The 53,081-nt window shown below is 34.7% G+C and carries 36 protein-coding genes, 1 riboswitch and 1 other annotated feature; of the genes, 7 read left to right on the top strand and 29 right to left on the bottom strand.

The window, feature by feature from the left end; translation table 11 throughout:
• The 6 genes from BM153_RS13725 to BM153_RS08850 all read right to left on the bottom strand — a co-directional run.
• Window positions 1-796 (bottom strand): hypothetical protein (locus tag BM153_RS13725; protein WP_330392049.1); only part of this gene is annotated, 796 nt, incomplete at its 3' end.
• A gap of 217 nt (window positions 797-1,013) precedes the next feature.
• Window positions 1,014-1,973: a hypothetical protein gene (locus BM153_RS13500; RefSeq protein ID WP_143088294.1), complete on the bottom strand. Its 960-nt coding sequence runs from the start codon at window positions 1,971-1,973 to the stop codon at window positions 1,014-1,016.
• 467 nt (window positions 1,974-2,440) lie between these two features.
• Window positions 2,441-4,366 (bottom strand): hypothetical protein, encoded by a 1,926-nt coding sequence (locus tag BM153_RS08865; protein ID WP_092872862.1) that lies wholly within the window; start codon window positions 4,364-4,366, stop codon window positions 2,441-2,443.
• Entirely contained in the window at window positions 4,344-5,138 is a 795-nt protein-coding gene (locus tag BM153_RS08860) for an ATP-binding cassette domain-containing protein (RefSeq protein WP_092872860.1), read from the bottom strand. Before BM153_RS08860 ends, BM153_RS08865 begins: the two co-directional genes overlap by 23 nt.
• 290 nt (window positions 5,139-5,428) lie before the next feature.
• The gene (locus tag BM153_RS08855) at window positions 5,429-6,715 is read right to left on the bottom strand and encodes a TolB-like translocation protein (RefSeq protein WP_092872858.1); all 1,287 of its coding nucleotides are present in this window, start codon (window positions 6,713-6,715) and stop codon (window positions 5,429-5,431) included.
• Window positions 6,716-6,717: 2 nt separating this feature from the next.
• Complete coding sequence (locus BM153_RS08850; protein WP_092872856.1) at window positions 6,718-7,206, bottom strand: hypothetical protein; 489 nt, start codon at window positions 7,204-7,206, stop codon at window positions 6,718-6,720.
• 317 nt (window positions 7,207-7,523) lie between these two features.
• Between BM153_RS08850 and BM153_RS08845 the strand changes: the two genes are divergently transcribed.
• Entirely contained in the window at window positions 7,524-8,180 is a 657-nt protein-coding gene (locus BM153_RS08845) for a nitroreductase family protein (protein WP_092872854.1), read from the top strand.
• Between the two features lie 83 nt (window positions 8,181-8,263).
• Here BM153_RS08845 and tuf read toward each other — a convergent pair whose 3' ends face one another.
• The 5 genes from tuf to BM153_RS08820 form a co-directional block, all read right to left on the bottom strand.
• Window positions 8,264-9,457: an elongation factor Tu gene (tuf, locus tag BM153_RS08840; protein WP_092872852.1), complete on the bottom strand. Its 1,194-nt coding sequence runs from the start codon at window positions 9,455-9,457 to the stop codon at window positions 8,264-8,266.
• Between the two features lie 133 nt (window positions 9,458-9,590).
• Window positions 9,591-11,708 carry an elongation factor G gene (fusA, locus tag BM153_RS08835; RefSeq protein WP_092872850.1) on the bottom strand — a complete coding sequence of 706 codons (2,118 nt, stop codon included), beginning with the start codon at window positions 11,706-11,708 and terminating at the stop codon, window positions 9,591-9,593.
• Window positions 11,709-11,761: 53 nt separating this feature from the next.
• On the bottom strand, window positions 11,762-12,232 hold the full coding sequence (gene rpsG / locus BM153_RS08830) for a 30S ribosomal protein S7 (protein WP_177205628.1): 471 nt from the start codon (window positions 12,230-12,232) through the stop codon (window positions 11,762-11,764).
• A gap of 162 nt (window positions 12,233-12,394) precedes the next feature.
• Window positions 12,395-12,814 (bottom strand): 30S ribosomal protein S12, encoded by a 420-nt coding sequence (gene rpsL, locus BM153_RS08825; RefSeq protein WP_092872846.1) that lies wholly within the window; start codon window positions 12,812-12,814, stop codon window positions 12,395-12,397.
• Between the two features lie 288 nt (window positions 12,815-13,102).
• The gene (locus BM153_RS08820; RefSeq protein WP_092872844.1) at window positions 13,103-19,639 is read right to left on the bottom strand and encodes a DUF4430 domain-containing protein; all 6,537 of its coding nucleotides are present in this window, start codon (window positions 19,637-19,639) and stop codon (window positions 13,103-13,105) included.
• Between the two features lie 119 nt (window positions 19,640-19,758).
• Window positions 19,759-19,886: riboswitch (cobalamin riboswitch) on the bottom strand.
• Window positions 19,887-20,126: 240 nt separating this feature from the next.
• Between BM153_RS08820 and BM153_RS08815 the strand changes: the two genes are divergently transcribed.
• Together BM153_RS08815 and BM153_RS08810 are read left to right on the top strand one after the other, a co-directional pair.
• Complete coding sequence (locus BM153_RS08815) at window positions 20,127-20,381, top strand: hypothetical protein (RefSeq protein ID WP_092872842.1); 255 nt, start codon at window positions 20,127-20,129, stop codon at window positions 20,379-20,381.
• Between the two features lie 19 nt (window positions 20,382-20,400).
• On the top strand, window positions 20,401-21,006 hold the full coding sequence (locus tag BM153_RS08810; RefSeq protein ID WP_092872840.1) for an SOS response-associated peptidase family protein: 606 nt from the start codon (window positions 20,401-20,403) through the stop codon (window positions 21,004-21,006).
• Between the two features lie 201 nt (window positions 21,007-21,207).
• On the opposite strand, the gene rpoC is transcribed toward BM153_RS08810, so the two are convergent.
• The 10 genes from rpoC to rpmG all read right to left on the bottom strand — a co-directional run bounded on the left by rpoC (window position 21,208) and on the right by rpmG (window position 36,455).
• The gene (gene rpoC, locus BM153_RS08805) at window positions 21,208-24,849 is read right to left on the bottom strand and encodes a DNA-directed RNA polymerase subunit beta' (RefSeq protein WP_092872838.1); all 3,642 of its coding nucleotides are present in this window, start codon (window positions 24,847-24,849) and stop codon (window positions 21,208-21,210) included.
• Window positions 24,850-24,885: 36 nt separating this feature from the next.
• Window positions 24,886-28,767 (bottom strand): DNA-directed RNA polymerase subunit beta, encoded by a 3,882-nt coding sequence (gene rpoB / locus BM153_RS08800; protein WP_092872836.1) that lies wholly within the window; start codon window positions 28,765-28,767, stop codon window positions 24,886-24,888.
• A 482-nt stretch (window positions 28,768-29,249) separates the two neighbouring features.
• Window positions 29,250-29,627, bottom strand: a complete 378-nt coding sequence (gene rplL / locus BM153_RS08795) for a 50S ribosomal protein L7/L12 (RefSeq protein WP_092872834.1) — start codon at window positions 29,625-29,627, stop codon at window positions 29,250-29,252.
• Window positions 29,628-29,735: 108 nt separating this feature from the next.
• The gene (rplJ, locus tag BM153_RS08790; protein ID WP_092872832.1) at window positions 29,736-30,230 is read right to left on the bottom strand and encodes a 50S ribosomal protein L10; all 495 of its coding nucleotides are present in this window, start codon (window positions 30,228-30,230) and stop codon (window positions 29,736-29,738) included.
• Window positions 30,231-30,261: 31 nt separating this feature from the next.
• Window positions 30,262-30,406: a sequence feature (ribosomal protein L10 leader region), on the bottom strand.
• A gap of 45 nt (window positions 30,407-30,451) precedes the next feature.
• Window positions 30,452-33,889, bottom strand: coding sequence for a lectin like domain-containing protein (locus tag BM153_RS08785; protein WP_092872830.1), 3,438 nt, complete (start codon window positions 33,887-33,889; stop codon window positions 30,452-30,454).
• A gap of 341 nt (window positions 33,890-34,230) precedes the next feature.
• Complete coding sequence (gene rplA, locus BM153_RS08780) at window positions 34,231-34,920, bottom strand: 50S ribosomal protein L1 (RefSeq protein WP_092872828.1); 690 nt, start codon at window positions 34,918-34,920, stop codon at window positions 34,231-34,233.
• A 59-nt stretch (window positions 34,921-34,979) separates the two neighbouring features.
• Window positions 34,980-35,405 (bottom strand): 50S ribosomal protein L11, encoded by a 426-nt coding sequence (gene rplK / locus BM153_RS08775; RefSeq protein WP_092872826.1) that lies wholly within the window; start codon window positions 35,403-35,405, stop codon window positions 34,980-34,982.
• A 103-nt stretch (window positions 35,406-35,508) separates the two neighbouring features.
• Window positions 35,509-36,024: a transcription termination/antitermination protein NusG gene (gene nusG, locus BM153_RS08770; protein WP_092872824.1), complete on the bottom strand. Its 516-nt coding sequence runs from the start codon at window positions 36,022-36,024 to the stop codon at window positions 35,509-35,511.
• Window positions 36,025-36,038: 14 nt separating this feature from the next.
• Window positions 36,039-36,254 carry a preprotein translocase subunit SecE gene (secE, locus tag BM153_RS08765; RefSeq protein ID WP_330392048.1) on the bottom strand — a complete coding sequence of 72 codons (216 nt, stop codon included), beginning with the start codon at window positions 36,252-36,254 and terminating at the stop codon, window positions 36,039-36,041.
• A 51-nt stretch (window positions 36,255-36,305) separates the two neighbouring features.
• Window positions 36,306-36,455 carry a 50S ribosomal protein L33 gene (rpmG, locus tag BM153_RS08760; RefSeq protein WP_143088293.1) on the bottom strand — a complete coding sequence of 50 codons (150 nt, stop codon included), beginning with the start codon at window positions 36,453-36,455 and terminating at the stop codon, window positions 36,306-36,308.
• Between the two features lie 389 nt (window positions 36,456-36,844).
• Between rpmG and fliD the strand changes: the two genes are divergently transcribed.
• Together fliD and BM153_RS08750 are read left to right on the top strand one after the other, a co-directional pair.
• Window positions 36,845-38,158 carry a flagellar filament capping protein FliD gene (fliD, locus tag BM153_RS08755; protein WP_092872820.1) on the top strand — a complete coding sequence of 438 codons (1,314 nt, stop codon included), beginning with the start codon at window positions 36,845-36,847 and terminating at the stop codon, window positions 38,156-38,158.
• A 37-nt stretch (window positions 38,159-38,195) separates the two neighbouring features.
• Window positions 38,196-39,602, top strand: coding sequence for an AMMECR1 domain-containing protein (locus tag BM153_RS08750; RefSeq protein ID WP_092872818.1), 1,407 nt, complete (start codon window positions 38,196-38,198; stop codon window positions 39,600-39,602).
• Between the two features lie 505 nt (window positions 39,603-40,107).
• Here the strand turns inward: BM153_RS08750 and BM153_RS08745 are convergent.
• The 8 genes from BM153_RS08745 to hemA form a co-directional block, all read right to left on the bottom strand.
• Window positions 40,108-41,754: a carbohydrate-binding domain-containing protein gene (locus tag BM153_RS08745; protein WP_177205627.1), complete on the bottom strand. Its 1,647-nt coding sequence runs from the start codon at window positions 41,752-41,754 to the stop codon at window positions 40,108-40,110.
• Window positions 41,755-42,033: 279 nt separating this feature from the next.
• Window positions 42,034-44,556: a response regulator gene (locus tag BM153_RS08740; protein ID WP_092872814.1), complete on the bottom strand. Its 2,523-nt coding sequence runs from the start codon at window positions 44,554-44,556 to the stop codon at window positions 42,034-42,036.
• Window positions 44,557-44,787: 231 nt separating this feature from the next.
• Window positions 44,788-46,062 carry a glutamate-1-semialdehyde 2,1-aminomutase gene (gene hemL, locus BM153_RS08735; protein WP_092872812.1) on the bottom strand — a complete coding sequence of 425 codons (1,275 nt, stop codon included), beginning with the start codon at window positions 46,060-46,062 and terminating at the stop codon, window positions 44,788-44,790.
• Window positions 46,062-47,051, bottom strand: coding sequence for a porphobilinogen synthase (gene hemB / locus BM153_RS08730; RefSeq protein ID WP_177205633.1), 990 nt, complete (start codon window positions 47,049-47,051; stop codon window positions 46,062-46,064). The genes hemL and hemB overlap by 1 nt, the downstream gene beginning before the upstream one ends.
• 13 nt (window positions 47,052-47,064) lie before the next feature.
• On the bottom strand, window positions 47,065-48,564 hold the full coding sequence (gene cobA / locus BM153_RS08725) for a uroporphyrinogen-III C-methyltransferase (RefSeq protein WP_092872808.1): 1,500 nt from the start codon (window positions 48,562-48,564) through the stop codon (window positions 47,065-47,067).
• Between the two features lie 71 nt (window positions 48,565-48,635).
• Window positions 48,636-49,523, bottom strand: coding sequence for a hydroxymethylbilane synthase (gene hemC, locus BM153_RS08720; RefSeq protein ID WP_092872806.1), 888 nt, complete (start codon window positions 49,521-49,523; stop codon window positions 48,636-48,638).
• A gap of 19 nt (window positions 49,524-49,542) precedes the next feature.
• On the bottom strand, window positions 49,543-50,013 hold the full coding sequence (locus tag BM153_RS08715; RefSeq protein ID WP_092872804.1) for a precorrin-2 dehydrogenase/sirohydrochlorin ferrochelatase family protein: 471 nt from the start codon (window positions 50,011-50,013) through the stop codon (window positions 49,543-49,545).
• Window positions 50,013-51,251, bottom strand: a complete 1,239-nt coding sequence (hemA, locus tag BM153_RS08710) for a glutamyl-tRNA reductase (RefSeq protein WP_242949104.1) — start codon at window positions 51,249-51,251, stop codon at window positions 50,013-50,015. The genes BM153_RS08715 and hemA overlap by 1 nt, the downstream gene beginning before the upstream one ends.
• Before the next feature lie 254 nt (window positions 51,252-51,505).
• Here hemA and BM153_RS08705 point away from each other — a divergent pair, with 254 nt between their 5' ends.
• Both BM153_RS08705 and BM153_RS08700 read left to right on the top strand, forming a co-directional pair.
• The gene (locus BM153_RS08705) at window positions 51,506-52,255 is read left to right on the top strand and encodes an energy-coupling factor ABC transporter permease (protein WP_092872802.1); all 750 of its coding nucleotides are present in this window, start codon (window positions 51,506-51,508) and stop codon (window positions 52,253-52,255) included.
• A gap of 6 nt (window positions 52,256-52,261) precedes the next feature.
• The gene (locus tag BM153_RS08700; protein ID WP_092872800.1) at window positions 52,262-52,585 is read left to right on the top strand and encodes an energy-coupling factor ABC transporter substrate-binding protein; all 324 of its coding nucleotides are present in this window, start codon (window positions 52,262-52,264) and stop codon (window positions 52,583-52,585) included.
• Window positions 52,586-53,081: the final 496 nt, after the last annotated feature.

Raw genomic sequence — 53,081 nt, 5'->3', positions numbered from 1 at the left:
GTATTTCTGCTGTTGGCATCTCTACTTCTGGCATTACCTCTTCCGGAACTTCCTCTACTGGCACTTCCGCTGTTGGTAGTTCTACTTCCGGTACTTCTGCTGTTGGCATTTCCATTTCCGGTATTACTTCTGCTGGAGCCTCTTCTACTGGCATCTCTTCCACTTTTTCAATTACATTAGCTGTTGATTCTTCCATAGGCATCTCCGTTTCCTGCGTCTTAGACATCTCGCTTACTGATTCATCTTCCTGTGGAATTTTCTCCATTTCTCCCAAATTTTCTATAAACTCATCATAGCTTTCTTTTGACACCTTAACCAATGAATTAATAACATTTCCCACTTTCTGCATATTATCCATTGAGGTTCTACCATCTATTTTTAATATATCAATAGCAATCTGCTTGTATAAATTTTCAATAACTCCAAACGCCTTATTTATGTTTCCCTTCTCTGCAAACTTATTTGTTGCCCAAAGGCAGAGTATAAAAGATCTGGGTGGAGTCGTCTTAAACTTAATTCTTGCCTCTGCAGGTAAAATTCCCGAATTTTGATCTACATAGGTTATATCTGTTTTGCCTTCGCCATTGTCAATTAAGGCATTAAGATAAGTTCTTTCCTTTTCATCTAATATGCCATCTTGTGCTATTAAATAATATGCAAATCTTTGCACATCGCTTTCAAAAATATAACTATATGAATTAATTGACCATCTGTTATCATGGCCAAAAACTTTTTCAACATAAGCAAAATACTCTCTTAACTTGTCATATGTCTTTTTCGTTATTTCTAACGGCATTCAATTCTCCTCCTTTTTTGGTGGTTTCCTGTACAAAATCCCTAATATTTCTATCGGTAAATTTTTCGATATTAAAATACAATTAAAACAATATAAGGTTATTAATTTTTTCTAAAGCAAATTATTTGTAATTTTTAGCAAATCCCCTAAAATGGCACAAAAAAAGCAGTGCAGACCATCCCCCAATGGTTTAACTTACACTGCCTTATAATATAATTTATACATTTTCATCTACTGATGCACCTTTAATATCATCCTCAATTAATTTCATCTTAGCTACAATAGCCTTAATTTCCTCTTTAGTATCATTAAGCTCATTTTTACTATCAACAGCTTCCATAACAATACCAAGTATTTCATCTATAAATTTTTCTTTTTCTTTCTTTTTCTCCTTAGCTTCATCAATTCTTTCTTTAAGTTTTTCCTCTTTCTCAGCTTTTTCTTTAGCCTTTTCTTTCTCTTTTTCGAATTTTTCCTCAATATTTTCTTTAGCTTCTTCCAAAATCATGGAAATTATATCCTTTGAAGCCGCTTCCAAAACAGCATCTGCCTGTTCTTTAGCATCATGCATAGTATGAGATTTATACATTTCACGAAGGCTCCGGGTTAAAATCAGATTTTCATCTTTAATATCTTTAATAGCATCATTTATAGTCATTCTATAAGGTGCTTCCCCGGCATACAAGGCTAAAGACATTTCCTGATATTCTGTAAGCCCGTTTTTCTCAATTTGCTCAATTCGTTTTATTTCATCTTCCGTAAGAGAAATTGAAGCTTCCGGATTCCAGGATTTTCTTTGCTTTTCCAACAATTTCAAATCTTTTTCTTCCTGACTGTTTTCATCAATTCCAAGAGAGTTTCTTAACTCACCCCTTTTCTTTTCAACTTCTTTGATATTATCATTTGCCTCATCCATTTCCATGTACAAATATCTAATCCTATCCCGCCTTTGATCTAATCTATCAGCAAGCCTTTGATCACTGGCAAATGCATCAGAAACTATTTTCATAGCTTTTTTCCTTGCTTCTTCCCTTTTTCGTGAAATCGGATCCAATTTTTCTTTTAAAGACGAAAAATCTATTGTATTCTTATCCTTTGTTTTTTTCTTTGAATCCTTTTTACTTCGTGCTATTAAAGCATCCTCGCTTAAATTCATTATTTTACTATTTACCTTCATAACCAATTCTCCCTTTTGCAATTCACCTTGACCCAAGATAAAATGCATTAAATAATCAACCTTATTAGTAATGAGTAATTCTCAGTCAGAATTGACAAGCCGAAAAACAAAAAAGATATAGCAACAATCTTGCTATATCCATAAGCATCTCAATCCCTGAGAATAATCTGAAATCCATTTCTTTCTTACAGAAAAAGCAGTAACTACTCCCCCTTAACTTACTTATCGACACAATACTTATTGTAATTTAACTTTTTCCACAAAAAATGAGATGAATCCACTATTTATTATTTTGTAAAGCGGACATTCTTAAAGCCGCTTCGCTACTTCCTCATGAACGCAGTGGCACTTTGTGCCACCTGTCAGAAGGGGCTTTAACCCCTTCTGACACTAGTAAGCTTATACCCCCGCTTAAAGCTTACGCTTTTGAAGCGGGGGATTGCTTACACTGCGTTCAAACCAATACCCTATTTTCTTATCAATAAAAATGAACTATTAACTATTCCTGCTATAATAACAAGCCATCCTGCCTGATAAAGAAAATATAAAAGAAAAATCGGCATGGTCACCGGCATATCCGTTAAAAACAATAGACTGCTACTGTTTTTTCCCCAGCCATATATGCTGTATTTTCCAATTATTTCATAAAAATCTCTTGCTAATAAGGCTAACCATACTAAAATTCCATATAACATTCTTATTTTAAGGGCAGAGATTCTTCTTTTTTTCATGCCCACAAGAAAGAAAAAATCACATAATACTTTATGTTTTTTCTCATAAATATTTTCAAAGACAACCGGAACAAGAAGCACTGTCATTACAGATACCCACAAAAAAACTTTTCTTTCAGGTGGAATAATTCTGAATAATTTAAGCCAGGGTGTCTGATTTAAAAAGTCAGCGTTTTTATTTTCATTTCTTCGCATTTCTACATCATCAATTTCCAGGGAAATCTTATCTAAAGCATCCATCTGAATATCTATTAATGTATCATCAATACTTTCATCTGTAGCTGCTTCTTCCATTTTGGTATAAAGCTTTTCTCTTTCTTCTTCAATAAAAGTTCTTTCATAGCCTACTTCCAATTTTTGGACTTCATCAGCATAATAGTTGTAAAAATATTCATTAAAATCAAAAAAATGCCTGTTTTGATATGATTTATATGTTAACCCCATAACAAATAGCAATAACACTAAAGCCCCCTTTGCTATTATAAAAAGTTTTTTTCCTTCAAAATAAAGCAAATCATGGTGTCTTACAACAAATAACTTTCTTAAATTAAAAATATAGTGTGATAATCTTTTCTTGTTTTTTTGTGGAATATAATTCCTATGGAAATAACTTCCGACTAAAAAAGAAATAAGACCAAAAATCACCATTGTAAATATCAATAAATCCGTCCCATTAACACAATGATTACATATATTCACATTTATATAATTACAAAGAAGTTTTTCAGGACACAGTAGATTGTAATAATTAAAAAAATGAAAAAATGCTATGTCAGAATGTATATTTATACCATTAAATACTTCATATTGAAATAAAAAAAATATAATCAGGCCTATGAAAACCTCTAAATAAGACCAAAAAAATCCGGATAAAAGATATATTAAAAGCAATGTCACCATTAGTCCAAGCCATTTCATTATAAACCGTACTATAAGAATTTCCCAAACCGAAAGCTTTAAAGGGCTGGTTATAAAACCTGGTATTGACTGAACTGTATTAAATAATCCTGGCAAATCAGTTGCAAATAAAAGTAAAAATACGCATATTATTCCAGATGTTACATAAACCCGAGAAACCTTAAAAGCTGCAGCCTGCAATTGATTAAATGAAAGATTTCTTCTTCCCTCTAGTGTGGTTTTTAGAAATGCCCTTGTTTGCCAGGAGTCTTTTGAAAAAGCCCCCAGGCCAAAGAAAGGTACCAAAAATAAATATGGAATATTTTGCCATTGTCCAAAAAACAAAGTTGATATTCCATACATGTAGGAAGGCTTAACCTTAATATCTTTAATTTTTTTATACTCTTTTGCAGTATTTTCCAGATTTTTCTTATCAAATTCAGTCTCTTTCTTAAAAATACCGGTCAAAGTATTTTTTTCTTTATAATTAATAATCTGATTGATATAGTCGGGAAAATTATTTATATCATTTTTATATGTGTCGTAGTCTTTTTTATACAAGAATTCTACATCCTTTGAAAAAGCCCCCTCACTTTTCCACATTAAAAAGCCTTCATAAATTGTATAACCCTTACTTTTATCTATATAAATTTGAAAAAATAATCCCAAAACAAGAATCGCAGTGACTATAATTTCAACCCATAAAGCTTTTTTTCCCAGACTAAGTTTTTTTATCTCATATTTAATTTTTTTCATTTCCCCCATTGTCTAAACCTTCCTCTCGGCAAAAATACAAATAAGCTTTTTCTAGGTCTGATAAAAAACCTTCTTCTGATACTTGTCCACCCACTTTTTTATACATCTCATCAACAAGCTCTTCAGGTGCCATCGTTTTTATTATTTCCCCATGATTAATTAAAATTACCTGATTTGCCAATGCTTCTATATCAGAAACAATATGTGTAGACAGCAAGACTATAGTTTCTTTGCTGATTTTTACCAAAAGGCCTTTTAAAATCATTCTTTGTCTTGGATCTAATCCTGTAGTTGGTTCATCAAGAAGGATAATCGCCGGGGTATTCATCATGCTTTGCGCTATCATTAATCTTTGTTTCATTCCACCAGAAAATATTTTTATTTTTTGGTGAGCATTTTCCCATAATTCCACATCTTTAAGAACTTTTTCTATTTCATTTTTTATCTTTTCCTTGGGAATTTCCTTTAAAGATGCAATATAATCCAGATATTCATAGGCAGTAAAATCCGGATATAATGCCTGATTTTGTGGCAGATAGGATAATGAACGTAGATAGTTGCAGTTTCCCTTTAGCCCCGTTTTGATTTTCTCTTCATTCCAATAAATCTCTCCTGAACTTTTAGATAAAGTCAAGGTTAATATTTTTAGCAGAGTGCTTTTCCCTGCACCATTAGAGCCCAATAGCCCATAAATCCCCGGTGTCAGAGTAATATTCACATTTTTTAAAGCCTCTTTTTTACCATACTTTTTATTTAAATCTAATACCTTCAAACAATTCATTTTTCTTTTTCCCTTATACCAAACTAGAATAAATATGCATATTTTAGTATTTTTTTCATTATTTATAACCCTTTTTTACCATATCTTTTTAATCTATTACCTTCAAACTATTCATTTTTCTTTTCCCCTAATACTATACTAAAATAAATATGCCGGCATTTATTATATTTTCTTCGCTATGTACATATTTTCTAATTATTTTTTACAATTAAGCTTTATTTCAACTTTGGATTTTTTTATTATTATATCCCCCACTTAATGCGGGGGATAACCTTTTTGCCTTCATACTATCATTTTATAGAAAATTCCTCTTTATTTTCAAATTTTCCTTTTAAATAATCTTCTTTAGATATAGTATAAATATTGAAACTACTATCAGTTTCAACATTTGTATAAATTTTAAATATTAATTTATCTTCTGTTTCTTCAACTAACCGATATTTTAAATTTTTTTCATCTGTAAAAGCTAATTTAGATTCATTTTTCTCTAAATCATAATAATAAATTTCGCTCTTATCATCTTTTGATACTTCATAAATAAGCTTTGAGCCATCTATCAAGGATTTCATAGAATATCTGTTTTCAAAAAATGGAAATCCATCGATTCCATCTGTTACTAATTCAAAAGTCTTCTTATCGGTGTCAAATAAGTAAATGTCAAACTTTCCATCATTGCCATTAACATTTTCATCATAATATTTTGTACAGACATATTTATCTTTATATTTACCAAAAAATTGAAGTTCTGGAAGTTCTCCATTATAATTACCATCTTCATCTAATATAGATATTAATTCAGATTTATATATTTCTTTTGTGCTTTTGCTTTCTATGTCATATAGTATATAAGCTTCCCTTGAAACATTATTTCCTAAAGGTGTAATGTTTCCTACTATTACAACTCCGTCTCCAATATATTCAATCTCTGAATATTCTGATGCATCTTCATCAACTACTTTTGGAAGAGTACTTAGTTCTATTCTATCCCCTGTTTCAAGATTAATTCCCTGGATAACCTTAGTTTCTACACTATCGTTTCCAGATTTGTCTTTTATGGCATCATATATTGCTTCCACCCATACATAGCCATTATGATAAATAGCTCTTACAATATCAACAAAGGTATAAGAGCCAACCTTTACATCCGTTAAATCCATTTTATATAAAACTTTTTGCTGTTCTCCGGTAACATCTTGCGAGTGCAATTTAATATCCTTGTCATCTTTCTGGAAATAGTATACTTTTCCATTATAAAGCGCAGCACCAAACACTCCCATAGAATTATCTCCAAACCAGGCTGCACAATCGTTTCCAAAATGCTTACAATTCGTATTTCCACACAAAACATATCTTTCTTTTGTAGAAAAGTCATATACTTTTAAAAGTCCGTCCTGACCATAAAGAAGACCATCACCATAGGAAGCAAATGCACCATTATCGTAAAATGGTTTTATTCCTTCTACTAAATCATCATGCACATTACTCTTAAAAGAATCGTTTTCCGCTTCCTTCTCACCACAGGCAGATAGATAAAGTAAAAGACAAGCTATGACAAGGATTACTGTTATTTTTTTCATTTTTAATACCAACTTGTTGATCCGGAGTAAGATTTTCCATTACAACTAAAAGAATGTCCAGTTGTAATAGAGGTTACATTATACATATATTTAGTAGATGGTTGATAATAGTTTGATTTTCCACTTTTTTTAACTCCTGTTTTACCTAGTGTATTTTTCGCTCCACCGCTCATACAAACACTTGCTTTGGCACCTAATGTCTTGGTGTATCCATACACTTTCTTAGATGATTTACCATCTCCTATGTAAGTAACATCATATTCAGTTCTTATTGTTGCAGTTTTCCCTGAAGCACCTGAACTGCCATATACGGTATATTTGTTTCCATCCTTATCTTTAACCGTTGTAGAAATTAGTTGCACCCCATTTGCAGCTTTCACAATAGCATTTTGCTTATTAACTTCATCACATCTACCAGATGCAAATGAAACATTAGAAAAGCTAACTGTCATTATTAAAGTTAAAATTATTAGTGATTTTTTTTTGAACATTATTAATCCCCCTCTATTTTTATCATATTTATATTATAACAATAAATTTTTATAAATCAATGAATAATTTATTATTAAATTAAAGAGTCAAAAATGAGGCGCTAAAACTTTGTGAATCTATGTCAGATGCCCAAAAAAATTAAGTTATTTAGGGAAAATGATAAAAGATCAGCCTGAATTAGAACTTACAGAGTATATGAAACAGATTATCAATATAGTAAAATAAGAATTAATTTTTAGAAAAGGAAATAAACAAAGTTTTTCCTATTCATAGTATACTAACAGTATGTATTTTTGAGTTAGAAGGAGGTTTTATTATGACGTTAAAGGATGCTATTTTATTCAGACATTCTGTAAGAAATTATAAATCGGACAAAATTGAACCGGAGAAGATACAAAAGCTAAATGAAAAAATTATTGAGCTAAATGAAGAAGGGAATATCCATTTGCAATTTATTGAAGATGCTGGGAATACTTATAACAAGCTTCTTAATAGGGCTATGGGGCTTGGGTCTGCCCCTAGCGTAATTGCATGTGCAGGCCCCAATGATGAGACACTTGATCAAAGAATTGGTTATTACGGAGAGAAACTTGTCTTATATGCACAATGTCTAGGTCTTAATACCTGTTGGGCAGGAACCTTTAACAAAAAGAATATAGGTGCCGAGATTTTATCTGGGGAGCGATTGGTAATATCTATAGCAATAGGATATGGAAAAAATTCCGGAAAACAACGAAAATCAAAAAAAATCGAGCAAGTAACAGATGTGCATGGAGATTTACCTGAGTGGTTTAAAAACGGTGTAGAAATGGCACTTTTAGCTCCAACAGCAATTAATCAGCAGAAATTTATCATTCATCTAAATGAAGATGAGACAGTTGAATTCGAAGATAAAGGGGGCGTTTTAAGTCAGGTAGATATCGGAATTGTAAAATGTCATTTTGAAATTGGTGCGGATAAAATGATAAAATAAAGAGTTTTTAACGATAAAAAAGGCTTCCAAGAAAATCCTCGGAAGCCTTAAATTTACTATATTTTTAAGATATAAATAAGAAATTACTCGATGATAGAAGCAACTCTTCCTGATCCTACTGTTCTACCACCTTCACGGATAGCGAATGTAAGACCCTGCTCCATAGCGATTGGATGAATAACTTCGATAGTCATTTCTACGTTATCTCCAGGCATGCACATTTCTGTTCCTTCTGGTAACTGGATAACTCCTGTTACGTCAGTTGTTCTGAAATAGAACTGTGGTCTGTAATTGTTGAAGAAAGGAGTATGACGTCCACCTTCATCTTTTGTTAAAACGTAAACCTGAGCAGTAAATTTCTTGTGGCATGTAATTGAACCTGGTTTAACAAGAACCTGTCCTCTTACGATGTTTTCTCTTGATACACCACGAAGTAATGCTCCGATGTTATCTCCAGCCTGTCCCTGATCAAGAAGTTTTCTGAACATCTCGATACCAGTAACAACAGTCTTCTGAGTTTCTTCTTTAATACCAACGATTTCAACTTCTTCGTTGAGGTTGATTACACCACGCTCAACTCTACCAGTTGCAACAGTACCACGACCTGTGATTGTGAATACGTCCTCTACAGGCATAAGGAATGGTTTGTCAGTATCACGCTGTGGATCTGGAATATAGTCATCAACAGCAGCCATGAGTTCCATGATCTTGTCTCCCCATTCTCCTGATGTATCCTCAAGAGCTTTAAGAGCTGAACCCTGGATAACTGGTACATCATCACCTGGGAAGTCATACTCGCTTAATAACTCTCTGATTTCCATTTCTACTAACTCAAGAAGTTCTTCATCGTCTACCATATCACATTTGTTCATGAATACAACGATGTATGGAACACCTACCTGACGAGCAAGAAGGATATGCTCTTTAGTCTGAGCCATAACTCCGTCAGTAGCAGCAACAACAAGGATAGCTCCGTCCATCTGAGCAGCACCTGTGATCATGTTCTTAACGTAGTCAGCATGACCTGGGCAGTCAACATGAGCATAATGTCTCTTTTCTGTCTGATACTCAACGTGAGCTGTAGAAATTGTGATTCCTCTTTCTCTTTCTTCTGGAGCTTTATCGATGTTCTCGAAAGCAACAGCTTCATCAAGACCAAGTCTATCTGCTAATGTCTTTGTGATAGCAGCTGTTAAAGTTGTTTTACCATGGTCTACGTGACCGATGGTTCCAATATTACAATGTGGTTTGTTTCTCTCGAATTTTTCTTTAGCCATTTTAAAAACGTCCTCCTTAAAATCTTCTACCATACGGCTTTTCGTTTATTGTCTAAACAAATTGGCTCTAATACTATAGATTATATTTTAAATCTATAGCATTTTCAAGCCTTATTTACCTAATTGATGGGAATTATTTTGCCAAGGAAGCAATTACCTTTTCCTGAACACTCTTTGGAGCCTGTTCGTATTTTTCAAAGAACATAGAATAGTTTCCACGTCCCTGTGTTGATGAACGAAGCTCTGTTGCGTAACCAAACATTTCTGAAAGTGGAACGAATGCACGAACAATTTTTCCATTACCTACATCATCCATTCCTTCGATCTGACCACGTTTAGCGTTCAAACTTCCTATTACATCTCCCATGTATTCTTCTGGCATTGTTACTTCAACCTTCATAATAGGCTCAAGTAAAACTGCATCACCCTGTCTCATAGCATCTTTGAATGCCATAGAACCAGCGATGTGGAATGCCATTTCTGATGAATCGACTTCATGGTAAGATCCATCATATACTGTTGCTGAAACACCAAGTACAGGGAATCCAGCAAGAACACCTGCTTGAGCAGCTTCTTCGATACCTTCACCAACAGCTGGAATATATTCCTTAGGGATTGAACCACCAACTACTGTTGATTCAAACTTAAAGGTTTCCTCACCATTTGGATCCATAGGCTCAAATTTAACTTTACAATGTCCGTACTGTCCACGTCCACCTGACTGTTTAGCATATTTGCTGTCGATATCAACAGCTTTTGTTATTGTTTCCTTATAAGCAACCTGTGGCGCACCAACATTAGCTTCTACCTTAAACTCACGAAGGAGACGGTCAACAATAACTTCAAGGTGTAACTCACCCATACCAGCGATAATAGTCTGGCCTGTTTCCTGATTTGTATGAGCACGGAATGTAGGATCTTCTTCTGCTAATTTTGCAAGAGCTTCACCCATCTTACCCTGGTCATTTTTAGTCTTAGGCTCAATAGCAAGCTCAATAACCGGTTCAGGGAATTCCATAGACTCAAGAATTACAGGATGATTTTCATCACAGATTGTATCACCTGTACCTGTAAGTTTGAAACCTACAGCTGCTGCGATATCACCTGCGTATACTTTATCAATTTCATTACGTTTGTTAGCATGCATCTGTACGATACGACCAACACGTTCTTTCTTTCCTTTTGTAGCATTAAGTACATAAGAACCTGAGTTACAAGTTCCTGAATATACACGGAAGAAAGCAAGTTTTCCAACAAATGGGTCAGCCATAATCTTAAACGCTAAAGCTGCAAATGGTTCATCATCTGATGATGCTCTGGTAATCTCATTACCTTCTAAATCCACACCTGCGATATCAGGTACATCTATAGGAGCAGGCATGTATTCGATAACACCGTCAAGTAATTTCTGAACACCTTTGTTTTTGTAAGCAGATCCACAAAATACAGGAACAGCTTCACTTGCGATTGTTCCTTTTCTAAGAGCTGCTTTAAGCTGCTCGATTGTTGGCTCATTGTCTTCAAGATACTGTTCCATAAGATCATCATCTAATTCACAAATCTTTTCAACAAGGTTTTGATGCCACTCATCAGCTTTATCTTTTAAATCATCAGGGATAGCTGTGATTTCAATGTCTTCACCCTTATCATCTTTGTAATAATAAGCTTCCATTTCGAATAAATCGATAAGACCGATGAAATCATCTTCCTGTCCAATAGGAATCTGTACAGGAATAGCATTTTTTCCAAGACGATCAATAATTGTCTGTACTGAATAGTAGAAATCTGCACCTAATTTGTCCATCTTATTGATGAAAGCCATACGAGGTACATTGTAAGTATCAGCCTGACGCCATACATTTTCTGACTGTGGCTCAACACCAGCTTTAGCATCAAATACACCAACAGCTCCGTCTAATACACGAAGAGAACGCTCAACTTCAACTGTAAAGTCTACGTGTCCTGGTGTGTCAATGATGTTAATTCTGTGCTCTTTAGCTCCAGCCTTTGGTTTATGATGATCTTCTAATGTCCAATGACAGGTTGTAGCAGCAGAAGTGATAGTGATACCACGTTCCTGTTCCTGCTCCATCCAGTCCATTGTAGCTGATCCATCATGAGTTTCACCAATTTTATAGTTAACACCGGTATAATACAAAATACGCTCTGTTAATGTTGTTTTACCAGCATCAATATGAGCCATAATACCGATATTTCTAGTTCTATCCAATGGATATTCTCTTCCAGCCAAGGTATTTTCCTCCTTATTTTACTTAGTCAAAAGACAAATAAATCTATATATAATTAAAATCTGTAATGAGCAAATGCTTTATTAGCCTCTGCCATTTTATGCATATCTTCTTTTCTCTTAACAGATGCACCTGTATTATTTGCTGCATCCATGATTTCGTTAGCAAGTCTTTCCTGCTGAGTTTTTTCTCCTCTAGCACGTGAATAAACTGTTAACCAACGTAAGCCTAAAGTCTGACGTCTGTCAGGTCTTACCTCGATAGGTACCTGATATGTAGCACCACCGATACGTCTTGCTTTTACCTCAAGAACAGGCATTACGTTATTCATAGCTGCTTCAAACACTTCAAGAGCAGGCTGTCCTGTCTTCTCAGCGATTTTTTCAAATGCTCCATATACAATCTTTTGTGCTACACCTTTTTTTCCATCTAACATGATATTGTTGATGAGCTTTGTAACAATCTTACTATTGTACATAGGATCTGCTAATACATCTCTCTTCTGAGTATGTCCTTTACGTGGCACGTTACTTCCCTCCTTAATCACTTTACGAATCTTAACGATTCAATTAATTCATCGGTACTCACATGTGTCTTTCTATGTGTTCATGCTGCTTGAATTCCAACACTACCATAGTTCTGTTTGTGATTACTCTGCCTGATATGTCAGGCGATTGTTCTTACAAAATTATTTTCCAGCTTTTGGTCTCTTAGCACCATATTTGGAACGAGCCTGTTTTCTGTTTGCAACACCGGCTGTATCAAGAGTTCCTCTGATAATATGGTATCTTGTACCAGGTAAGTCCTTTACCCTTCCACCTCTGATAAGAACAACGCTATGTTCCTGTAAGTTATGACCTTCACCTGGAATGTAGCTTGTTACTTCGATTCCGTTTGAAAGACGAACTCTGGCGATTTTTCTAAGGGCTGAGTTAGGTTTCTTAGGAGTAGCTGTTTTAACTGCTGTACATACACCTCTTTTTTGTGGTGAAGCTGTATCTGTAGCTTTCTTTCTAAGAGAGTTATATCCCTTTAAAAGTGCTGGTGCAGTTGACTTCTTTACATTAGAAGTTCTTCCTTTTCTTACTAACTGGTTAAATGTTGGCATCCAATTCACCTCCTACGGTAATAAAATAAAATAGTTCTATAAATGTATAAAAAACTCCATACACGAGATAACATTATATACTTTTAGGTATATAGTGTCAAGCTTTTTCATATATTTTCAATATTTATTGTAGATAAATTTCTATTTTATTTATTATTTTTTTATAAAAAGGAAAGGCAACTGAAATCAATCAGCTGCCTTTCAGGTCTGTTTTTAATTTTTGTGCGTTTTTGTGTTTAATTTGCCAAATTTTTGGCTTTGTTTTAAGAAAGAGAATTTGTTTTTTTACTATTTAACTGTTATTTTTACAGTTTTAGTAATGCCATTTGCGGTAATTTTTATTATTGCTTTTCCAGACCTTATGCCTTTAACCACTCCCTTAGAATTAACTGTTGCTACTTTTTTATTGGTTGATACCCATTTTATAGTAGCACTTGGTGTAACAGTAGTCTTAAGGGTAAGGGTTTTGCCTTTTTTAATTGTAGCACTCTTCTTATTTACTTTAAGAACCGGTGCCAATACATTAACAACACAGCTTGCTTTTTTACCATTGCAGATTGCTGTAATAGTTGTTTTACCTGCCTTTAACGCCTTAATTACGCCATTTGAATCAACTTTGGCAACTTTTGAATTAGAAGATTTCCATTTTACTTTCTTGCTTAATCCTCTTACGCTTGCTTTAAGTTTCTTCTTTGTTAGGGTTTTTGTATATAATGTTACCTTTTTAGCATTTAATTTGATAGAAGCTGCTTTTACAGTCACTTTAAACTCTGCAGCTTTATTTCCATCAATTGTGGTTACGGTAATTACTGCTGTACCCACTTTTACTGCTTTTACAAGTCCGTTTGCATCTACTGTAGCAATTTTTTCATTTGAGCTTGTGTAGATTACGCCTTTTTCTATAGCTGTATCTGGTGCTACAAGTGGAATAATTTTTGTTGTTGCACCTTCATACAATGATGCTGAAGTTTTCTTTAATGTTAAATCAGCTACATGTGTAAGCTCATCATAGGTTTTTTCTGATGTCTCTAATGTTTCTAATTTGCTTACTAATGCTTTTTGTGCTTCTGTTAATTTTTCATAGGCACTTCTTGCTGCTTCTATTAAAGCTTTGCTTTCTGCTGTTGCTTTTACTTCTCCGATTTTTTCTATCAGTTCGTCTACAGCTTTTGCACTTTCTTTATCTTTTGCCTCTTCTTCAAGCTTTTCATAGGCTTTTTCTGCTGTTTCTAATGTTTCTAATTTGCTTACTAGTGCTTTTTGTGCTTCTGTTAATTTTTCATAGGCACTTCTTGCTGCTTCTATTAAAGCTTTGCTTTCTGCTGTATATGTAACATTTCCGATAGCTTCAATGAGTGCATCCACAGCTTTTGCTTCTGTTTCATCATTATTTTCCTGTGGAAGCTCCTCTACAGTTCCGTTTGGTGAATAGAACCAGGACACTACATCACCATTTTTTAATGTGTATGCATTAGCATAAACATCTGCTAGTACACCATTTACTGTGTACATCCAGCCACTCATTTCTCCCTCATCAAACTCTGCGAGTCTGTAACCGTCAGGTGTTGTGATGGCAGAAATATAATTTGAGCTGCCTTCATAGGTATAGTGATTTGCTTCAAGCATTTTTTTAAGGAGTTCCATAACTGTAGTTCCTTCTTTAACTGTAACATTGGCATTTGTAAACCATGTTTCAAGTTTTGAATAACTACCCTCTCCAAGTTTTTTATTTCCATAAATTCCAAAACTTACATTAATATCCTGTTTCTCTGTTCCAGGATCTTCACCATCTGTACCTAATACCAGTACATCAACTGATACAGGCTGTCTGTATAATTTTGCAAAATCCTCATTTTCAGGATATTTCTTTGCATATTTTCCAAATTCACCACTTGTTAATAATGATTTAATATTAATTACAGTATTGTATTGTGGTGTTTTGTATAATTTCAGAGAATTTTCTCCGATAATAGCATCATTACTTGTATCAAAGTAATGTCCTGAATCCAAAGGTACATCAGGATTTAACTCATCTAAAATAATACCATTTCCGATTTTTTCTTTGTAATTTCTTGCGTAGAAAAGATTTCCATTTTCGCCAAATCTTACTTCCTGGAAACTGCGCATATCTTTTTCGATATGATTTATATCGCTGTTTTCTCCAAGAATTGCATTGGAATAATCTTTCTTTGCAGCTTCCATGAGTCTGATAGTCTCATCGATTTCACTTTGTGCAATCGGCTTTAATGTAAGATTAAAGGTCTTTGTTACACTAAGGGCTGTATTGTCCTTGTCGGTCATTTTAATTGTAAAGGAAGCCTTTTGTGCTTCTTCACCCGGTAATGGTCTATAGACGCTTATTCTGTAGCCAAACACCTCAAGGTTGTCAGTATTGGCTATAGCTTCATATTTGTAATTTCCACTGATTCCTGTTTTTCTTGATGTCAAAAGCTGAATATCGTCATCAACTGCATCTGCAACCAAAGGTGTACCTGCATAGAAGTTGGTGAGTTTTTCCATTGTATAATTGTCATCAAGTTTTTTCTGCATTTCTTCCAGGATTTCTTTTGTATCAATTCTGGAAACTGTTACATCATAATCTTTTGTAAGTGTAATGGCTTCTGCATCAGACTCTGTCTGAATAAATGTGAATGTAGCAGTAAGTTTTACTGTTTTATCTACATCTGTTCTTGATACTTTTGCATTGCAAGTAGTTGGTAATACTCCTGTTGGTGTTTCTATTGCAATTACGCTTTCATCTGATGATTCCCATTGTACAGTTACATAAGAAGCATCATTAAAGCGAATAGGTAATGTAATATCTGTAGTTACTTTATCTAATGAATCATTTTCTCCCTTAATTGAATCCGGTGTAACTTTATCTACTACATTTGTTTTTACCTGTGCTTTTACCTTGTCTATATCCCAAGGAATATTAATCTGTTTTTTTAGGTCTGTTTTTGCAGTTTTATATATTAACTCAAAGTTAGCTTCCCAATATGCTGTTTTTTGCCAGAACATACCAGGTTTATTATTTAAATCATAGTTGAGGTAGGTTATGTCTCCATTTTTGGCAATTCCGGCACAGTCTGCAATTGAAACTGATGAACCGGCTACATTTGCACTGGCAAGTTTTACCTCTACTCCTTCAAAGCCTTTGCTTTCTATTTCATTTTTCAGATATTCACAAATATTTGTATCTTTTCCATATACAGGAGTAAATGTACCATAAGCAAACTTACTTACAACATTATTTAAGTATTCTACATCAGCTGCATCAGGTTCTTCCTGTTTTTCAGGAACCTCAACTGCCTTTCCGTCATCGCTGTAAAACCACTGAACAACATCTCCGGCTTTTAATTTATACTGGTTTGCATACACTCCAGGTATTTCACCATTTACTGAATACATCCAGCCGCTCATCTCACCATTGTCTTTTTCAGCCAATTTAAGACCTTCCGGGGTTGTTATTGAGCTTATGTAGCTATCGCTTCCTTCAAAGGTGTAATTGTTATCTGCTAAAATCTTCTTAAGAAGTTCCATTACTGTATCATCTTCTTTTACAGTAACTTCTGTCTGGGTAATCCACCAAAGATATGCATCATGAGGGCCATCTTTGTGTAATGTATCTCCTGAAAGGGCAAATTTAACCTGAATATCCTGTTTTTCAAGATTTGGATCTTCACCATCAGTTCCCAGTACTGTAACATCTACTGATACCGGCTGTCTGTAAAGCTTTGCAAAATCTTCATTTTCTGGATATTTCTTTGCATATTTTCCAAATTCTCCACTTGTAAGCAATGAATTGATTGTTACTTTAGTGTTATATTTTGGAGTGCTAACTAATACAAGGCTGTTTGTTCCTAAAATTGTTGTATCGCTTGTATCAAAATAATGACCGGTATTTAAAGGATCTGTTGTATTTAATTCGTCTAATATTATTCCTGTTCCGATTTCATTACTTTTTGTTCTTGCATAATAAAGATTTCCACTTTCATCATATCTTACTTCAAAAAAGCGTTTCATATTTTTTGTAATATGATCTATATCTTCATTTTCTCCAAGAAGAGCATTTTTATAATCTTCTTTTGCTGCATTCATAAGTTTTGCTGCTGCATCTAATTCACTTTGCTCAATTGGTTTTAAAGTAAATTCGAAATCTTTTGTGACACTAAGAGCTTTATTGTTCTTATTTGTCATCTTTATAGTAATTTTAGCTTTTGTTGCTTCCTGTCCAACTAACGGTCTGTAAATACTTGCTCTATAACCTGAGATTTCTACATTATCGCTGTCTGAAAGTACTTCAAAGGTATAATCACTGTAATTATCAACGCCGGTTTTTCTACCTGATACAAACAAAATGTCTTCATCTACTGCATCTGCATTTATTGCATTTCCACTGTAGAATCCCTTTAATTTGTCTGTTGTGTAATTATCGTCTAACTGTTTTTGCATCTCTGCCATAATTTCCTGGGCATTAACAGCTTTAACAGTTACATCAAAATCCTTTGTAATGGTAATATCTTTTGAACCGTAATCAGTTTGTGTAAATTTAAATGTAGCAGTAAGTTTTACTGTTTTATCTTCTGTCGGTCTTGATACTTTTGCATCACAACTTGTAGCTCCATAACCTGAAGCTTCTTTTATCGCAATCACATCACTATCAGATGAAGTCCACTTCACATCTACATAAGAAGCACCATCAATTGCTACAGGTAATTTCATATCTTCTTTAACTGTATCCAAAGACTCGTTATTACCTTTTATAGTATCTTCTGTTACTTTGTCTGCTGCGTTTGTTTTTAACTGGTCTTTGATTTTTTCTTCGTCCCAGTTAAGATTTACTCTTTTTGTAAATTCTGCTGTGGCAGTTTTGTATGTAAGCTTGAAATTAGCATTCCAATAAGCAATTTTTTGCCAGAAAGAGCTTGGTTTGTTATTTAAGTCATAATTTAAGTATTTTAAATCACCATTTGCCTCAATTCCTGAATAATTTTCAAGGGCAGAAGATGTATTATCTATGCTTGCTGAAATAAACTCAACTCCTACATCTTCAAAACCTTTACTCTTGATTTTTTTATTAATAAATTCAACTATATTGGTATCTGTTCCGTATTCAGGAGTAAATGCACCATATCCGAAGGAATCCTGAACATTTTTCAAATATTCTACATCTGCTGCATTCGGCTCATCAGCCTGTTTTTCTCCATCAGTACCGGTTACTTTAAATGTAGTTGTTACTTCCTGCTGATATAATTTTGCAAAATCTTTATTATCCGGATATGCAATAGCATATTTTTCAAATAGCTCGCTGGATAATAATGCAGATACAGTTACATTGGTATTATATTTTGGTGTAGCAACATATTTTAATGTACCAGATGCTATAATGTCTTCATTATCAGATTTAAAACTTTCTACCTTAACTCCTATTCCAGAAGATTGATTTTTGTTTTTAGCCCAATTAACATTTCCTTCTGAATCATAAGAACCTGAATAGATTGTTGCCAGGTTTGTAGTAATATTTTCAGCATCTGTATTAGTTCCTAATAAACCAGTTTTTAAATCAGCTTTTATTTTCTCTATAAGAGCTGCCTGTTCATCTATTTCTTCACTGGTAATCGGTTTAATTGTAAATTTAAGGTCTTTAGTTACATAAAGCTCTTTATTATTTCTATCCTCTAATTTTGCAGTTACTGTAACTACCTTTGATTCTTCTCCTGGTAAAGGTCTCATTATATTGACATGAAAACCGTTTACAGTAGTATCTGTAGATGTAAAAGATATTTTGTAACCGCTACTGTCAGGCATTTTACTCTTTTTAAGACTAGGAAAATTAAAATCACCTGTAATGGCATCTTTATCCATCTTGCTTCCGGTATTAAAATCCGTTACACAGCTTTCCGGATAATAGGTGTCAAGTTTTTCCTGCATTTGTGCAAGTACGCCTGCTTTATCAATTGCTTTTACCGTGACTACAAATTTCTTTTCTATGGATATTTCTTTGTCAGAATAATCTGTCTTGTTAAATTTGATATTTGCTGTCAAAGTTACATCTGTGTCTTCATCAGGCTGTGTTATCGTTCCTTTTGAAAAATCATCCCATGAATATCCTGTTATGGCAATTACATTTTTATTTGAAGAAGTCCATGTAATATCTGCAAATCCGGCTCCACTTACAGAATTTGGAAGTTTAAGATTTTCTTTTACTTCATCAAGATTTTCGTTATCACCTTTTATATCATCTTCTGTAATTTTATCAGCTATTTTTGAAGTCAGTTGCTCTTTTACCTTGTCTTCATCCCATTTTACATTTACCTGTTTTACTAAAGTAGTTTGAGCATTTCCTTTTTTAAGCTTGAAGGTTACATTTATTCCTGCATACTTCTGATTATTCATTTTTGAATAATTCTCAAGGTCATAATTCAGGTAATTGATTGTTCCATCACCTGCTATTGATGCATAGTCTTTTAATACTTCTGATGTTGATGTGTATTCTGTATTTTCAATTGATACTTCAACACCTTCATACCCCTTGGCTTCTATTTTTGATTTAAAAAAGTCAATGGCATTTGTATCAGTTCCATATACAGGACTTAATGAGCCATATGAAAAAGAATCCTTTACCTTATTTAGATATTCAAGATTCTCGGCATCTTCCTGTGTTGACTGGGATGTATCATTGGATAAATTATCATCCTGGGTTTCTGACGCCATTGTTTGATTGTTTTCTGCAGCATACGAGGTCAACAATGCTTCAGGTGTAGAAGATGTTGTCATCATCAAAGCTGCAAGAACCAAAGCTATCCTTTGCTTATTTTTCATATAATACCTCCATTTAACAAATCTCAAAGAATAAATATCAGGGATTTATAAATAAAAAAGGTCACAATATCCCTCTAAAGAGATATCATGACCCGAATACGCCAAATACTTACTCTCCAACCAATCATAACTCAAGTAGGCTTCCTGACTTTCGCTTATGCGACTACAGTGGCGGTAACCGTACAGGACTTTGACCTGTTCTCCTTTTAACTCCAAATACACAGAGACTTGACATTTATAATTCTGTTACTAAATAATAATAACCCTAGGTTTTTAATTAGTCAATCTTTTTTTATTTTTTTTTAATATTCTTTTTTTTAATTTTTTCTTTATTATTCCGATAAACTATTCAGAAACGAATATATAATTTTATTTATGATATCATCCTAAATCTGCTTGGTTTGGCAGCATTTATTGTAAATGGTTGTATTTTTGTTTTATGTGGAGATTTAAAGGATTATATAACATTATCAAGGAGGATATAATTATGTCAGTCAATGAGGAAAACATTGAAATGATATTTTCTGCCGTAGTTAATAATGCTGGCAGAAATTTTGTTTCTGTGCGATTTGAGAGAAATGGCACCGATTTTGTGGAAGCAAAAGTTCCTTCCTGTGAAATTGTTGAAAGTAAAGGGTTTTCAACGGATGAGTTATCGATGATAAGATATTATCTTAAAGAAAATACAAACGACATTATCTCCAAATCAAAAGCTATCACAAACATCAAACACTGGTTTTAGTTTTTCGGAGAGTGATTTTATGTGTGGAAGATACTACATTGACGAAGGTGTAATTAAGCATATAACAGAAAACTTTAAGTATGAGGAAGATGTTGCTCACTTTCCAAGTAAGGATATACATCCAGGTGACAAAGCACCTGTCATTATGAGTGTAGATGGAGAGCTGAAGGCCTGCATCCAAAGATGGGGTATTGTAGGTAATTGTTCAAACGGTATTATATTTAATGCCCGTTCTGAAAACGTTTTAAACAAGGCGATTTTTAAAAAGGCTATAAAAAATCGCCGTGCAGTGGTTCCTGCCAAATGTTTCTTCGAATGGTCATTGTACAAGGAGAAATCAGCTTTTTTCAGTACATCAGAAAATCTTTTGTACCTGGCGGGATTCTACGATTTATTTGATAACGAAGCACACTTTGAAATTTTAACTACCAAAGCAAACTCTTCTGTAGAAAAAGTGCATGATAGAATGCCGGTTATTATCTCGGAAGAAGAAATTTACGCTTGGATAAATAATCAAAAATTACTTAGGAGTTTTCTTTATAGGCAGCAGGTTGATCTCGAAAAACAATCTGAAGTTCATCAGATGGAATTTGATTTTTCTGCAAGAATACCAAGATTTAAATGACTTTTGAACAAAAGGGATAAGCTTTTGTTCATCAATAATTACAGCAGACAAAATGTTTGCATTTTTAAAAAAATGACTCAAAACCAAGGGTTGGTTCTTTTATTAAGAGCCAATCCTTTTTTTGCTTTTATAATAAAAACTGACCATTGCCTCACAATAAGCAAGGCAATGGTCAGTTTTTATTATAAATTATTTTGATATTTAATCTTCAAAATTTAATTCGCCATCAGAAGATATTATATTATCTTCAAATCCATCATCGTAATCAAGGATTTCATCTTCTTTTTCGTCACAGTCCAATTTAACTGACTGATAACGCTTCATACCTGTTCCGGCAGGAATCAGTTTTCCGATGATAACATTTTCCTTCAAACCTACAAGTGGATCTATCTTTCCTTTTATGGCAGCATCAGTAAGAACTTTTGTTGTCTCCTGGAATGAAGCGGCAGAAAGGAATGAATTAGTGGCAAGGGAGGCTTTAGTGATACCTAAAAGGATACGTTTACCTTCTGCCTCTTCTAACTCTTCATCTCTCATCTTTTTATTTGCATCTTCAAAGTCCATTAAATCAACTAATGTTCCAGGAAGGAACTCTGTATCTCCATTATCTTCAACTCTGACTTTCTTAAGCATCTGTCTAACAATAACTTCGATATGTTTATCATTGATTTCAACACCCTGAAGTCTGTAAACTCTTTGAACTTCTCTAAGCATATAATCCTGAACAGCTCTGATTCCCTTAATTTTAAGGATATCATGTGGATTTACACTACCTTCAGTAAGTTCATCACCGGCTTCAATTTCATCACCGTCAAATACCTTGATTCTTGAACCAAATGGAATAAGATAAGCCTTTGAATCACCTGTTTCGTTGTTTGTTACAACAACTTCTCTCTTCTTCTTAATATCTCTGATTTCAACTTTTCCGGCAAATTCAGAAATAATAGCAAGTCCCTTAGGTTTTCTTGCTTCAAAAAGCTCCTCAACACGAGGAAGACCCTGTGTGATATCATCACCGGCAACTCCTCCGGTATGGAAGGTTCTCATGGTAAGCTGTGTACCAGGTTCACCAATGGACTGAGCAGCTATAATTCCAACTGCCTCTCCAACCTGTACTGCCTCTCCTGTTGCCATATTTGCACCATAGCATTTTGCACAGATACCATTATGGGATCTACAGGTAAGAATAGTACGAATCTTAACCTTTGTAAGAGGGTTGCCATTCTCATCTACTCCCTTTGCCATAACTTCGGCAGCTCTGTTAGGAGTAATAATGTGGTTAGCCTTTACAATTATATTTCCATTTGCATCTACAAGATTGTCACAGGCATATCTACCGGTAATACGCTCCTGAAGTGATTCAATTTCTTCCTTACCATCCATAAATGCAGTTACATACATTCCAGGAATCTCTTCTCCTTCTTCCACACAATCAATCTGTGAAATAATAAGCTCCTGGGATACATCAACCAAACGTCTGGTAAGATATCCTGAATCGGCTGTACGAAGAGCTGTATCTGAAAGTCCCTTACGGGCTCCATGAGCTGACATAAAGTATTCAAGTACATCAAGACCCTCACGGAAGTTTGATTTAATAGGAAGCTCGATAGTACGACCTGTAGTATCTGCCATAAGTCCACGCATTCCGGCAAGCTGTTTAATCTGCTTATCAGAACCACGGGCTCCTGAATCGGCCATCATCTTAATGTTGTTATATTTATCAAATCCCTCAAGAAGTACCTTTGTAAGGTCATCGTCAGTCTTTTTCCAGGTTTCAACAACTTCTTTATAACGCTCCTCGTCTGTAATAAGTCCACGCTTGAAGTTTCTTGTAATTTTATCAACAGTATCCTGTGCTTTCTTTATCATTTCCGGTTTTTCCGGTGGAACGGTCATATCGGAAATTGAAACGGTCATGGCTGCTCTTGTTGAGAATTTGTATCCTATGGATTTAACATCATCAAGAACTTCGGCAGTCTTTGTAGCACCATGATTGTTAATTACTTTTTCAAGAATCTGTTTTAATTCTTTCTTTTTAACAAGAAAATCAACTTCTAAAACAAATTCATTTTCAGGAATAGATCTGTCAACATATCCCAAATCCTGAGGTAAAATTTCGTTAAATAAGAGCTTTCCTACTGTAGTAACAATTATTCCACTATGTACAGTACCGTCTGGATGTTTCTTTGTCATACGCACTTTAACTTCTTCGTGGAGGGTAATTACTCTGTTTTCATAAGCTAAAATAGCTTCATTTTTACTCTTATAAAATTTGGGATTTTCGTTATCTTCTATCTTCTTTCTTACCTGTGTAAGATAATAAATACCAAGAACCATATCCTGTGAAGGAACTGCTACAGGGCCACCGTCTGATGGTTTTAAGAGGTTGTTTGGTGAAAGAAGAAGGAAACGGCATTCTGCCTGTGCTTCAACAGTAAGTGGAAGATGCACAGCCATCTGGTCACCGTCAAAGTCAGCATTGTAAGCTGTACAAACAAGCGGATGAAGCTTGATAGCTTTTCCTTCTACAAGTATAGGCTCAAAAGCCTGAATACCAAGTCTATGAAGTGTAGGGGCACGGTTAAGCATAACCGGATGCTCTTTAATTACATCTTCTAAGACATCCCATACTTCTGTCTGAAGTCTCTCAACCATTTTCTTGGCATTTTTAATGTTATGAGCTGTTCCATTGGCTACAAGTTCTTTCATAACAAAAGGTTTAAAAAGTTCTATAGCCATTTCTTTTGGAAGTCCGCATTGATATATCTTCAACTCAGGACCAACAACGATAACTGAACGTCCTGAGTAGTCAACTCTCTTTCCAAGTAAGTTCTGACGGAAACGACCGCCTTTACCTTTAAGCATGTCAGATAATGATTTAAGAGCTCTGTTTCCAGGTCCGGTTACAGGACGACCTCTTCTTCCATTATCAATTAAAGCATCTACAGCCTCCTGAAGCATTCTCTTTTCATTTCTTACAATGATATCAGGTGCTCCCAAATCTAAAAGTCTGCTTAAACGGTTGTTTCTATTAATAATTCTTCTGTAAAGATCATTTAAATCTGATGTAGCAAATCTACCACCGTCTAATTGAACCATAGGACGAAGATCCGGTGGTATAACAGGAATTACCGTCATAATCATCCATTCAGGTTTGTTTCCTGATTCACGGAAGGCTTCAACAACCTCTAATCTCTTAATAATACGAGCTTTCTTTTGTCCACTGGCTGTTTTTAATTCGGTACGAAGTTCTCTTGCATCTTTTTCAAGGTCTATAGCTTTTAAAAGCTCTAAAATGGCCTCAGCTCCCATACCTACTCTGAAAGTTCTACCATATTTTTCCCTTGCCTCCTGGTACTCTCTTTCAGAAAGAACCTGTTTGTAAGCAAGTTCTGAAATATCTGACTCAAGTACAATATATGAAGCAAAATATAATACTTTTTCCAAAGTTCTTGGAGAAAGATCAAGTATAAGTCCCATACGGCTAGGGATTCCCTTGAAATACCAGATGTGGGACACAGGGGCTGCAAGTTCAATGTGCCCCATACGCTCACGTCTAACGCTGGCTTTTGTAACCTCTACTCCGCATCGGTCACAAACAACGCCTTTATAACGAATTTTCTTGAACTTTCCACAATGGCATTCCCAGTCCTTGCTTGGTCCAAAGATTTTTTCGCAGAATAAACCGTCTTTTTCCGGTTTTAATGTTCTATAGTTAATGGTTTCAGGCTTTCTTACTTCTCCCTTTGACCACTCTCTGATTTTTTCAGGTGATGCTAAGCCAATTTTAATGGCATCAAATGAAATTGGTTGATATGTTTCATTATTTGTTGTTCCTGGCATGCGCTACTCTCCTTTTCTAATCATTAAGATATGGATTTAATCCAAGTCAAGGTCTGGATTTATGCCTATAAAATCGGAGTCATCAGCATCATCAAAGTCATCATCTGAATCTTCTTCCTCAACTTCTTCCAGCTCGCCTTCTGTGTTGAATTCCTGTTTTGAAAATCCATTGAAGGACTCACTGTTGTCAAATGCTGCATAATCCTTTGAATCTCCTTCAATCAAGGAGTTAAAGCTTGTATTGGTTTCTTCGAGGTTTTCCATTATTTCCACTTCTGAACCGTCTTCTTTAAGAACTCTTACATCAAGTCCCAATGACTGAAGTTCTTTAAGAAGAACCTTGAATGATTCAGGAACTCCCGGATCAGGAATATTATCTCCTTTAATAATAGCCTCGTATGTTTTTACACGTCCGATTACATCATCAGACTTAACGGTAAGGATTTCTTGAAGAGTATAAGCTGCGCCATAAGCTTCAAGAGCCCAAACTTCCATCTCTCCAAAACGCTGTCCACCAAACTGTGCCTTACCACCAAGTGGCTGCTGAGTTACAAGTGAGTATGGACCGGTTGAACGGGCATGGATTTTATCGTCTACCAAATGGTGAAGTTTCAGGTAATGCATGTGTCCGATTGTTACCGGTGAATCAAATGGTTCTCCTGTACGTCCGTCACGAAGCTGAACCTTTCCGTCTTTGTTTATTGGAACGCCTCTCCACAATTCTCTATGGGCTTTGTTTTCATCCAAGAATCCCATTACTTCAGGACGAAGGGTGTCCACATATTTATCATAGAATTCATCCCATTCAAGATTTACATAATCATTTGCCAGTTCAAGGGTATCCTGAATGTCAATCTCATTTGCACCGTCAAATACAGGTGTGGAAACATTAAATCCTAAAGCCTTAGCTGCAAGACTTAAATGAATTTCAAGTACCTGTCCTATATTCATACGAGAAGGCACACCAAGAGGGTTAAGTACGATATCCAAAGGACGACCGTTTGGAAGGAATGGCATATCCTCCACTGGAAGAACTCTGGAAACAACACCCTTATTTCCGTGACGACCAGCCATCTTATCTCCTACTGAGATTTTTCTCTTTTGAGCTATATAAATTCTAACTGACTGATTTACTCCAGGTGGAAGTTCATCTCCGTTTTCTCTTGAGAATACCTTGGCATCAACAACAATACCATATTCTCCATGAGGTACCTTCAAAGAAGTGTCTCTTACTTCTCTGGCTTTTTCGCCAAAAATAGCTCTTAAAAGGCGCTCCTCAGCTGTAAGCTCTGTTTCGCCTTTAGGTGTAACCTTACCAACTAATATATCACCGGCCCTTACTTCAGCACCGATTCTTATAATACCTCTTTCATCAAGGTCTTTTAATGCATCATCACCAACGCCCGGAACATCTCTTGTAATATCTTCCGGTCCAAGTTTGGTATCTCTGGACTCTGCATTGTATTCTTCTATATGAACGGATGTGTAAACATCATCCTGAACTAATCTTTCGCTTAAAAGAACAGCATCCTCGTAGTTATAACCTTCCCAGGTCATAAATCCAATAAGAGGATTCTTTCCAAGGGCAATTTCACCGTTTGATGTGGAAGGACCATCTGCAATTACATCACCGGCTTTTACTGTCTCACCTTTAAATACAATAGGTTTTTGATTATAGCAGTTTGACTGGTTACTTCTTGCAAACTTAGTAAGTTTGATAACTTCACGTTCTCCGTCATCATAACGCATCCAAATTTCTTTTGAAGTCGCTCTTTCAACTACACCGTCTTTTTTTGCTACTACACAAACACCTGAGTCAACTGCTGTTTTTTCTTCCAGACCTGTTCCGACAACAGGAGCTTCTGTTGTAAGAAGCGGAACTGCCTGACGCTGCATGTTTGATCCCATAAGGGCACGGTTAGCATCATCATTTTCAAGGAAAGGAATAAGGGCTGTAGCAACTGAGAATACCATCTTAGGTGATACGTCCATATAATCAAACATACCTTTTTCGTATTCCTGTGTTTCAGCACGATAACGTCCTGATACAGAGTTTCTTACGAAATGTCCTTCTGCATCTAAAGCTTCATTAGCCTGAGCAACATGGTAGTTATCTTCCTCATCTGCTGCCATATAAACAACTTCATCTGTTACCCTAGGGTTTTTAGGATCTGTCTTGTCTATTTTTCTGTATGGAGCTTCAATAAATCCATACTCATTTATCCTTGCATATGTAGCAAGGGAGTTTATAAGTCCGATGTTTGGGCCTTCAGGTGTTTCAATAGGACACATTCTACCATAGTGAGAATAGTGTACATCTCGAACCTCGAATCCGGCACGATCTCTTGAAAGACCACCAGGACCAAGAGCTGAAAGACGTCTTTTATGTGTCAGCTCTCCTAGAGGGTTATTCTGATCCATAAACTGTGACAACTGTGAAGAACCAAAGAATTCTTTAACAGCTGCAGTTACAGGTTTTATATTAATCAGACTCTGTGGGGAAATAGTTCCCAAATCCTGAGTCTGCATTCTTTCTCTTACAACTCTTTCAAGTCTTGAAAGACCTATACGATACTGATTCTGAAGGAGTTCTCCCACAGCTCTTATTCTTCTGTTTCCAAGATGGTCGATATCATCCTTGTTTCCAAGGTCATATTCAAGGTGCATATTATAGTTTATGGAAGCCATAATATCTTCCTTGGTAATATGTTTAGGAACAAGATCATGGGCATTTTTCTTGAGTTCTTCAAGAAGTTCTTCATCTGTAGCATTTTCTTTTTCATTATGCTCTTGAAGAATTCTTTCAAGTACCGGATAATATACAAGCTCTTTGATACCAAGTTCTTCCGGATTACAATCAACATATTCTGTAATATCAACCATAAGGTTAGAAAGAACCTTAACATTTCTATCCTCGCATTTAATCCATACAAAAGGAGCAGCAGCATTTTGAATAGCATCAGCAAGTTCTGCATTTACAACCGTTCCTGCTTCTGCAAGAATTTCTCCGGTGTTTTCATCAATAACATCTTCAGCTAAAACACAATTTCTGATTCTGTTTCTAAGAGCTAATTTTTTATTAAATTTATATCTTCCGACTTTAGCAAGATCATATCTTCTAGGGTCGAAGAACATATTTGATATAAGGTTTTCGGCATTGTCTACATTAAGAGGCTCTCCTGGACGAATCTTTTTGTATAACTCCAAAAGTCCTTCTTCATAGCTTGTAGACGGATCCTTCCCAAAGCTTGCAATAATCTTTGGTTCTTCTCCGAAAAGTTCTATAATTTCTTCATTTGTACCTACTCCAAGGGCTCTGATGAATACCGTAATAGGCACTTTTCTGGTTCTGTCAACACGTACATAAAATACGTCATTGGAATCTGTTTCGTACTCAAGCCAAGCACCTCTGTTAGGAATAACGGTACATGAATAGAGTTTTTTACCGATTTTATCATGAGCCACTGCATAATATATTCCAGGTGAACGAACAAGCTGACTAACAATAACTCGCTCAGCTCCGTTAATGACGAAGGTTCCTGTTTCCGTCATCAATGGAAGATCTCCCATGAATACTTCATGATCGTTAATTTCGCTTTTTTCTTTGTTAAAAAGTCTGACTTTAACTTTTAACGGTGCAGCATAGGTAGCATCACGTTCTTTGCACTCTTCAATTGTGTATTTCTTGTCATTTTCACATAATTGAAAGCTTACAAAGTCTAGACTCAAATGACCGGCATAATCAGAAATTGGAAAAATATCTTCAAAAACTTCTTTTAAGCCTTCTCCAAGAAACCATTGATATGAATTCTTTTGGACTTCAATTAAGTTTGGCATTTCCAATACTTCATTACGACGTGAATAACTCATTCGAACACTTTTACCGGATTTTTCCGGATGTATTCTGTTTTTCTCCATTGACGTTTCACCTCTCGTTTTTGTGTTATATTGATAATTATGTTAGAAAGAACTAGTTTTTATCAGTTCATAATTGTATATTTTGTCCTATTGTAAAAGTAGCCTCTCATAATGTATTATTAATTATGGTAGGAATCCATATGAATCTCGAATTAAAATTCAGCAATGTGTTAATATATCAATTTTAACCTTGCTTCTTTGTTTATCCGGACATTATCTGTCCATGCATATCAAGCTTTACTATGAAACTCCTTATAGTACTTGGGTGAATGAAACATAATTTCACAAGATTTAGGCACACATTTCCACAATAGTGCATTTTCCATACTATCATAGAAAATATGACCTGTCAAGAATTTTTTGTTTTAATATAGATTTGATTTTGTACTACCTGAAACCCTATTTCATAAACTCAAATGATTAATCAAGAAAGCACCTCGCAAAATATTACGAGGTGCATGTTTTTGTATTTAATACAGGAATTATTTAAGAGTAATCTTAGCTCCCTGCTCTTCAAGCTTAGCTTTGATATCTTCAGCTTCTGCTTTTTCAGCTCCTTCTTTGATAACCTTAGGAGCACTATCAACTAATTCTTTAGCATCTTTTAATCCTAAACCTGTTAACTCACGAACAACTTTGATAACTTTAACTTTGTTTGGTCCAACTTCTGTTAATTCAACATCAAATTCTGACTGTTCTTCACCAGCTGCTCCTGCATCTGCTCCTGCTGCTGCTACAACAACACCAGCTGCTGCTGAAACTCCAAATTCTTCCTCGCAAGCTTTTACAAGGTCATTTAATTCTAAAACTGTTAATTCTTTTATAGCATCAATAATTTCTGCTGTAGATAATTTTGCCATTTTTGTACCTCCAATTAAAATTTTGTATTCAACTACCTTTCGCAAAATCGGTAGTCCTTATTATTAAACAATCGATTAAATATAATCACTTTAAATCATAAGCATATCTTATGCTTCTTCACCCTTAGACTCTGCGATCTGTTTAACAACACGAGCAAAGTTTGCGATAGGTGACTGAATACTTCCAAGTAATTTGGAAAGAAGTTCTTCTCTTGATGGAACAGTTGCGATAACCTGCATTCCAGCTGCATCGTAAAGTTTTCCTTCAACGATACCACCTTTAATTTCAAGTTTAGGGCTAGTCTTTGCAAATTTTGCAATGATACCTGCTGCAACTGTAGCATCTGTCTTTGAAATAGCTATAGCACTAGGTCCGTCTAAAAGTCCATCTAACTGTGCACAATCAGTTCCTTCAAACGCTATTTTCATCATGGTGTTTTTATATACTTTATAAATAACACCTGCTTCTCTAAGCTGTTTACGAAGTTCTGTATCTTCAGCAACTGTAAGACCACGGTAATCAACTAAAACTACAGAAGCTGCATCTTTGATGTTCTCAGCGATTTCTTCAACGATAGGTTTCTTTAATTCAACCTTTGCCATATTTACACCTCCTTAAATATTATTTCTCGTACGCTTTAATAAAAAAGCCGCTTTGTATACGCAAAGCGGCAGGAGATTCAATAAACTAATACTATATTAAGTAGTTCTTAAATCCTCGGCAGGTAATAAATTTATGCTTTCGCACCTGCTGTCTTCGGCATACGAATGGTATTCTACACCATTCATTATATTTTGTCAATCTTTTTTATTATTAGTTTTGCTTATGCTACACTGACTATTTGACTGTAAGCTCCAAAAATTTTTTTATTTCGAGAATCTGTTTTATAGGATCTTATTCTTAAATAAACCGGATTTCCATTATAAATATCCGCCATTGAATAATAACAGGTATTTCCAACATAATTTACAAATTTACTTTCAAAGCCAGCTGAATATGAATATAAAATTTCATAACCATCTGCATCCTTTTCATTAAACCTAACAATATCTACTGAATTAAGATATTTTGTGGCATATTTTATTTTTGTAGTGGAAAGAGAAATTTTTTTCCACTTCGCATATAAGATAATATCTTTTGCACTTTTCTTTGATATAAAAGTAACTTTAGAATACTTTTTGAAACTTTTTGTGCTATACCAACCTTCAAAACAATATCCGGCTTTTGAAGGATTTTTCAATATAATTTTAGTTCCTTTATTATAAGTCACAGGATTTTTTGTGGAATTTTTTCCTCCTTGGAGTTTGTATGTTATTTTGTAATTTTTTTCCCATTTAGCATATAAATTTAAATCTTTTGAACACTTTTTAGGAATGAAATTTATTTTTGATGATGCTTTAAAATCCTTCGTTGTATACCAGCCTAAAAATTTATAACCATTTTTATCAGGTGAATATAATTTTGTTTTCTTTTTCAATGCTACAAAAGAGCTGATATTCTTACTGTTGTTTTTTCCACCATTTAAATAATAGTTTACCCTATAAGGAACTGTTAATTTAAATTCCGCATTCAGGTCGCTTCCATCCCTTGTCATTGCCCTAATGATAACAGTACCGGGAGCTTTTGCCAAAACAACAGCCGACATTGTGTCTTTTGTTCTTTTAACTTCTGCTATTTTTTTATTAGTACTTTCCCAATAAATATCACTGAATATTCCAGCATTTTTCTTTGTTGAAAGTTTTATTGTGTATTTTTTGCCTCTTTCTAAATTTTTACTCTTTACAGGCATTTTTAAAGAGGTATACCCTTTTATTAAATCATATTCTACCTTGATTTTTCCTTTATAATTATATAAACCAGTAACTTCTAAGCTACCTTTCTTTTTCTCATAATCCATTTTAAGAGAATCCATGTCGACATAAAATTCTTCTTCAGAAATCTCAGTATTTAATTCTTCATCATACAAGGTGACATATTTTTCAAAAGGAAATTTCACATAGTATATATCAGGATAATAGGCAACTGCAGGCATTGATGCCTTTATCATACCCTTCGAAATATCTTTGGGTTGAATTATAATTTCAAGATTTGCACTATTTCCAAATTTGTCTTTTGCTTCTATTTTTGCAAAACCTGTCTGCTTAACCTCTACTGTATTATTTTCATCTAATGAAATCGCCGAATAATTATCTTGAACAATTTCAAATTTTATATCAGCATCTTCATTTTCTTTTCCATGTGTATAGGATTTTGCCTCGATTTTATATGGCGAGTCTCCATAAGTTAATTTAAGCTTATTTCCACAATTAAATATTATTTTGTTTCCAATAGAATTAAATGTTTCCTGTCTGCTTCCCTTGTATTTTCCAATACCTTCTATTGTTAATGTACCCTGAGTTTTATCGCCATTGTAAAAAACTGCTCCAATTTTATAATCTACACCTTCTGCAAGTTTTTCTCCTGAAGAAATATCGATTATATAAATATCATCTGCAGTTGGTTTTGTATTATCATTTACATAATCAATACCTTTTATTACAGCCTTAACATCCTGTGCACTAATATCTTTATCCGAAACAGACAAAGGCTTTGTTTTTTTTGTAAAAGCTTTTATTCTGGCACTTCCAGAACTGGTATATTCTGATAGAGCAATATCTTCCCACTTACCATCTGTAAAAATAAAGCTCTGATTTTCTTCAACTTCATTGTGGCTGTCGCAATACCCATAATTTGTATCACAATCGTATAATATGCTGGCTTCATTATAATTCTTATAACCTACCGTCAATTTTACCACCACTGCAAACTGGCTTCCCTTCTTTAAAGTCACCGGTTTGTCCAGGGGAATTGTATGGATACCTGCATAGCTTTCATGGCCCTTTGTAGTTGAAAGTAATGCTCCACTGACAGGATTTTGAGGTTCTTTCAATTCACCATAAATTGATATCTCATAATCCTGATTAACTCCTTCTGTGGCAAATGAACATGCCTCAATTGTTTCAGCCTCCGAATCTCCCATAATTGTATAGACATTTGCCGCCATTACTTCACCATTTTCGCCATAACAACACGCCTGGGAAATACCACCGTCATATTGATAGTTGTAATCATAATTGTCAGTTTTTTCAAAATAATTTGATATAATGTGTTCAGATGATAAGTTAGCATCCTCATATGATAGATAAAAATTCCCTTCAGAATCTGCAAGAACACCATTTACTCCCCAACTGTTTCTTACTATCCAGGCACCAGAAATATCTGGTTGGGTAGAAAAATTAGAAATGTCATAGTTATCATCCCATCCGATAATTGTAATCTCATGCCCCGTTCCATCGAGATAATTAGGAGTATAAAATGAATGTGTGTTTTCATTTATGTAACGATAGTGTCCATTTGAATCATCATCCCAGTCCACTACTATTCTTGCTGATACAGCTCCATTTTTCAAAATTTCCTGCTTTATTTCATTTTTATCATCATAATTTAGCCAATTTGAATTCTGCATATGCAGTTCAACATCATTTGTATCAAAATTAGAAAAATCTTCTTTGACATTATCCAATGTCCAGTCTTCGTCATAATATTGAAGCATTTTTTCATAACTTACCGGTGCTTTAGATTCATCATATATTCCTCTCCAGGAACTTAAAAATAAGCTTAAACTAATAGCATTTGATCCATTATTTAATATTTCATCCCATCCACCATTTCCAGCAATACAATAATCACCGGCCAGAAGCTTTAATTCATCTTCATGGCCTTTTGTATAAATTGAATATGCTAGTAACAATTCTGAAAAATCAATATTATCTTTTGTATAAATTCCATTTTCGTTTCCTATTCCGGCATTATTGGTATTTTGTATTAAAGTATCCACTTCTGCCAAAAGAATCCCGGAAAAAGCCCAGCAAGTTCCAAAGCTTTTTTGATTTTTAGCCACCGGCACTACTGAATCCGGACTAATATATTTCTCAGGAAGAACTGTAGCTTTAAAACAGGTCCCATCTTCTTGAATAAGACTATTATCATCATCATTTCCATGAATACTTTGAATTTTCAGATTGTCCCTGTAACTTCCATTTTTTCTAGGGCTAAAATCATCGTCATTTGATTTTTCCGAAATATCTTCCTTTGTTTCCTCTGTTTTTTCAGTTTGTGATACTTTTTTACTTTCACCTAACGGCGCAGCTTGTAAATCAACATTTATACTTCCTACTGCCAAAAAGACAGAAAATATAAATGCCACAACTCTTTTTTTCATAATTTCTCCTTTCGCTAATAAAAAGTTCCCCTAATTTAATTATTATATCAATTTTTTGTAACAAATATCATTGATAAAATCTTAATTTTTGGGCATCAAATTTTTTAGTAAAGCGGACATTCGGAATCCGCTTCGCTACTTCCTCATGAACGCGGTGGCACTTTGTGCCACTTGTCAGAAGGGGCTTTAACCCCTTCTGACACTAGTAAGCTTATACCCCCGCTTAAAGCTTACGCTTTTGAAGCGGGGGATTGCTTTACACTGCGTTCAAAAAAAGTCGCCATAATTACGAAAAATCCCGTAATTATGACGACTTTAGTTTATTATTTAGATGTTTCTAATTAGAAAGCAAGAGTATTAACTTTTACTCCAGGACCCATAGTAGGTGTTAATGTAACACTCTTTAAGAATGTTCCTTTTAAACTACTTGGTCTTGCTTTAATTAATGCATCCATAAGCGTCTGGAAGTTGTCGGCTAATTGTTCCTCTGAGAAGGAAGCTTTTCCGATTGGCACGTGAATAATATTTGTTTTGTCTAATCTGTATTCGATTTTACCGGCTTTAATATCATTAACAGCTTTTGTAACATCCATAGTTACAGTACCTGCTTTAGGGTTTGGCATAAGACCTTTAGGTCCAAGAACTCTACCAAGACGTCCTACAACACCCATCATATCAGGTGTAGCAACAACTACGTCAAAATCAAGCCATCCATCGTTTTGAATCTTTGGAATAAGTTCTTCTCCACCTACGAAATCAGCACCTGCTGCTGTAGCTTCGTCATATTTATCACCTTTAGCGAATACAAGAACTTTAACTGACTTACCTGTTCCATGTGGAAGAACAACTGCTCCACGAATCTGCTGTTCAGCATGACGTCCGTCACATCCTGTTCTCACATGAGCTTCGATAGTCTCATCAAACTTTGCAACTGCAAGTTTCTTTACAAGGCTGATAGCCTCATTTGGTTCATATGTTTTAGTGCGGTCAACATTTTTTGCACTTTCAACGTATTTCTTTCCGTGTTTCATTTAATTACCTCCTGTGGTATTATCGGGAGTAAAACCCTCCCACTGTTTACTTTTTGAAATTAATCAACTACTTCGATACCCATGCTCTTTGCAGTACCTTCAATCATTCTCATAGCTGCTTCTATACTTGCAGCATTAAGATCAGGCATCTTCTCCTCAGCAATCTTTCTAACATCGTCTTTAGAAATCTTTGCAACTTTTTTCTTGTTTGGTTCACCTGAACCTGATTTAAGATTGCAAGCTTTCTTTAAAAGAACTGCTGCAGGTGGAGTCTTAGTAACAAAGCTAAAACTTCTGTCTGAGTAAACGGTAATTACAACAGGAATAATTGTATCACCTTTATCTGCGGTTTTTGCGTTGAATTCCTTTGTAAACTGTACAATGTTTACACCGTGCTGACCAAGTGCCGGTCCAACAGGTGGTGCTGGAGTTGCTTTTCCAGCAGGAATCTGTAATTTAATGTAACCTTCTACTTTCTTTGCCATATTGGCACCTCCTAAATATTGTGGTACGGACATATCGTCCGGGGTTCGGCTCAAAGACGGCCTCCCACTTTGCAAAGATAAATCTGAATCTTTGCTTTAATTTCTAAAGTTTTTTTACATCTGAGAAACTGATTTCAACCGGAGTTTCTCGACCAAACATATCAACATTGATAGTAACGCTTTGCTTGTTGAAGTTAATCGATTGAATGACACCTTCTGTGCCTTCCCAAGCGCCGTTTGTTACTGTAATGCTATCTCCTTCCGTGAAGTCTATTATAATCTCTTTATCCATAATACCAAGATTTTTCATTTCTTCATCGGTAAGAGGAACCGGCTTGGACCCAGGACCAACAAATCCTGTAACTCCTCTTGTATTTCGAACTACATACCAGGTGTCGTCATTCATAACCATGTTAATTAGTACATATCCCGGAAAAAGTTTCTTTTTCACTGTCTTTTTAACATTATTTTTTATCTCAACTACATCCTGGAGCGGTACTCTTACTTCAAGGATCTGTTCTTCCAAGTGTCTGTTCTCAATAGCCTTATCAATGTTGGCTTTCACCTTATTCTCATAGCCTGAATAAGTATGAACTACATACCAGTTTGCTTCTGACATACAATCACCTTTTTCTATAAATTAACCAGAATATCTATGCCATACTGTATTGTAAAATCCAGCATAGCGATAATTCCGCCCAAAATAATAGATACGATGCTTACAGCAACTGTCTGTTTGATAACATCCTTGCGGTCCATCCAAATGATTTTATTGAATTCGGCCTTTACTCCATCAAACCAGCTCTTTTTTTGGGTTTTTTCTCTAATGTCTCCCATTTCTGCCTCCATTCGTACCTTCTTTATGCAGGGATACGGCTATCATGCAGTATTAAACTGCTATTACTTGGTTTCCTTGTGTAAAGTATGAGTTTTGCAGAACTTGCAATACTTTTTTGTTTCCATCCTGTCAGGATGATTCTTCTTTTCTTTTGTCATGTTGTAGTTTCTTCGCTTGCACTCAGTACACGCCAATGTGATTTTAACACGCACAACTTCCACCTCACTTCATAAAATTCTAAATTTGTCTCTTTTTTATGTCATTTTATAGGTCATTTATTGGAATTTAGGCATAAAAAAAAGACCTACTTCCATCGCTCATCCAATATAACACATTTCCATTACAATCGTCAAGTTTTTTTATGAATGTTTTATTTGCAAATTTTACTTTTCGTGTTATACTGATTATAGGTGATTTTGTCTTTTTTTATAAAACGATTGAAGTCGCTTCATATAATAAGGGAATTATATTTCTACGATATGGAAATTTAAATAAGGGTAAGTAAGAAGTTAAAAAATATTTTGAAAAAAACTTGATAGTCTATATATTCTTATATAGTACGTTCGAGTCTGTCTCTCATTAGGGAAAGGAGGGCTCAACTATGCCGGCGTTATTAGAAGCTTACAGTTATTATTTATCTCCGTATACCAGAAACATTAAAAATAATCGTTACGATTCACACAAAAAAAGTGAGCTGCGTGTCCAATACAATAATATGGTACGCTATAATACAAAAGCGCCTGTATACATGTATAACCGTTCTAATTCTATTGCCAATTTTGCAATTACAGTAAAAGAAAGTGCCCGTGAATTAAAGAACACTATAAGCGAGTTCTCAGACAGTTTTTCCCTTGAAAGTGGTGCTTTTACCCAAAAGGCCGCCAAGTCAGATAACGATGATGTGGTTTCTGTGCGCTATTTAGGCACAAATGCCCAGGCTGAGGCAGAAGATTCCCTTAAAGAGTTCAATGTTTCTGTAAAAAAGCTTGCCACACCACAGGTTAATCTCGGTCGTTTCCTTCCAAATGATAGGATTAATTTAAATCCTGGAGATTACAGTTTAAATATCAATATAAACAATATGAATTACGAGTTTGAATATGCTATATCTGAAGAAGATACCAATTATACTGTTCAAAACCGTATTGCCGGAATGCTAAACAAGGCTTCTATCGGTATTGATGCTGTACTTGTCAGAGATGCCAACAACAATACCTCCATTAAACTTGAATCCTTATCCACAGGTAAATTGGAAAACGGGAAACAGATTTTTACGATTAGTGACGGAAGCAGCCAGAATAAAGGATGTACCGACTATTTTGGTCTTGATAATATCATTCAGAATTCTGATAACTCTGAATTTACTTTAAATGGAAATACCCATAATTCCAAATCAAATACTTTTACTGTAAATAACCTTTTTGAACTTACATTAAACAATACAAGTCCGAAAGGGGCAGAGCCGGTATCCATTGGATTTAAAACTGATGTTGATTCATTAGTTGACAATGTTGATTCCCTTATTAAAGCATATAATAATGTTATAACAACAGCCGAAAGTTTCGCCAACGAACAAAGCGGTACCAAAGATATTATCAAAGATATGGTGAGTGGCATTTCTTCATTAAAGGCTTCTCTTGAAGATATAGGCATAAGCTTTGGCGAAGACGGAAGTATTGATGTGGATAATTCCAAGATTGCCACCATAGCTTCAGAAGATTCCGGAATGGATGCTGTTTGCGACACCATGAAATCATTAAAAAAATCTATTGAAAATGAAGCAGATTCCATGTTGATGGATCCTATGCGTTATGCTCAAAAGACCTTGTGTTTTTATAAGAACCCAAACAGAGTATTTGCAAATCCTTATATGGTTTCAATCTACAGCGGCATGATTTTCAATAGCTATTGTTAAAAATATATAAGACTACAACTAAGGAGAACAATTAAATATGAGTATTATAAGCACCTATGTACTGCCACATGCTCAGGCTTTGATACCTGAAATATCGAAAGATAGAATTTCAAAATTTGAGGCAACAACAATATCTTACAATGAAATAGCTGAGAAAATTGCAGCTATTGAACCGGAGACAATAATCATCATTAACTCTCACGAAGCAGTTTATGGTGATTATTTCCATATTAACAACAAAGAATGTGCAAGTGGAGATTTTTCAGCATATGGGGCCGGTAATGTAAAATTTAGTTTTGACTATGACACCGAGCTTGTAAAGGCTATTGAAAATATCTGCCTTGAAAAAGATTTTCCAGCTGGAACAGAGGGCGAGGATAAACCTTTAAGCCATGGTATCATGGTTCCCCTTTATTACCTTAATAAATACATTAAAAATGAATACAAAGTCGTTAGTATAAGTATTTCCGGACTTGGAAACTCCATTCATTATAAATTCGGTCAGCTTATCAATGATGCAGTTGAAGCGACAGGAAGAAAAGCTATTGTTATTGCCAGCGGTGATTTTTCTCACAGGGTAAAAAAAGATAGTCCTTTTGGATACCACAAAAACGGGGCACTTTATGACGGTCTTTTAACTACAGCTCTTAGAAAAACGGACTTTTTAAACCTTTTCGGTTTTGAGGATGATATGGTTTTGGCAGCTACAGAATGTGTTCTTATGCCAATTACCATTATGGCAGGTTGCCTTGATGGAAAAAATCCTGTTCCGGATTTTAAATCCTATGAGGCACCTTTTGGCATAGGTATGTGTGTATGTGGATTTACAATTGATGATTTTGAAGAGAATGATTCTACAAGAAGATTTTTGAGGATATTAAACGAGCGCATTTTAGATGGCGTTGACAGAAAGATTGAAAATGCTCCAAATGCTATTAAAATTTCCATGATTACTCTTCAGACTTTGTTGACCGAGGATCGTATTATAGATGCCAATGAACTTCCAAAAGAAATTACTGATCCTCTTATTAATGACCATAACGGAGTATTTGTTTCATTTAAAATCAATAAAAGGGCAAGAGGCTCTATGGGAAGTTTCACAGTAACCACATCAAATGTTGTTACTGAAATTATCACTATGACTGTGGCTGCTGCAAGCAATGATTTGCGTTTCAAACCTATTACTTTAGAAGAACTTGATGCCATAAGTGTTACAGTTGATATTATAGAACCATTAGAAAGCATTCAGTTTTTAAATCAGGTAAATCACAGAAAACATGGTCTTTATATTGAAAAAGACGGAGTTATAGGTCTTTGCCTTCCAAATGCTCAGGATTTTAAATCTTCAAAACAAATGTTAGAAATCGCTTTAGCAGAAGCAGGATTTAAAGAAGATGATGATTATAAGATGTATCGATTTGATACCATGAGATTCACTCTTTAATATTTTATAAATATAACACAATTCCCCTTAAACATCTTACTGTTTAAGGGTTTTTTATTAAAGCAAACAAACCAAAAGGAACCCTTTTTAATAATAATTACATATAAAAGAGGTTCCCTTTAGTTTTTACATTTCTTTCTTCTATTTACGTATCATAGCCCATATGCTATTAGTTTAAGTTCACTTGGTCACGCTTTTTAATAAACAAACTTAAATTAACTTTTTGTCCCTTTTTGCTTAAAACAAGCTGTTTTAAATAAGATTTTCTCCTGTTTTTATGTTCTTTTACCACTCCTTATTAACAAAACCCTAATTAAAAAACCTTCAATTATATTATCGACATAGTTTTTAAAATCTTTCTACTTTTTTATAATTTTATTAGTTTTGTTTATCTTTTTGCAATTTATTTCATGGGATTTAACCATTTTTAACTAATAAAACTCTTTCTAAAACTTTAAAATTGTTGATTTATATATAATTTCAGGAAGAAAGTACCGAAGTATCCTTATTTCTTCCCAAACATGCCCTGTTTGTAGGAACCGTTTATTTTTTCTGTTATTGTTACTTCCTCACTGTAGGAATCTCCTATCGACAAGGTATAAGTTTCCTGAGATAGCAGTTTTGAAGATGAATATATCAATGCCGCAAAACTTTTATCCGGACTTATTTCTTCTATTACATTTCCTGAGGAATCTTTTATTGTAATGGTTGTTTTTACGTCATAGTTTTTTTCAAAGGTCATTGCAATGGTATATTGACCTGAATCATCTGATGGGGCCTCAAACATTCCACTGCTTCCTGTAGCTGCTATACTTCCACCATTAATTAGTAAATTTCCTGAATAATCTACAGCTGTATTTCCATCATTTTCCGGACCTTCGACTATTGTATTTCCACCATTTATTTCTATCGTTCCATTGGAATCTATACCATCACCACCTGAGGAGATTTTTAAATTCCCTCCGTTTATATAAATATGAGCTTTTTCTGAAACCTCTTCAAATCCTCCTCCAAAGGATTTTCTATTTTTCATATCAAATTCATCTGTTGTGGAAGCTGATGCTTCTGCTGAATTTAATCCATCATCAGTAGCTGTAATATTAAGCTCTCCATCATTAATTGTTATTACTGTAGCTTCAAGCCCTTCATAGGATGCGGTTACGGTAATATCCCCCTTTTCAACTACAAGATTTTCGTCTGCGTGAATGCCGTCATCTCCTGATGCTATTTCAAATGTACCTCCATTTATTGTAACATTGATATTGGAATGAATAGCATCATCATTAGATTCAATACTAAAGCTTCCCCCTTCTATGATTACATCAGTTTCTGCCTGAATTCCATCTTTTGAACATTCTATTGAAATATCTCCTCCGGTAATATAAATATATCCTTTAGAATCATCTTCTGAATTTGTGGCTTTTATTCCATCTTCTTTTGAATTAATAGTTATTGTGCCATCTTTAATTGCCACTTTATCTTTACCGACAATTCCATTGCCAGCTGTTGTAATGCTAATTTTTCCACCCAGAATCTGAATATCATCTTTTGACTGAATTCCATTTTTGTAATTGGCTTTTACACTAAGGCTTCCGCTTCCGTTAATAATCAAATCATCCTTGGAAAACACAGCTGCTTTTACATCTGTGTTTTCATCACTTCTTGTAGAAGAATCCGTAAGGGAATTTTCAGTATCCGGCGCCAGGGTTATAACAAGATTTTTTGCACTTTGACAATTTATAACTGCACCGTCCTTGCTGGTAAAATTCACATTGTTTAAAACCAATACCACATTTTCTTCATCAGAGCTGTTTACTAAAATATTTATATCTTCTGACTCTCCAGATATTATGTAGGTTTTACCGGCGGTGATCTTTAATTCATTATTGCTATACTCTGCTCCCTCACCATCTATATTAACTTTATTATCTGTAACTACTATTGTGGTTGCACCATCTTCATCATAAGAACCCTCTGATAACTTATCAGAAAATTCGTCATCAATTACTACATTACTTACCTTGGTCACTTCCTCACTGTCTGAGGAAGAAGTAGTCATATCATTGTTTATTTTTGAACATCTGCTAACGGATAAGGTAAGAGCTATAATACATAACACTACCAAAAAGCCCTTTATATATTTATTTTTCATTTTAATCATCCCTTCAAAATTAATTATTTTTACTGATAAATAATTTTTGTTATCCTGTATTTTCCCGTTAAGAAAACATTAAAAACTGCCTGGTTGATTATTTATATTTATAATTTAAACTATTTTTTTTGAATATAACATCAGGAAATTATGATTGTTTTCTGAATTGTTTTTATATATTACCTTCATTTCCTGTGATAAACTCCCATTAAAGCAGGTTTTTGAGCATTAAAAAAGCACTGTTATCTTTTCATGAAAATCAGATAACAATGCTCCTTTTTATGCATCTTCTAAAACACTATCAATTACTTCAATTGCTTTATCATCATCAAAATTATCCAAAGCTTTTATGGCTGATTGAACCTGAACTCTTAATGAATCACTAATTTCTAAGCCCAGAATTTCTTCCAATTTTTTAAGCGCCTGTTCACTTTCCATATCATCCAGACTTTTTTTAGCCATTTTGATATACTCAATTGCAATTTCCTCTTCATTAACCTTTGAAGAAGTCTTTTTAGCAAAGGTTTCCACCATCGTTTCGTAAGTGCCCTTTGAAATATCCGCATTTTTCCAGTTTTCACCGTTTTTTTCATTTTCCTCAAGATAAATCCTTCTTTCCATAGGTATACTCTTTTCAAGAACATCATATAGAGTATTCTGATCTATTGGTTTTGCTATAAATGAATTAAATCCATTTGCCAAGAACATTTTTTTAGCTTCCGGCAGGGTATTGGCAGTAAGAGCAACCATTTCTCCTGAATATCCCATTTTAAATATTCTTCTGGCCGTTTCCACACCATCCATTTCCGGCATCATATGATCCATAAAAATTATGTCAAAATCGTTTTCATTACATAGTTCAATAGCCTGGGCGCCACTTTCAGCAAGGGAAATATTCAAATCATAAATTCCCATAATACCCTCGGCGACTTTTCGATTTATCTTGTTATCATCAACTACTAAAACTTTAGTTGCCGGAGATTTAAACGGTTTCCTATCCTCATCTACCTGTTCCTCACGCTTTACAGGATTTAATGCTATTGGCCTTTCATCTACAACCTGCTGTATAATGGTGATTGTAAACCTACAGCCTTCCCCGTTTTGATTAACATTGTTTTCAACTATAATATCCCCGTCCATTAATTTGGCGAAGTTCCTTGAAATATTAAGGGTTAAGCCAATTGATTCAACCTTACCGTACTCATCTGAATTAAACTTCAAATAATTATTGAATACTTCATTGACATCAGAAAAAGGAATGCTCTCTCCGCTGTTTTCTATTACAAAAATCAGCTGAACCTTATCATCTCCCAGCAATTCATAATCAACACTTAAGCTTACAAATCCGCTTTCTGTATATTTTATTGAGGCATCAATAAAGCTTGTTATGATATTTTGAACTCTTCTACTGTCACCATAGAGTTTAAAAGGCATTTCATTGTTGATTTTTTCTTTGAATACAAGACCTTTTCTTGAGGTTTGAAAGAAAGTCATGTTTTCTATGTCTTTAAATAAAATCTGAGGATAGTAATTATCCTCCACAAGAGCCATTTTACCTGACTCTATCTGGGAAAGTTCTAAAATATCATCAAATATTGTTACAAGGTGTGTAGAAGCATTTTTTATATCTACCGCAAGGTTATAAACCTTTCTACCCACACTTTCCTCTATAATAAGGTCGCTTAAACCTATTATTGCATTCATAGGAGTTCTTATTTCATGGGAGATATTTGATAAAAATTCCTTACTTTGATTTTGTTTTTCCTCCGCCTCTTCTTTCATGCTGACAATCTGGGATACAAATTCATACATTTTTGTAACTTCAAAAAACAGCAGATTATATCCTCTTTCCACATTATTGTCATCAAAAATCGGATTTATATGTACATCATAGTATCTTCCGTTTATTTTTAACTCGTTGAGGTTTTTGTTTTCAAAAATGTCACTTTTAAGTTCCGGAATATCAAATACCTTTTCTTCAGTCTGCATACTCTGCAATTTCGGAAAAATGCTTAAGGCTGCATTATTATAGCCCCTTACATACCTGTTTTCATCTATAATAATCAAGGCATCATCCATATTATCGATGACTCTTTCCTTAGCAGACGAAACCACATCAAAAAGGTCATCTTTATCCATTATATAATTTACATAATATACGGAAACTAACAAAGTTAAAGGCGTCGGGTCATAGCTTCCCAGAATTTTTGATGAATAAAAAATTACGCACAGGAAAGGTACAAATGAAGCAGAAATTACTACTCGCATTAAAGATAATCTTTTCTTTTCCACATAAGGATTATTCTTTCTAAAGAGATAGTAACATCTGATACATGCGCACAGATTTATAAACATTATAAAGAGAAATATATAAAATACAGGGCCATAACTCAATTTAACATGAGGCATGACTCCATCACTCACATATGAAGCGTCAAGATAATACAGATGGGTGACATCATTGCTTAATATAACAGCCAAAACCATACAAAGAGAGCCAAATATTAACCTTTTTAAACTTTTTGCAACTTCTAATTTACAAAAATGATACATAAAGAGCATAAAAAGATAGCCTGTCCAAATAGAGCCAAAATACTCAACTCTTATTGCCTGCAGGGATAATTCAAGATTTTTGGAAGTCATTTCCAAAATAAATCCAAAATTTTGAATTATTACGCAAATGTCGGCAATTATCATTAACTTTCTTTCATATGATTCCTGTTTTGTCACCATGCCGGCAACCTGCAAAAATATAAGAAATATTGCGATTGCATGTATCACTACTACAGCATCTACTATCATAGTTTTCACTCTCCATAAAAGTTTTTATATGTTACCTTATTATATTTTATTTATCGTATATATATTATTACGGCTAAACTAAAATTTTTCCTGTATAATTTTGCGTAATCGGACAATTTTTTTGTAAATTAAAAATCTGTCCTTATAAACAAATACAGGTATCTTAAGAATGCATATTATATGCACCAAAAGATACCTGTTTAAATTCGCTATTTTCTTAAAGCAATTGTCTTAAACAAGACTTTTTTCTACTGCTTCAAGAATTTTTTCAAGATCATCATCTGTATGAGATGCGCTTAAGAACATGGCTTCAAACTGAGAAGGAGCCACATAAATACCGTTTTTATACATAGAATCAGCATATTTTGCAAATTTTTGAGTATCTGCTTTTTTAGCTGATGAATAATCTTTTACTTCTTCTCCTGTAAAAAATATACTTGCCAAAGAACCAATATTATTAACTGTATATCCTAAGCCTTTTCTCTCAATAATTTTCTTAATCTCTGAGTAAAGTGTATCTCCGGCTTTATTCAATTCAGTATATATATCGGGACTTTCTTTCAATATTTTTAACTGGGTTATGCCTGCTGCCATGGCAACGGGATTTCCACTTAAGGTACCTGCCTGATAAACTGCTCCTACAGGAGAAACCATTTCCATTATTTCTTTTCTTCCACCGTAGGCACCTACAGGCATTCCTGCTCCGATTATTTTTCCGTAGGTAACCAAATCAGGTTTTATTCCGAAATACTGGCTTGCTCCTGCCACGCCAAGTCTAAAGCCTGTAATAACTTCGTCAAAAATCAAAAGAGCATCATTTTCATCACAGATTTTTCTAAGTCCTTCTAAAAATGATTTTTCTGGAAGAACAACTCCCATATTTGCTGCAACAGGTTCGATAATAATTGCTGCAATCTGACCCTCATTTTCTTTAAATAGTTCTTTTACGCTTGAAAGGTCGTTATAGGTTGCACTTAAAGTATCTTTTGTACATCCCTTTGGAACCCCTGCAGAATCAGGAACGCCTGCCGTCATAACTCCTGAACCGGCTTTTACTAAAAGGCCGTCACTATGTCCATGATAGCATCCGGTAAATTTAATAATTTTATCTTTTTTAGTGAAACCTCTGGCAACTCTTATGGCGCTCATAACCGCTTCTGTTCCGGAATTCACCATACGAACCATATCCACACAAGGGACAATTTCACAAATAAGCTTTGCCATTTCAACTTCGATTTCAGTTGCAGCTCCAAAGCTTAAACCGTCTTCACAGGCTTTAAAAACTGCTTCCTTTATTCTTTCATCGTTATGACCTAAAATCATTGGTCCCCATGAGCAGATTAAGTCAATATATTCATTTCCATCTACATCATATATTTTGGAACCCTTGGCTTTTTTAATAAATATAGGTTCTCTGTTTATACTTCCAAAAGCCCTTACAGGACTGTTTACACCACCTGGTATATATTTTATCGCCTCTGAAAAAATTTCTTTAGATTTACTCACTATCCAATTCTCCCTTCATCGATAAGTTTTGCAACTTCCTCTGCAAAATATGTTTCATAAACATTGGTTCCTGCTCTGAAAGCACTTACCGCCATCTCTGCAATTATCCTGTCTTCTTCAATAAATCCGGCTTTTGCAGCTGCTTTAACCATGGAATACTCTCCACTTACACTGTAGGCAGCTACAGGAAGGGTAATCTGATTCGAAACTTCTCTAACAACATCCAAAAATGACATTGCCGGTTTAACCATAATAATATCTGCTCCCTCTTCAACATCTAAAATTGCTTCTTTTACGCCCTCTTTAATGTTGTGAAAATCCATTTGATAGGTTTTTCTATCCCCGAAAGACGGGGCTGAACCTGCTGCATCTCTGAAAGGTCCATAAAAAGCAGAAGCATATTTTACGGCATAGGACATTATAGGAATATTTTTATAATTATTTTTATCCAAAATATCTCTGATGGCTGCCACTCTTCCGTCCATCATATCTGACGGTGCCACCATATCAGCACCTGCCTGAACTTGTGAAAGTGCAGTTTTAGCAAGAAGTTCCAAAGTTTTATCATTATCAACATCTTCACCACAAAGTGCTCCGCAATGTCCATGAGAGGTATATTCACACATACAGACATCTGTAATAAAGTACATTTGTGGATATTTAGGTTTCACGGCCTCCAAAGTTCTTTGAATAATTCCATTTTCCGAAAAAGCAGCACTTCCCACTTCATCTTTATCTTCATCATTAGGAATTCCAAAAAGCATAAGACTTGTAACACCGGCATCTAAAAGGCTTTCTATTTTACCGGAAATTGTATCTATGCTATAACGATATTGTCCCGGCATAGTAGGAATTTCCTCTTTTACATTTTCACCTTCTTTAACAAAAATCGGATAAACAAGTGAAGATTTATCTATTCTTGTCTCTCTGACCATTTTCCTTAAAATCTCATTACTCCTTAATCTTCTTGGTCTTTTAATCATAACTATCTCCTTTTAAACATTATTGCGACATTTCTATACAAAGCTCGACTAAACTGTCTATGGTAGCTTTCTTTGAAACAAAAGTTGTCATATTGAAAGATTTAGCCGCTTCTTCGGTTTGCTTTCCTATGCATAATGCCTTGACTTTTGAATAATCCTCTAACTTAACCATTTCCACAAAACCTTTTACGGTGGAAGCAGATGTAAAGCATACATAATCTATATTTCCGGCTTCAATTTCTCCGGCTACATCAACTATTCCGTTTGTTTCATATTTTGTGTCATAAACTGCAATATCATCTATATGAGCATTGGATTCTTCTTTAATTCCCTCTACAATCTCAGATTGTCCTATCTTTGCTCTTGGAATAAGAATTTTTTCTGTATCTTTAGCATGTTTTCCTATTTCTCTTCCTAAATGAAGTCCATCAAATTCCTTTGGCATAATGGAATTTAATACGCCATGTTTTTCTATTTCTTTAGCCGTTCCTGAACCAATGGCTGCAAAATAAGCCTTAACATCCCTTACATCTATTCTTAATTCCTTTAATTTTTCAAAAAATACTTTAACTCCGATAACAGAAGTAAAGGCAATGTAATTATATTGTGAAACATTTTTTAATGCTTCTTCAAATTCTTTGTTTTCTTCCATAGGAATGGTCTTAATGGAAGGAATTTCAAGAACCTCAGCGCCGTTTTTTCTAAGCATTGCTGTCATTTTAGAAGCTCTGTCTCTTGGTCTTGTAACAATGATGCTCTTTCCAAAAAGAGGAAGCTTTTCATACCATTCAAAGTCATTTGAAAGATTACATACTTTTCCAACAACAATGATTCCCGGAGGATCAATTCCTATTTCATTTACCTTATTTTCAAGACTTTCCAAAGTTGCAACAATTCTTTTTTGTCTTGATGTAGTTCCCTTTGAAAGAACTGCTGCAGGCATGTTAGGATCCATTCCCGCATCCATCAATCCTTTTGCAATATCAGAAAGTGCTTTAATTCCCATTAAAAATACAAGTGTTCCTTTTGTATTTACCAGGGCCTTAAAATCAATATTGTATTCTTCACCGGCTTTTTTATGTCCGGTTATGATATGAAGAGATGACACATAATCCCTGTGGGTTACCGGTATACCATTATAAGCTGGAACAGAAATAGCAGAAGTTATACCAGGTACTACTTCAAAAGCAATATTGTTTTTTGAAAGAAGCTCTAGCTCTTCTCCTCCTCTTCCAAAAAGGAAAGGATCTCCTCCTTTTAACCGAACAACATTATTTCCCTTTTGGGCCTCTTCCAAAAGAAGTTCATTCATCTTATACTGAGACATAGTGTGGTCTCCTGATCTCTTTCCCACATCTATACATCTTACATCAGAAGGTATCATGGAAAGAATAGCTCTTCCGACAAGGGCATCATAAACTACCACATCTGCTTCTTCAAGCACTCTCTTAGCCTTTAATGTCAACAATTCTGCATCTGATGGGCCGGCTCCCACAAGCCATACTTTTCCCTGTTTCATATCTATATTATCCTCCTATCTGCCCTGAAGGGACATCCAAATCCAAATTAAAGTGATTATAAATTCCACTTTTATTTATTATTAATTTTATCCTTTAACTCTTTTGCAAGTTTTATACCAAGTTCTTCTGCTTCTTTTACATTTCCCAAAACTTTTCCGGTTACATAATTTCTATCATCTTCACTATAGTAAAGCCCGCTTAATGATAGTTCATCTCCGTCAATAATGGCATGTGCAGCAATTGGAGAACTGCATCCTCCGTCAAGATATTTTACAAAGGCTCTTTCAGCTGTAGCCGCATAGGCAGACTTTTCATCATTAAAGTCTTTAAGATAGGAATAATCTTCTCCGATTCTTCCCTGAACCGCAATAATCCCCTGTCCGGCAGATGGAATCATTTCTTCAGTGGTAAAATATCTGCTTATTCTATCTTCAAAGCCCAGTCTTTTAAGACCTGCTGCTGCCAGTATCAAGGCTGAGTACTGGCCTTCATCAAGCTTTCTAAGTCTTGTTATTACATTTCCTCTTACACTTTCAAAAGTAGCATCCGGAAATATTTTTTGTAATTGCAGGGTTCTTCTTAGAGATGAACATCCGATAGGTTTATCATTTTCCCACTTTGTAACTCCTTTAGGAAGAACAAAAACATCCCTTGGATCTTCTCTTTTTGAAAAGGCAATAAGAGGAAGTTCATCAGGAACCTCCATAGGCATGTCCTTAAGAGAATGTACTGAAAAATCACTTTTTTTCTCCATTAAAGCCTTATCAAGTTCTTTAACAAAAAGCCCTTTTCCTCCGACTTTGTCCAAAGTCCTATCTAAAATAATGTCACCGGTTGTTTTCATAGTAAGCATAACAGGCTCAACATTTTCATTGTGCTCTTTTATAAAATCCATAACCATTTCTGTCTGAATAACCGCAAGCTTACTTTCCCTGCTTCCTGCTGTCACTTTTCTCATATCTAATCCTCAACTTCTATTATTCTTTTTCTTCCTGTAAAAAAGATTTTATCTTTTTTGTGTATTCTTTTGCCCCTTTGTGATCTTTTCCTCCGGCATTTATGCCAATTACTATATTGTTTTTTCTGGCAATACCCGGAAAATGAAAATCACATTTCAAAAAATCCGATGAAACATTTATAATAATGTTTTTTTCCTTACATTCTTTGTATATATCGTCATTTACCGATAAATTATCTGTAGCTGCCAACACAAAAAATTCATCTTTTAATTCACCTTTTTTATAGGGTCTTTCTTCATATGAAATCAGTTTTTCCTTTGACAATCCTAAAACTGTCTCATTGGCAAAAGGTGCTATAACGGTAATATCTGCTTCAAAAGACAAAAGTGTCTTTATCCTCCTAGATGCAATTTTTCCGGCACCGAATACTTTTATTTTCCTGTCTTTTAAGTCCACAAACATGGGGAAAAAACTGTTATTTTCATTCATTAGATTTCTTCTTCCTTGTACATTTTTTCGATGGCCTGGCTACATTCTCTGAAAGTTTCTATGCTTACATTATCCCTTATTTCAAACATAATCTTATTTATAACCTTTGCCGAAGCTTTCAAAACATTTTCTTTTATTATTTCATTTTCTTTTTCTGTAAGTTCTAATTTTTTAATCGGTTTTTCTATCCTCAAAAAAACATCTTTACCTGCCATTTTTCCAAGAGATTGAACTACGGGAATAATATCCCTACACTCATACCAGGAAACAAACTCCTGGATTTCTTTTTGAAGAATCATATTTACTTCTTCTAACTGCTCCTTCATGGCATCTGTTTGAAGATCCACTTTAAAACTGTCAATATTATAAAGTCTGATTCCGTTTAATCCCTTAATTCTTGGGTCGATATCCCTTGGCACAGCCAGGTCTATCATCATTTTGACATTTCCGGTGCCGCTTTTTTCAAGTTCTTCCAGTTTAATGGTAGTATTAGGACTTGCTGTGGCACTGACAACAAAATCGCACTCCGGAAGATATTCCATACGATCACCATAATTAATTCTTTCACATCCGTCAGGAATCATAACCACGCCACTTTTATACTGTCTGACAGTAACGGTAACCTTAGCCCCTTCATCTCTCATGGCCTTTGCGGCAAGCTTGCCCATTTCTCCATTGCCGATTACAAGACACTTTGCATCTTTAAATACAAATTTATGTTTTTTTGCCATTTTAATGGCCTCATTGATAGCCGAATAATTAGCAGTAGAGAAATGTACATTCGTTTTTACCTTCTTGGCAGAAGTTATAGCCATTCTAAAAAGAACCTCTAATACATTATCTGTACAATAATGTTCCCTGGCCATTTTTAATGCATCCTTTACCTGGGTTATAATCTGGTCTTCTCCCATGATTTTTGATTTCATACCGCAGGTTAAATTATAAAGGTGATCCACAGCTTCCATTCCTTTTCTACTTATGAAGAAGTTATGGTATTTGGAGCTGTCAACCCCTTTAAGCTGACACAGCTTTTGATAAATGGAGACTTCAAATCCTTCTTCAAAGCTGATCCATATTTCCATTCTGTTGCAGGTAGAAATAATTACGCAACCAAGTACACCATCTACTTTCACAAATTCTTCAAGGGCTTCGCCACATTCTTTTTTTGTAAATGAAAACAGTTCACGATAGGTAACTGAAGCTGCACTATGGTCAATACCCAGCATTTCTACGTTCATGTTTTTACCTCCTAACAAATACCTGTCCCTTATAAAGACACCCGGCTAAAGAATAATGAAAATTATATCATTAATTTTTATAACATACAATATACCCCGTTAGGTATTTCAGGTTAAAATTGCCGTTTTTTTAGGCTTCATTGTAATTATATATTGACTTTCATTTGAAATCGTGTTAACATCTATTGATGCTTTTAACTATTTATTAACTTTTTTTTAAAATTTCATTAATTTTCACAGGAGGTTTGATAACAATGAGTATCAGAGAGAAGAAATTTTTAATTTCTGTTTCTGTGTTTGCTTTAGCTGTAGGTATTATGCCTGTTGCTAATGCAATGCACATCATGGAAGGTTACCTTCCAGTCACATTCTGTATTGTATGGGGAGTTATTTGTATTCCATTTTGGGTTGCCGGTTTTATGTCCATTAAAAAGACCCTTAATGAACACAAAAAAGCTATCTCTATCCTAGCTATCTCAGGTGCGTTTATTTTCGTAATTTCATCATTGAAAATACCGTCAGTTACAGGAAGCTGTTCACACATGACAGGAACAGGTCTTTCAGCTATGCTTTTTGGACCTGCTGCAACAAGTATTCTTGGTGTAATAGTTCTTCTTTTCCAGGCTATCTTATTAGCTCACGGCGGACTTACATCACTTGGTGCAAACACATTCTCAATGGCGATTGCAGGACCTTTCTTATCCTATGCAATCTATGTAATCTGCAAAAAATTAAAAGTTAACAAACATGTGGGAATTTTCCTTGCAGCAAGCCTTGGTGATCTCTTCACATACTGTGTAACAAGCTTACAGCTTGCTTTAGCATATCCTGCTGCAGATGGCGGATACGCAGTATCTGTTGTTAAATTCCTTGGTGTATTCGCACCTACACAGGTTCCGTTAGCAATCGTTGAAGGACTTTTAACAACTGCTATTATCATGGGACTTGAATCATATGCTAAAAACGAACTTACTGACATTGGATTTATGACAAAGGAGGCCTAGTTTACTATGAAGACATCAAAAACAGTAGTAATTTTATTAGTTCTTGCAGTTTTAATTGCCATAGTACCTTTCTTTGCATTAAAAGGTGCAGAGTTTGGCGGCTCTGATGACGCAGGAAGTGAAATGGTTAACGAAATAACAGGTACAGAATATGAAGCATGGTTTACACCTGTTCTTGAGCAATTCATCGGTGGAGAACTTCCAGGTGAAATCGAAAGTTTATTATTCTGTATTCAGACAGGTATCGGTGTTGGTATTATCGCTTTCTTCATCGGTAAATTCTCCGAAAGAAAAAGAATCGAAACCAAACTTGGTAAAGAGATTGAATAATTACTAAAATAGAATTTTTGTTTTTATACTAATTGCAAAATCTGACTATTTATGTTAAAATAAAAAAGCTTTATTTGACATAATAGTCAGATTTTGCGTATATAAGGAATAATATTAAACAATTGGAAGCTAGAAATTATAATTCACACAGGATAATTGTTTTTTCGATTATGCTTATGAACAATTTCTAGCACTATTTTTATGAGGTGACAAACTATAAATAGTCAAGTGATTTTTGAATAAATTTTAATTAAGTAAAAATTGCATGACAAATAAACCATCTGAATACACCGTATTTCAGATGGTGCAGTAGAAATAGTTATTTATGTCAGCGAAGTGAGGTAGATACAAAGTCAGTGTTCTGCCTCTCCAATGCAAAAATGACTCTGACTAATTTCTTCGTGACATGTGAAATGGCAACGCGATGTGGCTTTCCCTCAGATCGCTTCTTGGCATAATAGGTTGCGAAAGTCATATCAAACCGGATAAGTGGCAG

Source organism: Acetitomaculum ruminis DSM 5522 (genome assembly GCF_900112085.1).
GTDB classification, from domain to species: domain Bacteria; phylum Bacillota; class Clostridia; order Lachnospirales; family Lachnospiraceae; genus Acetitomaculum; species Acetitomaculum ruminis.
This window is presented reverse-complemented; position numbering and strand designations above follow the sequence as displayed.

Coding starts and splice junctions, on each gene's coding strand:
- BM153_RS13500 (WP_143088294.1), bottom strand. CDS start 1,973: ATGAAGGTAAATAGTAAAATAATGAATTTAAGCGAGGATGCTTTAATA.
- BM153_RS08865 (WP_092872862.1), bottom strand. CDS start 4,366: ATGGGGGAAATGAAAAAAATTAAATATGAGATAAAAAAACTTAGTCTG.
- BM153_RS08860 (WP_092872860.1), bottom strand. CDS start 5,138: ATGAATTGTTTGAAGGTATTAGATTTAAATAAAAAGTATGGTAAAAAA.
- BM153_RS08855 (WP_092872858.1), bottom strand. CDS start 6,715: ATGAAAAAAATAACAGTAATCCTTGTCATAGCTTGTCTTTTACTTTAT.
- BM153_RS08850 (WP_092872856.1), bottom strand. CDS start 7,206: ATGTTCAAAAAAAAATCACTAATAATTTTAACTTTAATAATGACAGTT.
- BM153_RS08845 (WP_092872854.1), top strand. CDS start 7,524: ATGACGTTAAAGGATGCTATTTTATTCAGACATTCTGTAAGAAATTAT.
- tuf (WP_092872852.1), bottom strand. CDS start 9,457: ATGGCTAAAGAAAAATTCGAGAGAAACAAACCACATTGTAATATTGGA.
- rpsL (WP_092872846.1), bottom strand. CDS start 12,814: ATGCCAACATTTAACCAGTTAGTAAGAAAAGGAAGAACTTCTAATGTA.
- BM153_RS08820 (WP_092872844.1), bottom strand. CDS start 19,639: ATGAAAAATAAGCAAAGGATAGCTTTGGTTCTTGCAGCTTTGATGATG.
- BM153_RS08815 (WP_092872842.1), top strand. CDS start 20,127: ATGTCAGTCAATGAGGAAAACATTGAAATGATATTTTCTGCCGTAGTT.
- BM153_RS08810 (WP_092872840.1), top strand. CDS start 20,401: ATGTGTGGAAGATACTACATTGACGAAGGTGTAATTAAGCATATAACA.
- rpoC (WP_092872838.1), bottom strand. CDS start 24,849: ATGCCAGGAACAACAAATAATGAAACATATCAACCAATTTCATTTGAT.
- rpoB (WP_092872836.1), bottom strand. CDS start 28,767: ATGGAGAAAAACAGAATACATCCGGAAAAATCCGGTAAAAGTGTTCGA.
- rplL (WP_092872834.1), bottom strand. CDS start 29,627: ATGGCAAAATTATCTACAGCAGAAATTATTGATGCTATAAAAGAATTA.
- rplJ (WP_092872832.1), bottom strand. CDS start 30,230: ATGGCAAAGGTTGAATTAAAGAAACCTATCGTTGAAGAAATCGCTGAG.
- BM153_RS08785 (WP_092872830.1), bottom strand. CDS start 33,889: ATGAAAAAAAGAGTTGTGGCATTTATATTTTCTGTCTTTTTGGCAGTA.
- rplA (WP_092872828.1), bottom strand. CDS start 34,920: ATGAAACACGGAAAGAAATACGTTGAAAGTGCAAAAAATGTTGACCGC.
- rplK (WP_092872826.1), bottom strand. CDS start 35,405: ATGGCAAAGAAAGTAGAAGGTTACATTAAATTACAGATTCCTGCTGGA.
- nusG (WP_092872824.1), bottom strand. CDS start 36,024: ATGTCAGAAGCAAACTGGTATGTAGTTCATACTTATTCAGGCTATGAG.
- secE (WP_330392048.1), bottom strand. CDS start 36,254: ATGGAGGCAGAAATGGGAGACATTAGAGAAAAAACCCAAAAAAAGAGC.
- fliD (WP_092872820.1), top strand. CDS start 36,845: ATGCCGGCGTTATTAGAAGCTTACAGTTATTATTTATCTCCGTATACC.
- BM153_RS08750 (WP_092872818.1), top strand. CDS start 38,196: ATGAGTATTATAAGCACCTATGTACTGCCACATGCTCAGGCTTTGATA.
- BM153_RS08745 (WP_177205627.1), bottom strand. CDS start 41,754: ATGAAAAATAAATATATAAAGGGCTTTTTGGTAGTGTTATGTATTATA.
- BM153_RS08740 (WP_092872814.1), bottom strand. CDS start 44,556: ATGATAGTAGATGCTGTAGTAGTGATACATGCAATCGCAATATTTCTT.
- cobA (WP_092872808.1), bottom strand. CDS start 48,564: ATGAAACAGGGAAAAGTATGGCTTGTGGGAGCCGGCCCATCAGATGCA.
- hemC (WP_092872806.1), bottom strand. CDS start 49,523: ATGAGAAAAGTGACAGCAGGAAGCAGGGAAAGTAAGCTTGCGGTTATT.
- BM153_RS08715 (WP_092872804.1), bottom strand. CDS start 50,013: ATGAATGAAAATAACAGTTTTTTCCCCATGTTTGTGGACTTAAAAGAC.
- hemA (WP_242949104.1), bottom strand. CDS start 51,251: ATGAACGTAGAAATGCTGGGTATTGACCATAGTGCAGCTTCAGTTACC.
- BM153_RS08705 (WP_092872802.1), top strand. CDS start 51,506: ATGAGTATCAGAGAGAAGAAATTTTTAATTTCTGTTTCTGTGTTTGCT.
- BM153_RS08700 (WP_092872800.1), top strand. CDS start 52,262: ATGAAGACATCAAAAACAGTAGTAATTTTATTAGTTCTTGCAGTTTTA.